Here is a 56,208-nt window from a genome sequence, read left to right on the forward strand (position 1 = left end):
CTGGTCGAGAACGCGTTGATCGCGCATTTCGGTGGTCTGCAGTGTGCGTTGCTGCCTGCGCCGGTGGCGGAGGCGCCGTTGTTGTCGGCGAGCTTGATCGTCAAGGACGAGCAGGCGGTGATCGCTGATTGCCTGAACGCGTTGCGTGGGGTGGCCGACGAGATCGTGGTCTACGACACCGGTTCGACCGACCGGACCAGGGAGATCGCCCGTGATCTCGGTGCCCGGGTCATCGAGGGTTACTGGGACGATCATTTCGGTGATGCCCGGAACCGGTCGCTGTCGCACTGCCACGGCCGGTGGGCGCTCATCGTCGACGCCGACGAGATCGTCAGCGGTGACCCCACCGCACTCCGAAACCAACTCACCACCACCAGCAGACCCACCGACGCCCTCCTCATGAACGTGGACAGCCTGACCGAGGCGGGTACGGTCTCGCACTGGTCCACGCGGCTGTTCCGTACCGGCGAATACCGTTACAGCGGCAGGTTGCACGAGCAGGTCATGCATCGGACCACCGGACAGACCCCGCAGCGGCAGCGCACCGACGCGCTCACCCTCGAACACTCCGGCTACCTCGATGCCACCGTGGCGATGAAGGACAAGGTCGGGCGCAACCGCCGGCTCGCCGCGCTGGCCAAGGTCGATGGGCCGGAGGCGCTCTTCAACTTCGCCCGGTCGGAGCGCGACGCGGGCGACGCGGCCGGCGCCATCGAGGCCTGCCGGGCCGGCCTCGCGGCCAACCCCACGGCCGACATCAGGGTCGGCCTGCTCGGCATCCTGGTCCGCTGCTGCGCGGCGACCAACCTTCTCACCGAGGCGAACGCGGCCCTCGCGGAGTTGCGTGCGGCTGTCCGCCTGCAGGTCACGGCGGACGAGGAGGAGATCGTCGTGCGTTCCGCCGAGGGCGATCACGAGCGGGTGCTGGAACTCTTCAAGGGCATGCCCGAAGCCGGCCTCAACGACCTGGGCGTGGAGGCCGGGCGCCGCCAGATGACGCCGTACGAGATCAGGAGCCTCAGGGCCACCGGCCGCCCGGCCGAGGCGGCCGAGATTCTGCGGGCGGCGCTGCGCGATGGGCGCCTGGTGCTGCCGCTCAGCGACATCGTCATGGTGCTGGAGGAGGCGGGTTCCGACCTGACCGAGCTGGCCAGGCTGATCCCCGAGGACGCGGTCCGGCAGGTGTTGCACGCGACCCGGCAGGTGACGCCCACCCTCGCCGAGGCCGTCGTCGAGGCCCTCTGGGAACGCTTCCCCGGCGACCCCCAACTCTTCGGCGTGGTGGTCTGGCTCGCCGGCCAGCTACCCCTGGACCGGGCCATCCAATGGTCCGGCCGGCTACGCCAGCAGGGACTCGAGAAATACTGCCCCCTGCTGGCCACCGCCACCGCCACCGACCGCTCCGCCCGCGAACGCGCCCTCGCCGCCGCCGCCGCACTGGAACTGTTCGGCGACCAGGCCGCACTCACCCCGCTGTCCGACGCACTCGCCCAGATCCCCGACGACCAGACCACCGCCGTCCTCGACGAGCTGCACACCCTCGCCCCCGGAGTCGCGTCCGCCATCGAATCCGTGTGACAGGATTAATCCACTGATGTTCGGCCGCACTTCTCGGACTATTGTCCGACCGTTATGACGTCACTATTCGCCTACTTGCGATAGGTGTGTCCGTCGTCGGTAATGCGCCGAAACCGCAATTTCGAAGATCGGATTTCGGTACTATCGGATTACCAGATAAGGGATTCCGCAGAGGACCGTTGTCGTCCGTGGTGGAGCGGTGTTCGACATCCGAGGGCATCGATCTGCCGAGGACCGTCGTGGTGAACACAGCTCCAGTAGGCGTCGTACCAGGCCGCCTTGGCCGTCGGAGCCAAGGTGATCCAGCCTTAGCTCATCGACTTCCTGAGGTGATCATGAGTATTCGCACCGCGTCCCGACCGATTGAGGCGACCATGACCGACTCCGCGCTGGAGATGCCGATCATCGACATGGCCACGCCCATGCCCGGCTTTCCGGCGCACCGGCAGTTCGTCCTGGTTCGCCTGAACGACGAAGGTCTGCTCTACGCGTTCACGTCCGTCGACAACCCCAAGCTCCGCTTCCTCGTCGCCCCGCCTGAGCCGTTCTTCCCGGACTATGCGCCGGAGATCGAGAACGAGGTGCTCGCGGCGCTGAACACCAAGGACCCGGACCGGCTACTCGTGATGGTCGTCATCACGGCTGGTGTGAACGAGACCACGGCGAACCTGCTCGCCCCGATCATCGTTGACCAGGACAGCCGCCGGGCGATGCAGGTGGTCCTCTCCGACAGCAGGCTGCAGGTCCGGGCGATCATGCGCAGGGAGTTCTGAGCACCTATATGGTTTCGGCGTCCTGTCCACGGATGGTGAAGGGGCAGCCACAATGCTCGTGCTGACCAGGAAGGCCGGCGAGAGCGTGATGATCGGCGATGACATCGTCGTCACCGTGCTCGAGACGCGCGGCGACGTCATTCGGATCGGAATCAAGGCCCCCCGCGACGTGCAGGTGCACCGCGAAGAGGTCTACGAGGAGCTCCAGCGGGCCAACCGCGAGGCGGCCTCGCCGACCGAGGACGCGGTCCGCGCCGTGACCGAGATGTTGCGCCCGGCGAGCGCCGAGCCGTCCGGCGACTGAAACTCCTATGTGGTACCGAAAGGGCCGGCTCCCCCTGCGGGAAGCCGGCTCTTTGGCGTTCAGCCGATGAACAGCCCGTGTGTCCGCATGAAGGGGATCGGGTCGATCGCGTTCGCGCTGGTCGCCGGGTTTCCGGTGTGCACCTCGAAGTGCAGGTGCGGGCCGGAGGAGTTGCCGGAGGTGCCCACGTAGCCGAGGATCGCGCCGCGGGCCACGCTCTGGCCGACCGTCACCGACGGGCGGCGCACCATGTGGCAGTAGCGGGTCACGATGTCGCCCGCGTGCAGGATCTCCACGTACCAGCCGCAGCCGGTGATCCTCAGGCTGCCGTCGACGTCACAGGTGCCCGCGGAGACGTTGCAGACGACCTTCACCACCCTGCCGGCGGCGGCCGCCCGGATCGGGGTGTAACGGCTCGCGCCGAGGTCGACGCCGTCGTGCGCCGGGCGGGACGTGGTGCGGAAGCCGCTGACCAGGCCCGCGGTGACGGGAAGCATCCAGGCGCCGGTGGCCGCCGGCGCCGGTGTGGTCGTCGTGCACGCGGGGATCGGGAAGTCGCGACGGCGGACGTACGCGTCGGAGACGAAGCTGTCGTCGACGAGCCGGTCCCAGTAGCCGGTGTTCCGGACGGTGCCGCGGATGAACTCGCCGGCGACCCTGCAGGCGATCGAAACGGTCGCGCCGTTGTTGATGGTGGCCGTACGGGGGCTGCTCGCGGACGGGCCGCTGCGCGCGTTGAGCGGGGTGCCGGCGGTGACGACCCGGCCGGTGCCGGCGATCCTGGTGACGGCGGCCGAGGCGGGGGCGGCGCCCGGTGCCAGGGCGCTGACGGCCGCCAGCAGGGCCGCTGTGGTGCGATGTTGTCGACGTTTCACGCGGAATTCCTTCCGGACGCACTTGTCGAGCCGGATGTGCCGCGAATGGATGCGCGGGGAATGCGGAACCGTTGCGTCAGAACAATCGGTTCGGCCCCGGACGCACCGATTCGGCCGAAGGTTGTTCTTCAGGCGATGCGGCGCCGGTCGCGGGCCTCCGGGACGGAGGTCCCGCATCGGCAATGCTGGCTTTCGGGGGGACACGCGTGTCGCGATTGATGGAACTGGGCATCGGCAGGCGGCTGGGCATTATCGTGGCCGCCGGCGCGACCGCGGCGCGGTGCGCAGGAGCCGCGCACCCTGACTGCACCTGGCACGGCCCCGGTCGACAACGCCCGACCCGCACCGTATTGCCAGGACGAGACGGGCTCGTCGGACGGAACGGGTCTCGGGAGTCATCGTGGGTGCAGAGCGCGAATCGGTCATGAACGGCACCACCCTTGCCACCGCCGCGACCGCCCTCGACCTGCGGAACGACGCACACGTGCACACGGGTTTCGCCGCCGGCCGCGACAGCGTCGGCGTCGTCGTGTCGGCCGCCGACCTGGCCGGGCTGGCCTCGGTCACGTTCGCCGACCAGGTGAGCCCGGAGACGACGTGGCTGCCCGCGTACGCGGACACCATTCGCCGCGCCCGCCGGCGAACCGAGCTGAGCCTGCGGATCGGCGCCGAGGTCGAGGTCGTCCAGCCCGACGGCTGGCTCGCCTGGCCGGCCGATCTCGGGCATCTCGAGATGGTGTCGGTCGCGGTGTCCCGGCTGCCGCTGGCCGGGGGCCCGGTGGCGCCCGGCGACGTGCGGTCGATGCTCTCCGCCGGCCGGCTCACCCCGGATCAGGTCGCCGAGGCCGCCGTCAACGCGACGATCAAGGGCATCGAGCGCGCCTCCCGGTACGCGCCGGTGCAGCTGGCCCGGCCGCTCAGCCTGCTGGCCCAGGTCGGCATCGACGACGCGATCCTGACCCGCGAGGTCCTGGAGGCGCTCGCCGCCGCCTGCCGGTTCACCGGCACGGCGGTCGAGATCAGCGAGGCGTGGCGCAGCCCGTCGCCCCGGCTGGTGGCTACGCTGCGTGAGGCGGATGTGGTCCTAGTGGCGGCGAGTGACGCCCGGTACGCGGGCGAGGTCGGCCGCTGGCAGTACCTGCGCCGGGTCTGATCAGAAACCAAACGCGTGCCGTAATCACGTACGTACTCTCAGTCATGCCAGCACTTCAGCATGGGAGAGATGCGATGAGTATGGTTCAGCAGGCCGTCGAGGTAGGTGCCCCGCTGCACGCGGTGTACCAGCAACTCGAGGCGTTCGAGAACTATCCGCAGTTCATGACCGGCGTGCAGGAGGTGACCCGGGTCGGCAACGACCAGACGCACTGGATCATGGAGGTCGAGGGGCATCGCCGGGAGTTCGACGCACAGATCACCGAGTGCTCCATGGACGAACGGGTCTCCTGGACGACGACAGAGGGGCCGCGGCTCTCGGAGACGATCACCCTGCGGCCGATGGGCGAGATGCGCACGCAGATCATCGCCCAGCTCGAGGCCGACGTCGCCTACCTGATGCCCAGTGACCGGCACGGCCAGGCGACGCTGAGCCGTCAGCTCAAGGCCGACCTGGACACCTTCAAGGACCTGATGGAGGCCGGCCGGCTCCGCGGCGCCGCCGAGCTCGGCGCGAGCTCCAAGATGCTCTCCGGCTCGTCGGGGATGGGCCTCGGCGGCAAGCGGCGCGATCTGGCCTCGCCGGCCTCGGTCGCGGGCCGGGCCCACAGCGGCCGCCCGCAGCCTGGCGCGGGCTGGGGCACCAGCGCGGGCGGGTTGAGCAACGCCAACCGCGGCACCGACGTCGACATCGCCTCGGCGCCGGGCATCACCAGCGCCGCCGACCTCGACGACGTGCTCGCACCGGGGCGCCGCATCGGCACCAACCGCCCGATGATCAGCGGCGGCGCGGCGGGTGCCGCGGCGCCGATGGGCGGCAAGGCCATGAGTGCCCGCGAGGTGCGTACCGACGGGACCGTCAGCGAGGAAGAGCGCGGCAGCTCCCACGACTGGTAGCCCTCACAGGGACGCCGACTCGAGAGTCACGACCAGATTTGCGCCGTGGGGCTCGGCCCGCTCGTAGCGGACCGAGCCCCCGTTCGCCTCCACGAGGTGCCGCACGATGAACAGCCCCAGCCCGGCGCCGCGCATGAACCGGTCGAACAGGTGGGGGACCAGCTCCTCCGGGATACCGGGGCCGTTGTCCCGCACCATCAGCACGACGGATTCGGCGTGCCGCTCGGCGCGGATCCGCAGCGGGGGCTCGCCGTACTCGACGGCGTTGCTGAGCAGGTTGCGCACCACGTGCCAGAGGTGTTGCCGGTCGGCCAGCGCGGTGATGTCGTCGTCGACGTCGATCTCGACGTCGGCCTCGCGTCCCAGCTCGACGACGACCGCGGTGACGACGTCGAGCACGGGCACCGGGGTGCGCCGCGCGGTGACCGATCCGGTGTCCAGCCGGAAGAGCAGCTGCAGGTCGTTCATCATCTTGATGAGCCGCTGGGTGTTCTTGTCGATCTTCGTCGCCAGCTCGAGGCGGATCTCGTCGGGAAGTTCGGCCCAGTCCGCGGAGAGCAGTTCGGAGAGGCTGGCGATCGAGCTGATCGGCTGTGCCACGTCGTGGGTCAGCATCGAGGTCAGGTCGTTCTTGAAGGTGAGCGCCGCCTCCAGCCGGGTGTTCGACTCCCGCAGCCGCTCGTTGCTGCGCTCCAGTTCGGCGGCCCGTTCGCTCAGCCGGTCCTCGGCCCGCTTGCGGTCGGCGATGTCGACGTAGGTCGCCACGTACGCCTGGGCCCGCCCGTGTGAGTCCGGGATCGGCGCCATGGTGGCCAGCACCGGAATCTCGGTGCCGTCGGCGTGCCGGACCACCCAGTCCCCGGTGCCCGTCGGCGGGACCGTGGCCGGTTCCGTACCGGGCGGCTGCGCGTCGCCGGTCAGCTCCCGCCAGCGCCGGTTCACGTCGATCACCCGGTGGTTGGCGTCGAAGACCATCACCGCCTCGTTCATCGACTGCAACAGGGTGTCGGCGAACTCCCGGCGTTCCCGCAGCTTCGCGACGAGTTCGCGCTGTTCGCGGTCGGCGCTCTCGAGCGAGCGCACCAGCAGGGCGATCAGGGCCAGCAGGGCGAGCGCGGCGAGGACCACGCCGATGCTGATCGCGGCCGCCGGGCTGCCGATCCCGGTCCGGACCGCGAGCGCGCTGATCAGCGCGACGACGACCGGCAACGCGACGAGCGCGGGCACCGTGTGCCGGATCCTGCTGCCGGCGCCGGTGGCCGCGCCGGTGCGCAGCGGCCCGGACTCGGGGCGGGCGAGGATGGCGCCGACGGCCAGGGCGAGCAGCGCGCCGCCGTAGTAGGGCCCCATGACGCTGTCCGGTCCGCCGCCGACCGGGAACGTCGGTGCGAACAGCCGCGGGACCATGGCGACCAGGGCGATGATCGCGGTGCCGGCCAGCAGCGGGTCGGCGATCCGGAACCGGGTCTGCACGCCGGGCCGCCGGAGCCGGATGTCGATGCCGGCCAGGGCCAGGCCGGCGAGCAGGGTGGCGACCCCGGCGGCCGGGTGGGTGTCCAGGGTGGCGGCGCCGAGCACCGCGGCGAGCAGCGCGAGCAGATAGCCGGCGCCGCGTACGGCCGGGGCGCCGCGGGCCGGAGCGAGCAGGACGAGAGCGAGCCCGGCGGCCACGAGTGCGGCCGCCGGGCTCGACGTCAGAACGTTCTCCGAGGCGGGTACGGGCGAGTTCAGCAGGCTGAGGGTGGCGGCGACGACGACCGCGACCCCGGCGCACCCGGCGAGGATCCGGGACAGCCTGCCCACGTCGCGCGCGATCTGCACCGGTGGAACCCCTCTAAATGTGGGCGTTTCGGCCCAACTGCGAGGGAGTGATCATATCGCGGCGGATGGGATCAAGTGGTCACGCCGGAGGAGACTGGGTCGCCCACTCGAAGCCGTCCTCGACGGTGATCCGGGCGGCGACCGGGGTCAGTTTCCCGGCGTTCTTGTTCGCATGGTGTCCGCAGAACACCAGCGAGCCGCCGCTGGTCAGGGCGATCTCCACCTTTGCGGCGGCGCTGCAGCTGTCGCAGCGGTCGACCAGGGACGGGACGGTGACGATTTCGGGCGACAGCATGGTGGTCATCATCGCTCTCCTGGCTGGGTGGCACTGCAGCGGTCCTGACAGGGGGTAGATCGGTCCGGGGCGGGGGCGGCTTAGCGCTCGCGGCCAAGGCCGGGACCCTGCTACCCGGCGGCAACCCGCAGGACCGGACGGGCCGGACGCGAGGGCCGATAAGCCATACCTGGTCCGAAAGCCCGGAAAGCCATACCGGGCCCTCGACCCGCCGATAGCGTGTTGTGACAAGCACCGAGGAGGCCCCCAAATGCCGGAGGATCCGCAGGAGCGTCCCACGGTCCTCGTCGTCGACGACGAGGAGGATCTGCGCGACATCGTGCGCCGGATGCTCGAGCGCCGGGGCTTCGAGACCCTGATGGCAGGCGACTCCGAGCGGGCCGTCGAGATCTGCCGGGAACACTCCGGCGTCATCGACGTGCTCGTCACCGATCTCGGCCTGCCCGGCGCCGGCGGCGGCGACCTGGCACAGACCGCTACCGGCCTGCGGCCCGAGATGGGCGTCGTCTACATCTCCGGCCTGCCCAAGGACATCGCCGTCTCGAAGGGGCTGATCGCCGAGGACGCCCGGCTGGTCATGAAGCCGTTCACCTCCGAGTTGCTGCTGGAGGCGCTGCGGGCGGTGCTCGCCGAGCGGGCGCCAACCAGCTGACGACCGCACGATAGCGCGCCGCCGGGCCCGGGTCCGGCGGCTTTGCCGTACCCGTGGCGGCCGATCGGCCGAGCCGTGACCACCCGGAAAACCCTTCATTGTTCCGGCCCGGTGGATGGCACCCGGCCCGCACCCGTTCGCTCTCCGGGCCGGCACCCGTCCGCGCCGAACCTGAATGTCAGACATCGATTGTTTGACGTTCGGGGGGATTCACTTGAGGGCAAGGCGAGGGATGACCGGGGTCGCGCTGACGGGACTCGTGGTGGCCGGCGGGGGCATCGCGCTGCCGGGCACGGCGAACGCGGCGACCACGACCGCTACGACGACCGCATACAGCAGCGACGACGCGTACACCTCGAGCTCGCGCAGGACGGTGAACTTCGGCGCCGCCGACAAGCTGGTCGTGGGCAGGCAGTCGGGGGAGACCCGGCTGTCCTATGTGAAGTTCACGCCGAAGGTCCCGGCCGGCGCCACGGTCACCGGCGCGGTGCTGCGCCTGCCCGTCGAGGGCAGCCCGGTCGTCGCGACGCTCGGCCTCTACTCGGTGCCGAACTCGTGGTCGGAGAAGACCATCACCGCGGCGAACGCGCCGAAGGTCGGCTCGCACGTCGCCTCGATCAGGCCGAAGGCCACCGACACCACGCTGAGCTTCGACGTGTCCAAGGTGGTCAAGAAGGCCGGCACGTACGCCTTCGCGCTCAAGTCCGCCTCGACGAACGCGGTGACCCGGCTGCGCTCGATCGAGCACGGCACCGCCACCTCGGGCGGCCCGGAGCTGGTGATCACCACGAAGACCACGACGGCGACGGCCACCCCGCCGCCGGCCACGCCGACCGCGCCGGCCGGATGCATCACCGGCGCGCTGCTCGTGCCGTCCTGCGGCGTGCTCTGGGGCGCCGCGGCCGGTGGCTTCACCGACACCCCGCGCGACCAGGCACTCAAGGACTGGGAGGCGCTGACCGGCCGTACCGCGACGATCTACCACACGTACCACAAGGGCGACGAGCAGTTCCCGACCAACGACGAGATGGCCATGACGCAGGACCCGAAGAACCCGCGGGTGCTGCTGCTCAACTGGAAGGTCGCCTACAACTCCACCTGGGCCAAGGTCGCGGCCGGCGCCCAGGACGCCCGGATCGACAAGTGGTCGGCGTACGTCAAGAAGAACTACCAGCAGAAGTTCTTCCTCGCGCTGCACCACGAGCCGGAGAACGACGTGTCCACCTCGGCCTCCTCGGGCATGACAGCCAAGGACTACGCGGCCATGTACCGCCACGTCATCACCCGGCTGCGGGCCAACGGCGTTACCAACGCCGTCAACGTGATCGCGTACATGGGCAACGAGAAGTGGATGGCCCAGTCCTGGTGGAAGGACCTGTACCCGGGCGACGCGTACGTCGACTGGATCGGCCTCGACTCCTACGTCAGCGTCGAGAAGGACTACTACCACTACGGCGACATGGGCGACATCCTCGACCGGCAGCCGACCGGCGGCGGCCTCGGCTGGTACGACTGGGCCGTCAAGAACCACCCGGCCAAGCCGATCATGGTTGCCGAGTGGGGCATGTACCACCGCACCAAGTCGATCACGGACAAGTCGGCGGCGTTCAACACCGTCGTCCCCGAGCTCAAGGCGCACCCGGCGGTCAAGGCGGTCGTCTACTTCGACACCGCCAGCGACGACGAGGGCGACCGGGACATCTCGGTGAACTCGAAGGCGAGCAGCCTCGCCGCGTTCAAGAAGGTTGCCGCGGACCCGATGTTCAAGGTGTCGATCGGCAAGTAGAGCCCTGCTCAACCCCCCGAAAACCGGGCCGGTCCGCTGTCGCGGGCCGGCCCGGCCGGCTATCCGGGCCAGGGCACCGTCAGCTCGCCGCGGCGCCACCGGGCCGGGCCGTCGAGCACCGGCCGGCCCTCCCGGAACCTCGCGACCGTGCCGAGCCAGCGCTGCCGGGCACCGAACGGCGTCGCCGACGCGTCCCAGGCCGCGCCGAGCGTGGCCAGCAGGTCGTGCACGCCCGACCCGGGCACGTTGTGGTGGATCAGGGCCTTCGGCAGCCGCTCGGCGAACGTCGCCGGATGGTCCAGATCGGACAGCCGCGCCGACAGGGTGAGCGTGCGCGGGCCGGCCGCGTCCGCGACCGCCCACGTCGCGATCCGGCCCAGCTCGTCGCAGGTGCCCTCGACCAGCAGCGCGCCGGTTCCGGTCATCGTCGCCCAGGCCGACGCCACCTCGTCCTCGGGGTACTGGCGCAGCACGTTGAACGCGCGTACCACCACCGGGCTCAGGCCGGCCAGTTCGAAGCCGCCGCGGCGGAACTCGAGCAGCGGCGGGTCCGCGTACGGCTGGGCGTCGCTGACCCGTACCGGATCGATCTCGAGGCCCACGACCGCGACGTCCGGCCGGACCGAGGCCGCGAGGCGGCGGCGAAGCTCGACGGCCGTGATCGGCGTCGCGCCGTACCCGAGGTCCACGACCAGCGGCGCGGCCGCGGCCGCGAGCAGTTCCCCGCACCGGTACGCGATGAAGTTGTCGACCCGGCGCAGCCGATTGGGGTTGGTGGTGCCCCGGGTGACCGCGCCGAGCGGCTTCATGAGGCTTGCTCGCGGGCCACCTTGTGCTGCGCGGCCTGTGCGATCGGGCGGACCACCAGGCGGTCGATGTTGACGTGCTGCGGGCGGGTGGCGACCCACGCGACGCAGTCGGCGATGTCGTCCGCGACCAGCGGCTCGCGCACCCCGGCGTAGATCGCGTCGGCCTTGCCCGGGTCGCCGAGCCGGTTGAGCGAGAACTCCTCGGTGCGCACCATGCCGGGGTCGATCTCGACGACCCGTACCGGCCGCCCGGCGAGCTCCAGCCGCAGCGTGCCGACCAGCGCGGTCTGTGCGTGCTTCGCGGCCGTGTAGCCCGCGCCGCCCTCGTAGACCGTGAAGGCCGCGGTCGAGCCGATGGTGACGACCGTGCCGGCGCCGCTCGCCTCGATCGCGGGCAGCAGGGCCTGGGTGACGCGCAGGGTGCCGAGCACGTTCACGTCGTACATCCACTGCCAGTCGGCGGCCGATCCGGCGGCCACCGGGTCCATGCCGCGGGCGCCGCCCGCGTTGTTGACCAGCAGGGTGACCGGGGCGCCGAGGCCGGCAACCGAGGCGGCCAGGGCCGCGACCGACGCGTCGGAGGTAACGTCGCAGGCGAATGCGGTGGCGTCCGGGCCGATCTCCGCGACCAGCTTCTCGAGGCGGTCCAGCCGGCGGGCGGCGGCCACCACGTGGAAGCCCTCGGCGCGGGCCAGCCGGCGTGCGGTCGCCGCACCGATGCCGCTGGATGCCCCGGTGACGACGGCGATGTTCTTCTGCACCATCCTTTGATCCTGCCTCACCCCTGCGGGAGAGCTGGGTCACCCCCGGGCTCCTGGCGTTGGTAGGGGCCCCGGAGATGGGGAAGATGAACGACGGCGTAACAGTTGTCCGTTACGTTTGACCGCCTTTCGAAGGGATCACGACGTGGCTGAGCTGCGGGCCGCAGGCCGCTGGCCGACACCCCGGCGCATCGCCACCCTCTCGGTACACACCTCGCCGCTCGAGCAGCCCGGCACGGGCGACGCCGGCGGCATGAACGTGTACATCGTCGAGGTCTCCAAGCGGCTGGCCGAGCGCGACGTCCAGGTCGAGATCTTCACCCGGGCCACGTCGAGCGAGCTGCCGCCGGTGGTCGAGATGGCGCCCGGCGTGATCGTGCGGCACGTCACGGCCGGCCCGTTCGAGGGCCTCTCCAAGGAAGAGCTGCCGTCGCAGCTGTGCGCGTTCACCAACGGCGTGCTGCGGGCCGAGGCGGCCCGCCCGCCGGGCTCCTACGACCTGATCCACTCCCACTACTGGATGTCCGGGCAGGTCGGCTGGCTGGCCCGGGAGCGCTGGGGCGTGCCGCACGTGCACACCGCGCACACCCTCGCCAAGGTCAAGAACCGGCTCATCGCCGAGGGGGACCGGCCGGAACCGAACTCGCGGGTCATCGGCGAGGAGCAGGTCATCGCCGAGGCGGACCGCCTCGTGGCGAACACCCGCTTCGAGGCGAAGGACCTGGTCGGCTCCTACGGCGCCGACCCGACCCGGCTCACGGTGGTGCAGCCGGGCGTCGACCTCGAGCGTTTCCGGCCCCGGTCGACCAAGTCGGCGGACCGGCGCCTGCTGGGCCTGCCCGAGCGGGGGCACGTGGTCGCGTTCGTCGGCCGGATCCAGCCGCTCAAGGGCCCCGACGTGCTGATCCGGGCGCTGGCCTCGGAGCCGCTGCGCGACGAGGAGGTGACGGTGGTGATCTGCGGCGGGCCCAGCGGCAGCGGCCTGGACCGGCCCACCGCGCTGATCGAGCTGGCCGCCTCGCTGGGTGTCTCCGACAAGGTGCGGTTCGTCGCGCCCCGCACCGGCGAGTCGCTCGCCGCGCTCTACCGGGCCGCCGACCTGGTCGCCGTCCCGTCACACAACGAGTCGTTCGGGCTGGTCGCGCTCGAGGCGCAGGCCTGCGGCACGCCGGTGGTCGCCGCGGCGGTCGGCGGCCTGGTCACGGCCGTCACCGACGGGAAGAGCGGGGTGCTGGTGGACGGCCACGACCCGGGCGACTGGGCCCGGGTGCTGGCGGGCCTGCTGCTGACGCCGGCGCGCCGGTCGCTGCTCGCGGCGGGCGCCGTCCGGCACGCCAGGAACTTCTCCTGGGACCGGACCGCCGACGGGCTGTTGCGGGTCTACCGCGAGGCGGTTACCGAGCATCGTGCGCTGATAGCGGCGCGTCTGGCAGGCTCGTTCTCATGGTGAGCGACGTCGGTGAGCTGATCGAGCGTGTCTGCGCGGAACGCGAGTTGCCGTGCGAGCCGACCGGCGATTCGTCCTGGGTGGTGACGCTGCCCGGCACGCACAAGCTCAAGACCGCCTGCAACCTCATCGTCGGCGAGCACGCGCTGCGGGTCGAGGCGTTCGTGATGCGCCACCCGGACGAGAAGCGGGAGGAGCTCTGGGCCTGGCTGCTGCGCCGCAACGCGCGCATGTACGGCGTCGGCTTCTCGATCGACGCCGCCGGCGACGTCTACCTGACCGGCCGGGTCAGCCTGAAGGGCCTGGACGAGGACGAGCTGGATCGGCTGCTCGGCGCGGTACTGACCTATGCGGACGAGTCCTTCGACTCGATGCTGGAGATCGGGTTCGGCTCCTCGATCCGCCGGGAGTGGGAGTGGCGGGTCAAGCGCGGCGAGTCCCTGGCCAACCTGCAGGCCTTCGCCCATTTCGCGGATCCGTCGCCCGAGAGCACGGGCCGGGAGTAGGAAAAGGCGGGGGAAAAAATGCGCCGGCGGCGGCGAGCGACGCCCATCCCCATAGGCGTCGCCCGCACTAACCGCCGGTCTCGGGTTGCGCCGTCCCCCAACGGCTGATGCCACCCGTCCCCGAACGCCGATCCGCGGTGACCCTATGGGTCGACCCGTTCCCCGAACTGACGGCTCGGCGTCCATTGACCACGCTAGTTGGGCCGGTCGAGGCCCACAAGCCAGTTGGCTGTCTGCCATCTGTCTGAACCGTCACATGAGGCAACTCCAACCTCACGGATGATGCGGCAATCAGACGTCCGGCCCGTTGCCCATTTCCGGGCGGCTTCGGAATCCCGATCCTATTCGGGTGCCCGGTGCTCAATCGACGGCCGGAACCGCGACCTGCAGGGACACGCCGGCGTTCCCCTGCGGCACGACCGCCGCGGCCGGGACGGCGGTGGCCGGCGGCGCGAGGGCGGCCTCGCGCAGGGCCGCCGCGCGGCGCTCGCGCGAGGGCCCGGACACGATCTGGCCCGCGGCCACCAGCAGGCCGATCGCCGCGCAGCCGAGCCAGAGCACCAGATCACCCAGGTGTTCCTGGACGAATCCGCCGACGATCGGTGCCAGCGCCGCGCCTCCCGACCAGGACAGGGAGTTCACGCCCTGGTACCGGCCGCGCAGGTGCGCCGGCGACAACTCCGCGATCAGCGCCGAGTTCGACGGTGACTGCAGCATCTCGCCCACCGTCCAGATCACCACGGAGAGGGCGTACAGCGCGGCGGTGCCGGCGAAGGCGTTCAGCCCGAAACCCACGCCGATGATCAGGGTGGACAGCGCCAGGACCCGGGACCGGCCGTGGCCCTCGATCAGCCTGGGGATGAACAACTGACCCGCGACGATCATCAGGCCGTTGATCGCGATCACCCAGCCGAAGGTCGCCGGGCTCAGGCCGTCGGCGCTCATCGCGATCGGCATCGTCGAGAGGTGCTGCATGATCACCAGGACGAGGAAGAAATTCAGCGCCACGAAGGTCATGAAGACCCGGTCGCGGAAGATCGTCCCCAGCCCCGGTCCGCCCCTGGCCCGCGGTGCCGAGGCCGTGCGCGACGCCCGGCGCGGCCGGGTCTCGGCCAGGAAGATCAGGCTGATCACGGCCGTTATCAGCGTGGTTCCCGCGTCCACCACGAAGAGCAGCAGGTAGTCGAACTGGGCGGCGAAGCCGGCCAGGACGGCCGCGCTCGCGAAGCCCAGGTTGATCGCCCAGTAGTTCAGCGAGTAGGCCCTGATCCGGTCGCTGTCCGGGACCACGTCGACCATCATGGCCTGGAACGCGGGGCGGACCCCCTCGGCGAAGACGCCGAGCAGCAGCGCTCCCGCGAGGATCTGCCAGAAGCCCTGCGCGAGGCCGAGCCCGAGCATGAGCGCGGCCGCGCCGAACTGCGCCGTGAGCATCGTCGGCCGACGGCCCCACCGGTCGGTGAGCACGCCCCCGGTCATCGTGCCGACCGCGCCGCCCACCCCGTACGCCCCCAGCACGAGGCCCGCCTGGCTCTGGCTGAAATGTTGCTGCCCGGTGAGGTAGATGGCCAGGTAGACGACCACGAACGAGCCGAGCCGGTTGATCAGCGTGCCGGTCCAGAGGAACCAGAAGTGTCGCGGCAGGCCGCCGGCCGCCTGCTGTAACCATCCCCGCACGCCGAACCTCCGTAAGCACCGAACAACCCCCGCAGCCTTACAAAATACGGATCTTCGGCCGCCGGCGCAGCAGCATTTCCACGTGGTGGTCGCCACTTGGGGTCCCCGCACGCGCGGGCCCGGCCTGGGGCAGGATGGAGGGCATGACTGTGGGGACCCTTGTGCTGCTGCGGCACGGCGAGAGCGAGTGGAACGCCAAGAACCTCTTCACCGGCTGGGTCGACGTCGACCTCAACGCCAAGGGTGAGACCGAGGCGCGGCGCGGCGGCGAGTTGCTGAAGGAGCACGGCCTGCTGCCCGACGTCGTGCACACCAGCCTCCTGCGGCGCGCGATCCGGACCAGCGAGATCGCGCTGCACACCGCGGACCGGCACTGGATCCCGGTGCGGCGCTCGTGGCGGCTCAACGAGCGCCACTACGGCGCCCTGCAGGGCAAGGACAAGAAGCAGACCCTTGAGGAGTACGGCGAGGAGCAGTTCATGCTCTGGCGCCGCTCCTACGACACCCCGCCGCCGCCGATCGCCGACGACGACGAGTTCTCGCAGTTCGCCGACCCGCGCTACGCGGCGCTGCCGCCGGAGCTCAAGCCGCGCACCGAATGCCTCAAGGACGTGCTCGCCCGCGCCCTGCCGTACTGGTACGACGCGGTCGTGCCGGACCTGTTCGCGGGCAGGACGGTGCTGGTCGCCGCGCACGGCAACTCGCTGCGCGCGATCGTCAAGCACCTCGACCAGATCTCGGACGAGGCGATCGCCAAGCTCAACATCCCGACCGGCATCCCGCTGCGCTACGACCTGGACGACGACCTGCGCCCGGTCACCGCCGGCGGCGCGTACCTCGACCCGGAACTGGCCAAGGAGGCCGCCGCGGCGGTCGCCAGCCAGGGCCGCTGACCCACCCGGACAGCCAGGACGCCGGGACACCCCCAGTGGTGTCCCGGCGTTCGGGGTTATCGGTCAGCCGGCGACGGGTTCGCCGGTGATCAGGTAGATCATCTGCTCGCCGGCGTTCACGGCGTGGTCGGCGTACCGCTCGTAGAAGCGGCCCAGCAGGGCGCCGTCGATGGCGGTCTCCGCGCCGTACGGCCAGTCGTCGTGCAGCAGCACCTTGAACAGGTCGCGCTCGAGCTCGTCCATGGCGTCGTCGTCCTTCTCCAGCTCCGCGGCCAGGTCGGCGTTGGGGCTGGCCAGGACGGTGGTGATCTTCTCGGCCATGCGGTCGGCGGCCTCGGCCATCTGCCGGAAGACGGGCCGCAGCTCGGCGGGCACCGCGGGCGACGGGTGCCTGCGCAGGGCGGTCTTGGCGACGTGCTCGGCCAGGTCGCCCATCCGCTCCAGGTCGGCGGAGATGTGCAGGGCGGTGATGAGCGTCCGCAGGTCGCTGGCGACCGGCGCCTGCCGGGCGATGCTGTCCATCACCTTCGCCTCGACCTGGCGGTAGATCTCGTCGACCTCGGCGTCCCGGTCCATGACCACGCCGGCTGCCTCCCGGTCGGCCTTCAGCAGGGCGGTGGTCGCCTTGCGCATCGCGGCGCGCACCGACTCCGCCATGGTCACCAGCAGGCGACTGACCTCCGCCAGGTCGGCCTGAAACTCCTCGCGCATGATTTCTCGTCCCGGGGTTCGGGGCTGGCCCTTACCGGGGCGGCAGCCATGGTGAGCAGCACTTGCAGGAGCAACGCTAGGGGTGCGCGGCGGCCTGAACATGAACGGCGGTGAACGACGCCGGGCCTGATGGTGAACATTGTTCGAAGCGCGCCGGGTTTGTCCGGTTGGACGTACGGTTCAGGTAAACAATGCCCCTACGATCGCAGCGTGAATCCGGTGTACGGCACCACCTTGGTCCTCGCCGCCCTCGCCATCGGCGTGGTGGCCGGGTTCCTGCTGTCCAGGGCCCGCCGCGCCGGCTCGGCCGATCAGGCGCCCGACAACGCCCCGGCCGCCCGGCCGGCCAAGGGGGGACGAAAGATCGACACCGACACCGACAACGAGCGTACCGGCGAACTCGGACTCAAGGGTCTCGGCCGCAAGAGCCTGGACTCGCTGCGCGTCGGCGTCGTCGTGCTCGACGCCGCGGACGAGCCCGTACTGGTCAACCCGGCGGCGCGGGCGATGGGGCTGCTGCGCTCGGGCGGCGCGCCCGGCACGATCGCGGCGCACCCGATCCTGCGTACGCTGGCCGGTCAGGTGCGGCGCACGGGCGTGCGCCGCGAGGTCGAGCTGGACCTGCCCCGCGGCCGCGCGGGCGGCGCCCAGGCCCCGCTCGGGTTGCACCTGCGCGCCGTGGCCCTGAACGGCACCCACGTCGCCGTCGAGGCCGCGGACGTCACCGAGTCGCACCGCCTGGCCCGGGTCCGCCGGGACTTCGTCGCCAACGTCAGCCACGAGCTGAAGACCCCGATCGGGGCGCTCCAACTGCTCGCCGAGGCGCTGCTGGACGCCACCGAGCTGCCGGTCGAGGAGGTGCCGGACCGGTCCGAGGACCTGGTCGCGGCGCGCCGGTTCGCCGAGCGCATCCACCACGAGTCCGCCCGGATGGGCCGGCTCGTCAACGAGTTGCTCGAGCTGACCCGGCTGCAGGGCGCGGAGCCGCTGCCCGCCCCGGAGCCGATCGCGATGGACTGGGTGATCGCCGAGGTGGTCGACCGCACCCGCACCACGGCGTCGGCCAAGGGCATCGAGGTCGTCTACGCCGGCCCGAAGGGCGCGACCGTGTACGGCAGCGACAGCCAGGTCGCCACCGCCGTGACCAACCTCGTCGAGAACGCGATCGCCTACTCGGGCGAGGACACCAAGGTGGCGCTCGCCCTGCGCGAGGCCGAGGACTGGATCGAGATCGACGTCACCGACCAGGGCATCGGCATCGCACCGCACGACGTCGACCGGATCTTCGAACGCTTCTACCGCGCCGACCAGGCCCGCTCGCGCTCCACCGGTGGCACCGGCCTCGGCCTGGCCATCGTCAAGCACATCGCCACCAACCACGGCGGCCGGGTCGACGTGACCAGCACGCTCGGCGGTGGCTCGACGTTCACTCTGCGCCTACCGGCACACCCCCCGGACGTACCCATGCCGTTACCGGCGGCGATTGAGATCGAGTCCGGCACGGCCGGGCTCCCTTCGGCCTGATCAGGCCGGCCCCGAAGGAAGGAACCCCCATTGGCTCGCGTGCTCGTGGTCGAGGATGAAGAGTCGTTCTCCGATGCCCTGTCGTACATGCTGCGCAAGGAGGGCTTCGAGGTGTCGGTCGCTCCGACCGGGACCTCGGCGCTGACGCAGTTCGACCGGACCGGCGCCGACATCGTCCTGCTGGACCTCATGCTGCCCGAGATGTCCGGCACCGAGGTGTGCCGGCAACTGCGTCAGCGCTCCAGCGTGCCGATCATCATGGTGACCGCCCGCGATAGCGAGATCGACAAGGTCGTCGGCCTGGAGATCGGCGCGGACGACTACGTCACGAAGCCGTACTCGCCGCGCGAACTGGTCGCCCGGATCCGCGCGGTCCTGCGTCGCCAGGGTGCGGAGCCGGCCGAGGTGACGACGCCGACGCTGGCGGCCGGCCCGGTCCGGATGGACGTGGAACGACACGTGGTGACCGTCGACGGCACCTCGGTGCAGCTGCCGCTGAAGGAGTTCGAGCTGCTCGAACTCCTGCTGCGCAACGCCGGCCGGGTGCTCACCCGGGGCCAGCTGATCGACCGGGTCTGGGGCGCCGACTACGTCGGCGACACGAAGACCCTTGACGTACACGTGAAGCGGCTGCGCTCCAAGGTGGAGCCGGAACCGTCGGCGCCGCGCTACATAGTCACCGTGCGAGGTCTGGGTTACAAGTTCGAGCCGTGAGCCGGTCAGGGCTGTTGCGGCGGCGTCGCGGGCTCCCGCCCGCCGCGCCTGCCCGGCGCCCCGGCCGCCTGGGCGGCGACCGTGGCGGGGTGCGGCGCGACCAGCTTCGACTGCAGCCTGATGTCACAGAGCCGGGCCAGTTCGTCGTAGGCGTCCTGGCCGATCAGCGCGATCAGCTCCGGGCCGTATGACCGGAACATCGGCTCGGTGCCGACGTGCGCGTCCGGCGAGGACGTGCACCACCAGTCGAGGTCGTGCCCGCCGGGTCCCCAGCCGCGCCTGTCGAACTCGGTAAGCGTGGAGAGCAGGTACTTGCTGCCGTCCGGCCGCTTCGTCCAGTCCTGCTCGCGGCGCACCGGCAACTGCCAGCAGACGTCCGGCTTGTAGGTCAGCGGGTGCACGCCGTCGCGCAGCGCCTGCGCGTGCAGCGCGCAGCCGCCGCCCCCGGCGAAGTCGGCGTCGTTGAGGAACACGCACGGCCCGTCGGCGGACTGCGTCGCCGTGCGCCGGGCCGGCTTGGTGCCGTCGACGCTGTCCATCTCGGTGTAGTTCTTGAACCCGCGCCGGTAGTGCTGCCACGTCTCGGGCGTCAGCTTGGCCGCGGCGACCTTGGTCCGGTTCTCGTCGTCGGCGTCGGTGAAGAACGCGCCGTGCGAGCAGCAGCCGTCCTGGGCGCGGCCGGCGATGATGCCGTGGCAGGCCGACCCGAAGACGCAGGTCCACCGGGACAGCAGCCAGGTCAGGTCGGCGCGGACCACGTGCTGGTCGTCGGCCGGGTCGGTGAACTCGATCCATTCACGGGGAAAGTCGAGGGGGACCTCGCGGGCGCGGGCGGCAGCCGCCTCGTCCATCATGATGCGAATCTGGGTGCGGCGGCTCACCTGGGACAGCGTACGCGCGTGGGTGACCGCGGCCGGATCGGCTGCCTGGTTTGCCACTGTTTACGCCGACCGAGGAGCTGGCAGCCGGGCCCGGCGGGTCTACCCTTGAGCCGTGGCTTCCCGCGTCCCCGTACTCCTGTCCAGTTCGTCCGTCTTTCCCGAGCCGACCGCCGCGGCGTTCGAGATGGCGGCGACGCTGGGCTACGACGGTGTCGAGGTCATGGTCTGGACCGACGCCGTCAGCCAGGACGCCGGTGCCCTGCAGGGCCTGGCCGCCCACTACGGCGTGCCGGTCCTCTCGGTGCACGCGCCCTGCCTGCTGGTGACCCAGCGGGTCTGGAGCCCGGATCCCTGGGAGCGGCTCAACCGCGCCGCCGTGCTGGCCGAGACGCTGGGCGCGCCGACCGTGGTCGTGCACCCGCCCTTCACCTGGCAGCGCGACTACGCCCGCAACTTCGCCGCGGGCCTGGCCAAGGTGCAGGTCCGGCATCCGGACACCAACTTCGCCATCGAAAACATGTACCCCGTGCGGATGGCCGGGCGAAACTTCGTCCCGTACGTGCCGGGGTGGGATCCGACCGAGGCCGGCTACGACGCCTACACGCTCGACCTGTCGCACGCCGCCGCCTCACGGACGGACTCGCTGGTCATGGCCGACCGGATGGGTTCCGGCCTCAAGCACGTGCACCTGGGCGACGGCACCGGCGAGGGCCGCGACGAGCACCTGGTGCCCGGGCGGGGCAACCAGCCCTGCGCCGAGCTGCTGCAGTCGCTGGCCGGCCGCGGCTTCCGGGGCTCGGTGGCGCTGGAGGTCTCCACCCGCAAGGTGACCAGCCGGGCGGTCCGCGAGGCGGACCTGCGGGAGTCGCTCGCCTTCGCCCGGCACCACCTGGCGCCGGCCGCGTCCGCGACCCCGGCGGCTACGCGGGCGTGAGGGTCGCGGCGCGCTTGCGGGCGCGGTGCGCCGCCACGTGCGAGCGGGTCGCGCAGCGCTCGGAGCAGAAGCGCCGGCAGTTGTTGGACGACGTGTCGAGATAGACGTTGCCGCAGCGCTCGTCGGCGCAGATGCCGAAGCGGGCGCTGCCGTACTCGCACAGCCACACCGACAGGCCCCAGACGGCGCCGGCCAGGTATTCCGAGCTCACGGACGCGCCGCGGCTGGTGACGTGCATGTGCCAGTCGGAGGCGTCGTGCCCGGAGATGCGCGGCTGCACCGGGTATGCCTCGAGAAGCGCGTTCAGCTCGGTGACGGCCTCGGTGTCGCGGCCCGTGGTGCCGTATTCGAAGATGTCGCGCAGCCGGCGCTGGGCACGGCGGAACGACCCGAGGTCCTTCTCGCCCACCTCGTCGCGCATCCAGGCAAGATCCTCGCTGAACAGGGATCTGAGCCCGTCGATGTCGCCGAGCCCGACGTTGACGAGCTCGACCGCCGTACGCGCGTACGCATCGAAGTTCACCCGACAACCGTAGCCTCACCTCGGGCGACAACACAGCTCCGCGACGACTGGCGCGGCTACGAAGGATACGCTCGGACCATGCTCCGTTCCGTCTTTCTCGCCGCCGCCGGGTCGTCCCGGATGGAGCGGCTGGTCTCCACCGCCCCGGTCACCAAGGGCATCGTCCGCCGGTTCGTCGCCGGCGAGGGCGTCGACGACGCGCTTCGCACGAGCCGCGAGCTTGCCGACGACGGCCTCGCGATCAGCCTCGACTATCTGGGCGAGGACACCCTCACGGCGGAGCAGGCGACCGCGACCCGCGATCAGTACCTGACGCTGCTCGGCCGGCTGAAGGCCGCGGGGCTCACCCCGGCGGCCGAGGTCAGCGTCAAGCTGTCCGCGCTGGGGCAGAAGGTCGACGACCGGATGGCCTACGACTACGCGCACGAGATCTGCGTCGCGGCGGCCGCCGCCGGCACCACGGTCACGCTCGACGCCGAGGACCACACCACCACGGACTCGACGCTGGAGATCCTCGCCGAGCTGCGCAAGGACCACCCGGCCACCGGTGCGGTGCTGCAGGCGTACCTGCGCCGGACCGAGGGGGACTGCCGCGAGCTGGCCACGGCGGGGTCGCGGGTGAGGCTCTGCAAGGGCGCCTACGCGGAGCCCGAGTCGGTCGCGTTCCAGTCGGCGCTCGACGTCGACAAGGCGTACGTGCGCTGCCTCAACATCCTGATGTCCGGCGACGGCCACCCGATGATCGCGACGCACGACCCGCGGCTGATCGCCATCGCCGAGGACCGGGCGCGCTGGTTCGACCGCTCGGCCGACGAGTTCGAGTTCCAGATGCTCTACGGCACCCGCCCGGAGGAGCAGGCCCGGCTCGCCGCCGCCGGCCACACCGTGCGCGTCTACGTCCCCTACGGCGACCAGTGGTACGGCTACCTGATGCGCCGCCTGGCGGAGCGCCCGGCAAATATCGCGTTTTTCGGCAAGGCCCTCGTTAGTAGGAAGTAAGTAATCTTTTGGGGTAAAACGCGCCTCACGTGGCGTGTCGGCTTGACTTTTTGCGGTTATTTCACGGAACGCATCGCCTTGATCACAGCAGTCTCGATACCGTACTGATGACACGCGCGCCCACCCGCCGCGGCGCAAGGCCTGACCGGCCGCGGCGGAGGCGCCTGCGAAAGGATCGGTGCGAGGAGATGACGGGTCCAGCCCAAGCCGAGGAGCGTCTCGCCGAGGTGCGCTTCCTGACCGTGGCCGAGGTCGCCGCGCTCATGCGGGTATCCAAGATGACCGTCTACCGGCTCGTCCACGGCGGTGAACTCAACGCCGTGCGGGTCGGCCGCTCGTTCCGTGTGCCGGAGCACGCCGTCCACACGTATCTGCGCGGAGCGTTCAGCCAAACCGCCTGACCCGGGGGCGTGTTGGTCCTGGATCCGGCGGGCCGCTACGCTGGAGCGGTTCGCCCCTGATATCTGCGTGCGTCCAACTCGGCGCCGGATGCGGGGCGTGCCGCCGTCAAGCTCGGTCGGGTGTGCCTGCGGGTGCGCAGGGACCGGCCCCACATGGTTTCGAGAGGCATTTCGTATGGGCTCCGTGGTCAAGAAGCGTCGCAAGCGTATGGCGAAGAAGAAGCACCGTAAGCTGCTGCGCAAGACCCGCGTCCAGCGTCGCCGTCTCGGCAAGTGATGACCGGCCGGGCATGACACCCGGCCCGTTCACTTGCCTCCAGCACCGTCGCATGCGAAAGGCGCGTCCGTGGTGACGTCTCTACCCGCGGCCCCGCCGAGGGTCGTCGTGGTCACCGGGGTGAGTCGCTATCTCGGTGCCCGCGTCGCGTCCCGGCTCGCCGCGGACCCCCGCGTTGAACGTGTCATCGGCCTGGATCCGCACGAACCGTCGCCGGCCCTCTCGGGCCTGTTGGCGGATGTCGAGCTGATCCAGGCCGACGCGCGTGCCTCGGTGGGCGTCCTCGCCGAGCTGGGCGCCGAGGTGATCGTGCACCTGGCGGTCACCAGCGCGCCCGATCCGCAGAGCGGCGGGCGCGTGGCGATGAAGGAACAGAACGTCATCGGCACGATGCAGCTGCTCGCCGGTGCCCAGAGCGCCGGCCGGCTGCGCAAGCTGGTGGTGCGCTCCTCCACGGCCGCCTACGGCGCGTCGTTCCGCGACCCGGCCGTATTCACCGAGGACACCGAGCCCCGGGCCGTGCCGCGTGGCTCGTTCGCCCGGGACATCCTCGACATCGAGGGCTACGTGCGCGGCTTCCGCCGCCGGCGTCCCGAGGTCGGTGCCACCGTGCTGCGGTTCGCGCCCTTCATCAGCTCGACCGCCGAGACGTCGCTGACCCGCTACTTCGCCCAGCCGCTGGTGCCGACCGTGCTGGGCCGCGACGCCCGGCTGCAGTTCGTGCACGTCGACGACGCGCTGGAGATCGTGCACCGGTCGGTGGTCGAGGACCACCCGGGCACCTTCAACGTCGCGGGCGACGGCGTGCTCGCGCTCTCCCAGGCCGTGCGCCGGGCCGGCCGGATCTCCCTGCCGCTGCCCGAGGGCACCCTCTCGTCGTTCGCCGCGCTCGCCCGCAACGTGGGCGTCGGCCAGATCGGGCTGGACCAGATCGACCTGTTCGTGCACGGCCGGGTGGTCGACACGACCCGCCTGGTCAAGGAGTTCGGGTTCCGGCCGCGCAGCACCGCGGCCGCCTTCGACGACTTCATCAACGGTCACCGCAACGGCGCCTCGCTGAGCGCCGACCGACTGGCCGCCGCCGAGCGGGCCATCCTCGACGGCATCCGCCGGGTCCGGGCCGTTGCGACGCAGGACCAGGAGCGCGTGCAGCTATGACCCAGGACGAGTTTCATGCGGCGCTGCCCGGGCACACCGACTTCGAGCTGCCGGCCGACGTGCCGGCGAGGCCGTTGAACGGGCGGCGGCCGGGCCGCAAGCCCGCCCGCGCGGCGGTCGAGGGCCCGCCGGCCCCGGAGCTGACCGGCTCGGCCGAGCCGGAGCAGGCGGCCATCGAGGCGGAGCCGACGCCGGAGCCGGTGGCGGACCCGACGCCGGAGCCGGTGGCGGAGTCCGTCGGCACGATCGACATCTGGGACCAGCGGGTGGCGAGCGGCCTCGCCTTCCTCCGGCGGCGCCTGGCCGGCGCCTACGACATCGACGACTTCGGTTTCGATCCCGAGCTCACCGACGCCGTCTTCCACCCGATGCTCAAGGTGCTCTACCGGGACTGGTTCCGCACCGAGGTCTTCGGCATCGAAAACGTCCCGGAGGCCGACGGCGGCCTCGTCGTCGGCAACCACTCCGGCACGGTGGCGCTCGACGCGCTCATGCTCACCGTCGCCCTGCGCGACCAGCACCCGGGCGACCGGCACCTGCGGCTGCTCGGCGCCGACCTGGTGTTCCGCATGCCGGTGCTGTCCGAATTGGCCCGCAAGGCCGGCGCGACGGTGGCCTGCAACCCGGACGCCGAGCGGCTGATGCGCGAGGGCGAGCTGGTCGGCGTCTTCCCCGAAGGCTTCAAGGGCATCGGCAAGCACTATTCGGAGCGTTACAAGCTGCAGCGCTTCGGCCGGGGCGGCTTCGTCTCGGCGGCGCTGCGCACCGGCACCCCGATCATCCCGGTCGCGATCGTCGGCGCCGAGGAGATCTATCCGATACTTGCCGACCTCAAGCCGCTGGCCCGGCTGCTCGGCATGCCGTACTTCCCGGTGACGCCGACCTTCCCGTGGCTCGGCCCGCTGGGCCTGGTTCCGCTGCCCAGCAAGTGGCTCATCGAGTTCTGCCCGCCGATCCCGACCGCGCACCTCATCGAGCACGCGGACGATCCGATGGTCGTCTACAACCTCGCCGACGAGGTGCGTGAGACGATTCAGGCGACGATTCATTCCCTTTTGGAGAAGCGGCCCGACCCGTTCGGCCGCTAACCTGACAAGTGAGGGGCGGCCCGGACTCTTGCAGTCCGACACCGCCCCTCGCCACGTGTGGCGCCTGTTCAGCTTCCGAAGATTCCGCCCAGGATCCCGCCGAGCAGACCCTTGTCCTCTTCGGCCGGTGCGTCGTGCGGATCGTCCGAGTTCAGCGGCGACGGCAGGATCGACGGGTCCGCCGGGGAGCCGGCGGGGGTCCGGGTGCCGGGCGTGCCGCCGACGGCCGGGTCGGTCACCGGGCCGCCGGTGGTCTTCGGCTTGCCCTTCTTGTCCCGGTCGCCGCTGCCGGTCGTCGCTTCCTTCTGACCGTGCCCCTGCTGGTACTCGGGGGTGGTTGAGGTCGCGGCGCCGGTCGCGCACTCGCGCAGCTTGGGCCCGATGGCGTCACCGCCGGCCTGCGTCACCGTGTCGCACTGAAGGCCGGCGCGCAGGTCGTCGGCGCGGTTGTGCACGGCATCGAGCAGGCTCATCGACTCCAGCGCCCGCTCGCGGTTGTTCGCGGAAAGCCGCTCCAGCCTCGGGCTGAGCACCCGGCGCTGGCTCTCGACGAAGGTGTCGACGGAGTTCAGCGGCGCCTTGTCCTTGCGGGCCACCGCCGCCGACGTGAGCAGCTTGACGCCCTGCCGGGTGTCGTTGTCCATGTCGCCCAGGACGTTGCCGAAGCTCGGGTCGTCGCCCTTCATCGCGGCCGCCTCGGCGAGCCGGTTGCGGGCGAACGTCAGCGACAGCTGACCCCGGGTGACGTCCGAGCCGGCCATCGCCAGCTGGGCGCGTTCGGTCGAGCGCTTGACGCCGTACAGGGCGTCGCCCGGTGCGGCGTTCTCGCTGGCGGCGGAGATTCCGGAGACGGCCATGGCACCGGCGGCAACGCCGATGACGATCGCGCCGCGAGCCCGGATCCGGCGGCCGAACAGTTTCCGGACCGGTTCGGCGCTCTTCTGCCACTCGGCCCGTTCTTGCGCGGTGGCGGCGGCGGTCGCTCCGATGCCGTCCCGTTCGGCGGTGGCCACGAGCATCGCTCGCAGGCCCGTCCGGAACTCGAGATCCACCTGGACCCCGGATCGTGCCGCGGAGAGGCTATGCCCGATGGCGACCAGCTCGGCGAGTTGCTCGTCGGCTGGGCCCCGGGTGTGATGGCGACGGCCGCCGTTGGTCTCGTCGAGAAGCTCCGCGAAGCGCTCGGCGCTCCGGCGATCGAAGATATTGAAGCTCACCGTGGGCACCTCCCCTCGCTCGTGACTGATTCGCCGGCGAATTCGCCGGCGGTCGCGACGGAACCGGTGGGCCGGGGGCCCACCACTGGTCGCACTCGTTCAAACGCACGACGGGCGGGAGCGGTTACGGGTATGTGGGGTGCGCTGGGGCGCGCAGAGATCGACACTGGATGAATTGCCGTCACCACTGGAACCCGTCGGGGAGCAGCCGGGCGAGTGCCCGGACGGCCCGGTACTGGAGGGCCTTGATCGCGCCCTCGTTCTTGCCCATGGTCTGTGCGGTCTCGGCGACCGAGAAGCCCTGCAGGAAGCGGAGCACGATGCACTCCTGCTGCTCGGGGTTGAGCTGCTTGACCGCGGTGAGCAGGGCGACGTTGGTGATGTGGTCCACGACGGCGGCCTCGGGGCTGCCCTCTGGTCCGCGGTCCTCGCGGTCGGCGTCGAGTACGTCCCCGGTGGTCACCTCGAGGCGGTAGCGGCCGGACTTGAAGTGGTCCGCGACCAGGTTGCGGGCGATGGTGACCAGCCAGGCGCCGAGGTCGCGGCCCTGCCAGGTGAAGCTGCCGATGCGCTTGAGCGCGCGCAGGAAGGTGTCGGAGGTGAGGTCCTCGGCGAGTTGCCGGTTGCCGACCCGGAAGTAGACGAAGCGGAAGACCGTGTCCACGTACCGGTCGTAGATCAGGCCGAAGGCGGCGGACTCGCCGGCCTGGGCCCGCTCGACCAGCGCCCACACCTCGGCGGCCGCGTCGCCCGGATCCGGGCGGGCCGGATACTTGGGCGGCTCGGACTCGCTGGGTGGCCCGGTCGTGCTCTGCGACGGCACGACGACGGTGGCGTCATTCTCGGGCGCGCCGGTCCGCCGGTCCGGTCCCGCCTGCTGCGGTGTTTGGGGGCGCCCGGGCACGGCGACCCGCCCGCTGCCCGGGTTGGCGTTCCCGGTCGGCGGCAGATGTCGGCTCGGAGACTCGTTGATGTGCGGCCGGTTCCTGGTCCGCTTGGGTCCGTCGCTGCGGATCGCGTACGCGATCGTGCCGTCGATGCCCCTCCGGAGGGCGCTCAGGCCCTCCGTGAGCGCGAGACGCGCCGCGAACACGTCGCGGCTGTACGGATCGCCGGCGTACACATGACTCACTGCGCCTCCTTGACCCGGCGGGCCGTCGATGAGGGGGTCTGAGACCGGTCCACAAGAAAAGGGGGTGGGGCGGCCCGCGCATGGCAGGTCAACCTCACCCACGGATGTGGACTCCGTTACACAGACCGGAAGTATTGCGGAGATCGAACACGCGGAGTCGCACAACGTGTGCGCTGCGCGAAAATATCGCGAAGTGGCACAGATATCGCATCAAGAACATCTGCCACGATGTAGGACAGCCTGGTCAGGGCCCGGACATGGTGTCCGGCGACCCGATCGAGTGCCTTGTGTGCCAGACTCGGGCGTCGTGGAGAACAGTGCCTGGGACCCGGTCCGCACATCCGCGCAACATCGCCCCGACGCCCCGGCGTTGTTAGCCGGCGAATCCGTAATCACCTGGGCTGAGCTGGACGAACGCGTCGAGGTCGCCGCCGGGTGCCTCGCCGCGGGCACCGCGCCCGGCGATCGGGTCGCGCTGGTGCTCGGCAACACGGTCGACTTCGCGGTCGCCTATTTCGCGATTCTGCGGGCCGGGCTCGTCGCCGTTCCGCTCAATCCCGGTTACACGCCCGACGAGCTGACCTTCGCGCTGACGGATTGCGGTGCCGTGCGGGTGGTGGCCGAGGACTCGGCGCTGGGCGGGCTGCGGTTGTCCGGCGGCGTCGCCGTACCGGTGACCGGGCTGCGATCCGGGCCGCGGGCCGCGCCGCACCCGGCCACGGGCGACGACCTGGCGGTACTGCTCTACACCTCGGGGACGAGCGGGCGGCCGAAGGGCGCCATGCTCACCCACCGTGCGCTCGCCGCCAACCACGACCAGTTGGCGCGGATCGAGCCGCCCGTGCTCGGCGCCGCCGACGTGGTGCTGCTGGCGATCCCGTTCTTCCACGCCTACGGGCTCAACACCGGCCTCGGCGCGATCGCCCACCACGGCGCCTGCGGGGTGCTCGTTGATCGCTTCGACCCCGGGCAGACCCTCGACCTGATCGCGGAACACCAGGTCACGGCCGTGGTCGGCGTCCCATCCATGTACGCGGCGTGGTCGCTGGTGCCGACCGCGCGCGAGTCCCTGTCGACCGTGCGGACGGCGGTCTGCGGCGCGGCGCCGTTCGACCCGGCCGACGCGGCGCGCTTCACGGCCGCGACCGGACGGACCGTCATGATCGGGTACGGCCTCACCGAGGCGGCGCCGGTGCTCACCACGACCGCGGTCAGCGACCGGGACAAGGTCGGCTCGATCGGCCGCCCGCTGCCCGGGGTCTCCCTGCTGCTGCGCACCGCTGACGGCGCCGTGCTGTGGAGCGACGGCGACGTCACCGCCGAGTCCTCCGACGAACTGGACCTGGACCTCGAGGCGAGCGGCGGCACGGACCCCGGCGAGATCGTGGTGCGCGGCGACAACCTCTTCTCCGGCTACTGGCCGGACGGGCGCGACGGCCCGGACGCCGACGGCTGGTGGGGCACCGGCGACATCGCGTACGCGGACGCCGACGGCGACCTGGTGCTGGTCGACCGGATCGGCGAGCTGATCCTGGTCAACGGCTTCAACGTCTACCCCGCCGAGATCGAACGGGTACTCGGCTCGCACCCCGGCGTCGCCGAGGCGGCCGTGATCGCGATTCCCGACGGCCTCACCGGGCAGGCGCCGTACGCCTATGTCGTGTCCGCCCTGGACCCCGCGCCCACCCCCGCCGAGCTGCAGGTCTACTGCGCCGGCCAGCTGGCCCGGTTCAAGCAGCCGACCGGGATCGAGCTGGTGCCGGAGCTCCCGCACTCGGCGATCGGCAAGGTACGCAAGGGAGCCCTGCGATGACCGACTTCAAGGAGGCGCAGGGATGACCCGCATCACCCTGATCAGCCGGGACGGCTGCCACCTGTGCGAGGTCGCGGAGCAGACCCTGGACCGGATCGCACCCGGCCAGTGGACCCGGGTGGAGGTCGCGGAGTCGATCGAGCTGGAACGCGACTACGGCGACCGGGTGCCGGTGGTGCTGCTCGACGGCCGGGAGCACGGCTACTGGCGGGTCGAGGAGGAGCGCCTGCTGCGGGATTTGGGTAGACCGGCGGGCACACCCCACCTGTAATCTCGCGCAGTGGCTCGCACTCATCTTGTCTGGGACTGGAACGGCACGCTGCTCGACGATCTCTCGCTCGTCGTCTCGTCGACCAATCACACGTTCGCGGTCGTCGGCGGCCGCAGCGTCGACGCCGACGAGCATCGCCGGCGGTTCCGCCGCCCGGTCGCCGAGTTCTACGCCGAGATCCTCGAGCGGGCCGTCGACGCCGAGGAGTTCGAGGAGCTCGACCGGATCTTCCACGAGGCGTACCGGGTCGGGCTGACCACGATCTCGCTGGCGGCGGACGCCGAGGCCGCGATCAAGGCCTGGCCGGGCAGCCAGTCGCTGCTCTCCATGTGGTTCCACGACGAGCTGGTCCCGGCCGTGCGGACCTATGGGCTGGCCGGCATGTTCACCCGCATCGACGGGCGGCCGACCGAGGTCGACGGCGGGCTCAAGGCCGGCCACCTGGCCCGGCACCTCGCCGAGCAGGGTGTTCCCGGCGACCGGGTGGTGCTGATCGGCGATTCGCTCGACGACGCGGAGGCCGCCGAGTCGGTCGGCGGGGCGTGCGTGCTCTACACCGGCGGCTTCACCGATCCGTCGCGGCTGCGCGCCAGCGGCCGGCCGGTGGCGGACACCCTGCTGGAGGCCGTGCGCCTCGCCCGGACGCTGTGATCCGCGTCCTCGGCAATACGGTCTCGCTGGCACACCGGGGCGGTAACCGGTAATACTCGACAGGGAGTCGACGGCAAATAGCATGCCGACTCGATCTTTGTCCAGTTCTCCCATCAAGATCGCGATTTGTGCACGCCTTCACAAGCGCCTATTCTGTGACTCCGACGAGCCCCGCTATCACAGCCGGTCCACGCAGGCGCCACCGGTACCGGACCTGCAGCAGGGCTCACCGTAGGTCCGCCTCGTCGGCACGGAGTCAGATGAGTCAGCAGCGTCACGGAAGCACGCCGGGTAATACCGGCGCAGTTCCCGCCTTCCCGGATCTTCCCGAGGCGACGATCGCGCGGCTACCGGAGTACCTGCGCGCTCTGCACAATCTCGCGGAGGCCGGGTCCGAGACGGTATCCAGCGAGGGCCTCGCCGCCGCGGCGGGAGTCAACTCGGCCAAGCTCCGCAAGGACCTCTCCCACCTCGGGTCCTACGGCACCCGCGGCGTCGGCTACGACGTCGCGCTGCTCATCGACCAGATCGAGTACATTCTCGGGCTCGACCAGCGGCGCGCCGTCGCGCTGGTCGGCGTCGGTAACCTCGGCCACGCGCTGGCCGGTTACGACGGGTTCGCGAGCCGGGGCTTCCGCATAGTGGCCCTGTTCGACTCCGACGCCGACCGGGTCGGCAAGCCGCTCAACGGCCTGACCGTGCGCCACATCGACGAGCTCGGCCGGGCGGTCGTCGAGGAGGGCATCACCATCGGCGTGATCGCCACCCCCGCGGGCGCCGCGCAGGCCGTCGCCGACGACCTGGTCGCCGCGGGCGTCACCAGCATCCTCAACTTCGCACCCTGCGTGCTGTCCGTCCCCGCGGGCGTCGACGTGCGCAAGGTCGATCTGGCCATCGAGCTGCAGATCCTGTCCTTCCACGAGCATCGCAAGGCGTCACTCACGGCGATACCCGGCGGCCGTTCGGCGCAGCCGGGCAACCAGGAGGCGGTCGGCTCGTGAACCTGCTCAGCGTCGGCGCGTCCTACCGGACCGCCGGGGTCGACACCCTGGAACGCCTCACCATCGCCGGCACCGACATCCCGGCCGTCCTGCAGAAGCTGCTCGCCCAGCCCTACATCGGCGAGGCCGTCGTCCTCTCCACCTGTAACCGGGTCGAGGTCTACGCGGCCGTCACCGGCTTCCACGGCGGCCTCGGCGACGTCTGCAACGTGCTCGCGGAACACTCCGGCATCGGCGCCAGCGAGCTCGCGGCCCACCTCTACGTGCACTACGACGAGGCGGCCGTGCGCCACTCGTTCCAGGTCACCGCCGGGCTCGACTCGATGGTCGTCGGCGAGGCCCAGATCCTGGGCCAGCTGCGAGACGCCTACCACTGCGCGACCGAGTCCGACTCCGCCGGCCGGCTGCTGCACGAGCTCATGCAGCAGGCGCTGCGGGTCGGCAAGCGGGCGCACGCCGAGACCGGCATCGACCGGGCCGGGCAGAGCGTCGTCACCGCCGCGCTCGAGGTGGCCTCCGCCACGTTCGGGAAGGAGCTGGCCGGCCTCACCGGCCTGGTGATCGGCGCGGGCGCGATGGGTGCGCTGTCGGTGGCCACATTGACCCGGACCGGTGTCGGGCCACTGCAGATCACCAACCGCGGCGCCGCCCGGGCCGAGCGGCTCGCCGAGGCCTACGGCGCCAAGGCCGTGCCGTTCGACGCCCTGGACGCCGCCATCGCCGCGGCCGACATCGTCGTCTGCGCCACCGCCTCCACCGAGCCCGTGCTCACCGCGGCCACCCTCGCCGGGCGAGAGAAACCGCTGGTCGTGCTGGATCTGGCGGTGCCGCGGGACGTCGCGCCCGAGGTCGCCGACCTGTCCAACGTCACAGTCGTCGACATCGACAGCCTGGCCAGGAGCCGGCGCACCCTGCCGGCCGCCGCCGAGACCGCCGCCGTCGAGCAGATCGTCGCCGTCGAGGTCGACCAGTTCATGGCCTGGCTGCGCGGCGCCGAGATCGCGCCGACCGTCGCCGCGCTGCGGACCCGGGCCGACGAGGTCGTCAGTGGTGAGCTGCGCAAGCTCTCCGCCCGCCGCCCGGAATTCACCGAGGAGCAGCGGGCCGATGTTTCCCGTACCCTGCACCGGGTCGTCCAGCAGCTGCTGCACTCGCCGACCGTGCGGGTCCGGCAGCTTGCGGCCGAGCCCGGCGGCGACCAGTATGCGGCCCTGCTCCGCGAGCTGTTCGACCTAGACGTGCCGCACGCCACCCAGGCTGACGCCGTACCCGAGATCGGAGGACAGGCGTGACCACACCACTGCACCCGGGAGACCAGGCGTCGGGCAAAACGCTGCGCCTCGGTACCCGCGGCAGCGCGCTCGCGCTCGCGCAGTCCCAGCTCGTCGCCGACTCGCTGACCGCCGCCACCGGCCGCCCGGTCGAGCTGGTCCGGATCGTGACCGCCGGTGACCGCTCCGCCGCGCCCGTCGCCCAGCTCGGCGTCGGGGTCTTCGTCTCCGCCCTGCGCGACGCCCTGATCGCGGGCGAGATCGACTTTGCGGTCCACTCTTACAAGGACCTGCCGACGCTTCCGCACCCGGGCCTGCACATCGCGGCGGTCCCGCTGCGCGAGGACCCGCGCGACGCGCTCATCGCCCGCGACGGACTGACGCTCACCGAGCTCCCGGCCGGTTCCATGATCGGTACGGGCGCGGTGCGCCGAATCGCGCAACTGCACGCCTTGGGCCTACAGTTGCAGGTCACGCCTATCCGCGGCAACGTCGACAGCCGCATCGCGAGGGTGCTCGGCCCCGAGGCCGACCTCGACGCGGTCATCCTGGCGCGGGCCGGCGTGGCGCGTCTCGGCCGTGCCGCCGAGATCACGGAGACGTTGGACCCGATGCTCATGCTGCCCGCTCCCGCACAGGGTGCGCTGGCGATCGAGTGTCGAGCCGACGACGCAGATCTGGTCGAGCTGCTGTCCGCACTCGACCACGCACCGTCCCGCGCCGCCGTCACGGCGGAACGGGCGATGCTCGCCACGCTCGAGGCCGGTTGCTCCGCGCCGGTCGCGGCACACGCCGAGCTCGCCGAGGGCGAGCAAGGCGATGAGATCTACCTGCGCGGTGCGGTGATCAGCCCGGACGGGGCTCGAGCTGTCCGGCTGTCGCGCACCGGAACGCCCGCCGACGCGGCGGAGATCGGCAAGGCACTTGCCGCCGATCTCCTCGACGCCGGCGCCGACACCCTGATGGGGAGCACAGAATGACCACCCGCACCGCCCGTAAGTCTGCAGGGCGCATCGCGTTCGTCGGCGCCGGACCCGGCGACCCGGGTCTGCTGACCCGCCGGGCGCACGACACCCTCGCCGAGGCCGACCAGGTCATCTACGACCGCGGCGTTCCCGAATCGCTGCTCGCGGCCATCCGGGCGGAGGCCAAGGACGACACCCAGTTCAGCCCGGCCGAGGGCGCACCCGGCGACGTCGCCAAGGTGCTGCTCTCCGCGGCCAAGTCCGGCCTGTCCGCCGTCCACCTGGTCGCCGGCGACCCGTTCGGTCACGAGGCCGTGGTCCGGGAGGTCCAGGCCGTCGCCCGGACCGCCGTGCACTTCGAGGTCGTGCCCGGTCTCGGCCAGGCCGAGGGCGTCGCCACGTACGCCGGCGTCCCGCTGCCCGGCGTGCGCACCGCCGCCGACATCGACGACGTCGCCGGTCTGGACTTCGACGCGCTCGCCGCGGCCGCGGTCAAGGGCTCGTTCGCCGTCGCCGTCGACGCCGGTGACCTCGCCGCCGTCCGCGACGGGCTGTTGGCCGCGGGCATCGAGCCCGGCACGCCGGTCGGCGTGACCGGCGACGGCACCGGCGAGACGCAGTACACGACCACCTCTTCGGTGGACAGCTTCGTCGCCGCCGCGCTCGGCTTCACCGGCCGGGTGGTGCTCACCGTCGGGGCCGAGGTCGCCCAGCGCGACAAGCTGAGCTGGTGGGAGAACCGCCCGCTGTACGGCTGGAAGGTGCTCGTCCCGCGCACCAAGGAGCAGGCGGGCGCGATGAGTGCCCGGCTGCGGGCGTACGGGGCCATCCCGTGCGAGGTGCCGACGATCGCCGTCGAGCCGCCGCGCACCCCGGCGCAGATGGAACGGGCCGTCAAGGGCCTGGTCGACGGCCGGTACGCCTGGGTCGTCTTCACCTCGGTCAACGCGGTCCGCGCGGTCTGGGAGAAGTTCGCCGAGCACGGCCTCGACGCCCGGCACTTCGGCGGCGTCAAGATCGCCTGTATCGGCGAGGCCACGGCCGACGCCGTCCGCGCGTTCGGCATCCAGCCCGAGCTGATCCCCGCTGGCGACCAGTCCAGCGAGGGCCTGCTGGCGGAGTTCTCGCCGCACGACGAGATCCTCGACCCGGTCGGCCGGGTGCTGCTGCCGCGCGCCGACATCGCCACCGAGACGCTGGCCGCGGGCCTCATCGAGCGCGGCTGGGAGGTGGACGACGTCACGGCGTACCGGACGGTGCGCGCGGCGCCGCCGGCGGCCGACATCCGCGACGCGATCAAGTCCGGCGGCTTCGACGCGGTGCTCTTCACCTCGTCGTCGACGGTCCGCAACCTGGTCGGCATCGCCGGCAAGCCGCACGCCCGCACGGTCGTCGCGGTGATCGGGCCGAAGACCGCGGAGACGGCGACGGAGTTCGGCCTGCGCGTCGACGTCCAGCCGCAGCACGCGTCGGTGTCCGACCTGGTCGAGGCGCTGGCGGCGTACGCGGTCGAACTTCGCGAGAAGCTCGCCGCGATGCCGGCCAAGCAGCGCCGCGGCTCCAAGGTTCAGGGCCCGACCGCCCTGCGCTTCCGCTGACGATCCGGACCGGGCCGGCCCTTACGGCCGGTCCCGGTCCCGCCAGGGGCTGGCCGACTGACCGGTCCCGCCAGGGGCTGGCCGACTGACCGGTCCCGCCAGGGGCTGGCCGACTGACCGGTTCCGCCAGGGGCTGGCCGACTGACCGGTTCCGCTAGGGGCTGGCCGACTGACCGGTCCCGCCAGGGCTGGTTGATCGACCGGTCCCGTTTCGCCGGCTTTACCCGGCCGGCCTGGCTGAGGGAGTGGCATGTCGTTTCCCGACGTGCGTCCGCGGCGCCTGCGCCGCACGGCCGCCATGCGGCGGCTGGTCGAGGAGACCAGGGTCGCGCCGGCCGAGCTGGTGCTTCCGCTGTTCCTCAAGGAGGGCCTCTCCGAGCCCCGCCCGATCAGCTCGCTGCCCGGCGTCGTGCAGCACTCCCGGGAGTCGCTGCGCAAGGCCGCCAACGAGGCGGTCCGGGCGGGCGTCGGCGGCCTGATGCTCTTCGGCGTGCCCGACAGCGCCGGCAAGGACGCGACCGGCTCCGGGGGCATCGACCCGGACGGCATCCTGAACGTCGGCCTCCGCGACCTGATCTCCGAGGTCGGCGACTCGACCGTGGTCATGGGCGACCTGTGCCTGGACGAGTTCACCTCGCACGGGCACTGCGGCGTCCTGGCCGCCGACGGCACCGTCGACAACGACGCCACCCTCGAGCTCTACGGCCGGATGGGCGTCGCGCAGGCCGAGGCCGGAGCGCACGTGGTCGGCCCCTCCGGGATGATGGACGGGCAGATCGGCGTGATCCGCAAGGCCCTCGACAAGGCCGGCCACTCCGACGTTGCCGTGCTCGCGTACGCGGCCAAGTACGCCGGCGCCTTCTACGGCCCGTTCCGCGAGGCCGTCGAGTCGACCCTGCAGGGCGACCGCCGCTCCTACCAGCAGAGCCCCGGCAACGTCCGCGAGGCGCTGCGCGAGGTCGAGCTGGACGTGGCCGAGGGCGCCGACATCGTCATGGTGAAGCCGGCCCTGCCCTACCTGGACGTGATCGCCGCCGTCCGCGACCGCGTCGACATCCCGGTCGCCGCCTACCAGGTCTCCGGCGAGTACGCGATGGTCGAGGCCGCCGCGGCGAACGGGTGGCTGGACCGCCAGGGCGTGATGCTGGAGACGCTGACCTCGATCAAGCGGGCCGGCGCCCAGATCATCCTCACCTACTGGGCGACCGAGGCCGCCCAGCTCCTGCGCAGCCGCTACTGACACCGGCGGGGCCGGGGGCAGGTGTTGCAACCACCGGTTGAACACGCCACCTCGGCTCGGCGACGCCATGATCCGCCAGATGCGCCCTAGTCGGTGGGTTCCAGCCGCTGCACCAGCTGGGCGACGTCGGCGCCGTACTCATACCAGTCCCGGTCGGACTGGAATCCCAGCTCGGCGTTGACCTTCAGCATCGACTCGTTGTGCTGCGCGTTCCAGGTCTGCACCTCGCGCAGCCCCGGCTCCGCCGTGCGCAGTTCGAAGAGCATCCGCGCCTTGATCGCCCGGTCGATGCCGTAACCGCGATGCTCCCGGACCACGATGGTGTCGTACTGGTCGGCGCGCTCCGGGTGCTGCGCGGGCACGACCACCTCGGTGAGCCCCGCGACCGTCCCGGTCGACTCGTGGAGCGCGAGCACGATGTAGGGCTTGAGCCCGCGCCGGTGCAGCGTGTCGAGGCTGTCCCGCAGCCGCTGCGGGTCCGACGAGCTCGGCCGCAGGTCGAGATCGCTGTCGTCGCCGTCCTGGCCCTCCAGCTTGGCCTGTGCGTAGGCCTCCACCAGCTCGGCCGGCGGGCCGCCGGGGTGGTATTCGATGCGGTAGCCGCTGCCGATGCCGCTGGCCATCGCACTGAGGGCCGTCCAGTCCACGTTGGACAGGGTCAGCACGCTGCGGGTCTCCACATACTCCCGCTCGAAGCCCATCGCCGCGTAGAAGTCGATGGCCGGGGTGTCGCCGATCGCCTCGACCCCGATCGACGAGAAACCCTCCAGGTACGCCCGGCGCGCGGCAACCGCCAGTAGTTGCTGGCCGAGGCCGCGGCGGCGCAGATCGGGGTGGACCAGCACCTCGAGCACGCCGATGTCGCCGAGCAACAGGATGCTGACGTGGCCGAAGATGGCGCTCTCGCCCTCGGCGAGCCGGTCGTCCTCGGCGACCCAGCTGATCCGGCGCTCGCCCGGCATGGTTTCAGCCAGGTATTCGACCACCTGGACATCCTGCCACCGTGGATCGTCGGGAAGATCTGCGGCCAGCACCGCGTTCAACGTCTCCACGAGCGACCGGATCTCCCCCGCCGACGCGGTCCGGGGATCCCACTCACGCACCCTCACGCGTACAGCTTGCCGGTATCTGGACCTTCAGGGAAGTGCCGGGCGGTCAAATGTACATGCACCGTCACTGTGAGTTGTTGTTCACATCCGGCTGCGTTGCCCGTATTCGTTTGCCGCATCGAACACCTTCTGCGCGTAGGGCCGGACGGCGTTGTAGGACAAAATGGCGTCCCACCAGGCATCCGGCTTGGACAGATCCCGTCCGCCCTGGCACAGATACCGTGCCGCGGCGAGCGATGCGTCGTCGATGTCGTTGGGATCGGAGAACCCGTTGTTGTCGGCATCGACGGCGTTGCCGACGGAGATCGCGGTCCAGGTCTGCGGAATGAACTGCAATGGACCCATCGCCCGGTCGAACTGCGAGTCCCCGTCGAGGGTGCCGTGATCGGTGTCCGTGATGAGTTGCCGGCCGCCCTTGCCGTCCAGCGGCAGGCCGAGAATGGCGGGGGAGACGGAACCGTCCGCATTGAGCACGGCGCCGTTGTGGCTGCCGTGCGACGACTCGACCTTGGCGAGCGCGGCGATGGTGGTCCAGGTCAGGTGGCAGGCCGGGGTGGCCCGGGCGACGACCAGTTCGGCGTAGCCGTATGCCTGCACGGCGACGACCGGGATGCCGGCCCGGGTCCCGGTCTGCTGTGCCCAGGTCGCCAGCACGTCCGCGGGCCGCGCGCCGCCGACGCCGCCGACCGGCGCGGCCGGCGGCAGGGTGCCGCCGACCGCGGGCGCGGTCGTCGAGCCGGGAAGGGCGGGAACGCCGCTGATGCTGGGCGCGAGGACGGGACCCGCCGAGGCGCCGGCGTCCTGGCCGAAACCGGGGGTCACGCTGGGCGACGGCACGGACTGCAGAGCCTGGGGTACGAGGTAGGCGCCGGCGGTCCCGGCGGCGCCCAGCAGCAGGACGGCGATGATCGCGGGGAGGATCAGGCGGCCGCTGGGGCGCTTGGCCCAGGCGGAGGTGGTGCGGGCGGTCTTGCGGGCGACCCGGACCGGATTGGCGGCGCGGAGGACCTTCGTGGCCCGGCCCCGCGAGGCGGCGGTGACCGCCGCGGCGCTGGGAGCCGCTGACTCCTTGCCGGCCTTGTCCCCGGCCCTCTCGCCGGGCCCGTCCTTGCCGTCCTTCTCGGTGCTGTCTTTCTCCGAGGCGGTCGTCTTCTCCTGGCCGTCCTTCTTCGAGCCGTCCTTCTTCGAGCCGTCCTTCTCGGCGCTGGCCTTCTCCGAGGCGGTCGTCCCCTGACCGTCCTTCTCTGCGCTGGCCTTCTCTGCGCTGGCCTTCTCTGCGCTGGCCTTCCCAGATTCCGCCTTCTCCGAGCCGGCCTTATCGGCGCTGGCTTTCCCAGATTCGGCCTTATCGGCGCTGGCCTTCTCCGAGCTGGCCTTCTCCGAGCTGGCCTTCTCCGAGCTGGCCTTCTCCGAGCTGGCCTTCTCCGAGCTGGCCTTCTCCGAGCTGGCCTTCTCCGAGCCCGCCATCTCCGAGCCCGCCATCTCCGAGCCGTCCTTCTCGGAACTGGCCTTTTCCGGGTTGGGCTTTTCCGCGCTGGGCTTCTCCGGGACGACGGCGGCCTTGTTCGGGTCGGTCTTCTTCTGGGCGCTCTCGTCCTCGCCGTTGCCGGCGGTCGCGGCCGGTGCCTCGTCCGGCCCGGCGCCGTCCGCCTGATCGGGCGCGGTCACCGTCGCCTCGCCGCCGGTGGTCTTCGTCACCGGGTTGTCGACGCCGCCGGTCGTGGAGGGCTCGTCTCCGGGCGCCGCACCGGAGCTGCCGAGAGGCCCGTCGAGATGCGGCGCCGGGGGCCGCTGCCCACGCCGCGCCGAGGGAGTGTCCTGCCCGTCCGCCACCCGGACGAGGATACCGGGCGGCGGCCAGTAACGATTCCATGGACCTTGTCCGATACCTGCGGGTCACCGGGGGAACCGGGCGGCAACGTGTCACACCCCCGCCATACGCTGTGTGGATGCCGCGTTATGACTACCGCTGCCGCTCCTGCGGCGACACCTTCGAGATGAGCCGGCCGATGGCCGATTCCGCCGCACCGGCGGCCTGCCCGCAGGGGCACGCCGACACGGTCAAGCTGCTGACCACGGTCGCGGTCACCGGCCGCGGTGGCGGGCCGTCTGCCCCGGCCGGAGGCGGCGGAGGCGGCGGAGGCTGCTGCGGCGGCTCCTGCGGCTGCTGATCGCCCCCGGCACCCCTCTCGCCGACCTGGGCCCACCCGGCCGGGGTCGGAGCTCTCGCACCTGATCAGTGGCGGGACGCCGCCACTCGAGGTCGCAGCGCGCCGATCGCCCACCCCACCGTGACCGGCGCCCGCGGACGCCTCGGCGCGATCCCGCCTCATCGAAATCCGCATCGAATCCGATCCCTGACGTCGCGGCCGACGACCTCGGCGCGATCGTCGCGGGAGATCGGTCCGTTCGGCCGGTATCAGATTCGGCCGGTATCAGAGGGACGGGCTTGAGGATCTCTTGTTCCGTCAAGTGTGGGTGGTTCATCGACGTGACGCTGTGGTGATCGTCGGGTGACCTGGTGGAGTCGCACAACCTGACTCTTGCGGGGACATCCGAACGGATCGGTGTATCTGACCGGCTGCGGCGCAACTCGAACGTGAACCGCCTCGTTACGTCACGCGTAGTGCCGTGCGTGAACGTCGATGACCGGGCCGTGGGTCGTCCTTGAGAGGTCGGCCGTAACGGGCGGATGGTTACCGATTGTTCCTACGATGTGCCGTGTGAGTGCGGTGCGCAGCACGAGGCGCGACTTTCCAAGGGGGCGGAGGTTCCTACGGTGTCGAGACGGACCCAGCTGCCGAGTGGGCTGGTGACCTTCATGTTTACGGACATCGAGGGCTCCACGCGGCTCGCCCGGATGCTTGGCGAAGGCTATGGCAGCGTGCTCAACGCTCATCGAGGCGTGGTGCGTGCAGCGCTGAGCAACTACGACGGCGTCGAGCTATTTACTGAGGGTGATTCCTTCTTCGTTGCTTTTCGCGACGCGGGGGCCGCCGTCGCGGCCTGCGTCGCGGCGCAGCGCGCGTTGTCCGCCTACCCGTGGCCGAGCGCGGACGCGGAACCCCGCGTACGCATGGGCCTGCACACCGGCTGGGCCACGCCGATCGGGGAGGAGTACGCCAGCACGGAGGTGCACCGCGCGGCTCGGGTGGCCGCGGCGGCGCACGGCGGCCAGGTCCTCTGCTCGGAGGCGACCGCCTCCGCCGTGTCCGACCGGCCGGCCGAGCTGAGCGTGAGCGTTCCCGCCGGCCAGGGCGACCTTCTCCGGCCGGGCGCCGTGGCCGGCCGCCCGGCGGCCCGCCCGGCGGCGCGTGCCACCGTGACCGGCTGCGCGGTCGCCACCCGCGACTACCGCGCCACGTCGGCCGGCCTGGGCACCAGCATCCTCGACCGGCCCGCGCCGGCGGTCCGCGGTCTCGGCGCCGCCGAGGGTGTCGCGCTCGATCGGGGCGGTCGCGGCCCGGCCGCGGGGCGCGTCGCACAGATTGTGACGGCGAAACGCACCGAGATTGTCGACCTGCTGGACCTGGGACCCTTCCGCCTGCGGGGGTTCGACGACGCCGAGCGGCTGTTCCAGATCGCCGCGCCCGGCCTGGAGCGCACCTTCCCCCGGCCCCGCACCCCCGGCGCTCCCGTGCACAACCTGCCGGCCCCGGTCACCCCGTTCGTCGGGCGCCGGCCGGAGCTCGCCGAGGTGCGCGATCTCGTCGGCAGCCACCGGCTCGTCACCGTCGCCGGTGCGGGTGGTGCCGGTAAGACCCGGCTGGTGCTCGCCGCCGCCGAGGAGTTGCTCGCCGCGTACCCGGACGGGGTCTGGGTTGTGGATCTTGCGGAGGAGTGGCCCGAGGCGGCGCTGGCCGCCGCGATGGGTGTCCGGCCCGAGCCCGCCCGGCCGGTCCTCGACACGATCGTCGAGCGGTGCGGTGGCGGTCGCACGCTTGTCGTCCTCGAGACCTGCGAGGCCCGCCAGCAGGCCGCCGCCGACCTGGTCCAGCGCCTGCTCGCCGGCTGTCGGCGGCTGGACGTGCTCGCCACCTCGCGCGTTCCGCTCGGCGTACCCGGTGAGCTGGTCTGGCGGATCCCGCCGCTCGCCCCGGCCGACGCCTTCGCCCTGCTCACCGCTCGGGCCGAGGCCGCTCGCGGCGGCCGGCGGGGTCCGGACGGCGAGGCCGACGACCTGGCCCGGGTCGCGTCGAAGCTGGACGGTGCCCCGCTCGCCATCGAGCTCGCCGCGGACCGGCTTCGGCTGCTCTCACCGGCGCAGCTCGCCGGCCGGCTCGACGACCCCATCGCCGCGCTGGACGCCGGGCGGCCCGGCGTCGGGCGGCACGCCAGCCTGACCCGCAGCCTGGACTGGTCCTATCGGGGCCTCAGCGACGCCGCGGCCGAACTGCTGCGGCGGCTGGCCGTCTTCGCCGGGCCGGTCGAGCTCGACACCGTCGAGTGGTCCGGCGAGGACGCGTTCGCCGCGCTGTCCGAGCTTGCCGACCGTTCGCTGGTCGAGGTCGTCGCCGGGCCGCGCTACCGGCTGTCCGAGCAGGTCCGGGCGTACGCGACCCGCCGGCTCGCCGCCGCGGGCGAGGAGCCCGCCGCGCGGGACCGGCACGTCGCCTGGTCGTTGCACACGCTGGAGGGCGTCGCCGTCGACACGGACGGGCAGCCGCGGACCGTGTCGCTCACCGAGCTTGTTCCCTTCGTCGACGAGTGGCAGGCGGCGCTGCGCTGGTCCGCGACCGGCGGCAGCGTCCGGGCCGGGCTGCGGCTCGCCGGGGCGCTCGACCCCTGGTGGCGCGAGCACGGCGGGGCACGGGCCGGCCGGGATCTGCTCTTCCGGCTCTACCGGCGCGCCGAGGGGGAGCACATCGACCCGGCCGAACTGGCCGGCGCCTATCTGGTCCATGCCGGACTCGCCGACGACCCGGACGAGCGGCTGCGCTTCCTGGACCGGGCCGAGGCCGTCGCCCGCGAGTCCGACCAGCCCGCCCTGCTCGTACGCGCGCTGGCCGGCCACCGGGTCTCGCTGATCGGGGCCGGGCGGCTGGCCGAGGCCGAACGGGTGTGCCGCGACGTCATCGCCCTGGCGGAGCGCACCGGCGTGCCGGGCGCGGCGCTGCCCTCGGTCGTGGCGCTCGGCGAGCTGCTCTGGCGGCGTGACGCGGTCGACGAGGCGGCCGAGTTGCTCGGCGGGGCCCGCCAGCTGGAGGCGGGTCGGCCGCAGGACCGGGGCGGCCGTGCCGTCGACTGGCTTCTCGGCATGGTGGCGCTGCGCCGCGGTGACCTGGTCGCGGCGCACGACCACCTGATCGTCGCGTTGCGATCGCGGTTGCGGCACGGACTGCGGGGCGCGGCCGCGGACGCCGTCGCCGCCATCGCGGTCCGGTGCGCGGTCGGCGGCGATCCCGTCACCGCGACCGTCCTCTTCGGGGGCGCCGAATCGGTGCGCGGTGCGCGGCGGGCCGCCCAGTTCGGTGCCTTCTGGTCGGCGCAGCAGATCGCGCTGCGGCGGATGCTCGGCGACGCCGCCTTCGACGTGGCCTACGCCGAGGGCGCGGAGAAGGGCTTCGGCAGGGCGGTCGCGGCGGCCCTCGCCGTCGAACACCCCGATCTCGAGCACGGCTCGGCCCGGTTCGCACCAGCCGTGCCCAGCTTTCGCATGCGCCCGTGGCCGTCGCTGAGTGCGGCGCGCTCGCCCTGAGCCGAACGGCGGCGGGCCCCGGAGGTGGATTCCGGGGCCCGCCGGGCTACCTGTCGTTCGCTGGAACTACTTTTCGATCAAGGCCCTGGCCCGGTCGATGTCGGACGGGTTGACGGCCTCGAGCGAACCGAAGATGCTCACCGCCTGGTAGTACGTCCAGGCGAGGCTCAGGCACGCGGGCCGCACCACCGAGTTGTACGTCGCACACTTGCGCTTCAGGTCCGCGTAGAACATGTTGTCCAGCCGGGCCTTGTTGGCGTCGAACGCGCCGATGTCCTTGTAGTTGCGGTACCCGAAGTCGTGGTGCCAGCACGACAGCTCGAAGGCGAAGCCCAGCGGGTTGTCCGGGCTGGACGAGCAGTAGTCGGTGGACCAGTCGAAGGCGTAGCTCGCCCACGGTGCCCGGTTGAGCCGGGCGCTGTTCCAGGTATCGGTGCTGGCGGCGGTGGTCTGTGTCCAGCGGGACAGGACCGAGGCCTTGCTCTCCGTGGCCGCGACGGCCGCGACGGAGGGCGTGAGGACGGCGAGGACTGCGGTGAGGACGACGAGGAGATGGCGAACGAAGCGGTTCATCAAACCTCCAGCGGTAGGCCGCCAGTCTTCGAGCCGAAGGTTTCGGCATACAAGCAGGTCGATGGACTTTTCCTTAACGGTGATTCAAGTTACCGAGCGGTATTCCGTAACAGGTCTGTCATGTGATGTTCTAAAGGGCCGTATGGTTTGGTGCCGCTATGGTGTGAACGTGCAGACGGCCGTCCGGTGATTCGACTACCTCTGGTCCGACAGGGACCGTTACGTGCGCTCGGCATCCGGCTGGTGGCCGCCATCGTGCTGGTGCTGCTCACCGTCGGCGTCGTTTACCTGGACCGGGACGGCTATCGGGACGTCAACGACGACGGGCTGACACTGCTCGACTGCTTCTACTACTCGGTCGTCTCGCTCTCCACCACCGGCTACGGCGACATCACGCCGGTGACGCCCGAGGCCCGGTTCACGAACATCGTGTTCATCACCCCGGCCCGCGTGCTCTTCCTGATCATCCTCGTCGGCACGACCCTGGAAGTGCTGACTGACCAGTACCGGAACACTCTGAGGGTCAGCCGGTGGAGGCGAAAGTTGAAGGACCACATCATCGTCTGCGGCTACGGCACCAAGGGTCGTGCCGCGGTCAGCGCGCTGATCGAGACCGGCTACGACAAGTCCCGCATCGTGGTGGTGGAGAGCAAGGAGGTCGCGCTGCGTCAGGCGGCCGCCAACGGCCTGGTCGCGATCGAGGGCAACGCCACCCGCTCGGCGGTGCTCGAGGAGGCCGACGTCCGCAAGGCCAAGTCGGTCATCATCGCCACCGACAGCGACGAGGCATCCGTCCTGATCAGCCTCACCGTGCGGCAGCTGACCGGTGGTCAGGTCAGGATCATCGCGGCGGTCCGTGAACAGGAGAACGCCGCCCTGCTCAAGCAGAGCGGCGCACACCACGTCATCGTGTCGTCCTCGACGGCCGGCCGGCTACTCGGCCTGACCACCACCACGCCGCCGCTGATCGACGTCGTCGAGGACCTGCTCACCCCGGGTCAGGGCATGGCGCTGGCGATGCGCTCCGCCGAGCGCTCGGAGGTCGGCCGCAACCCCCGCGAGCTGCAGACCCTGGTCGTGGCCCTGATCCGCCGCGGCAAGGTGCTGCCGCTGGGCGGTGAGCAGTCCGTGACCATCGAGACCGGCGACATGCTCATCTACATCCGCGACGACGAGAAGAACAGCGTCGGCGTGACGGTCTAGACCGCGGCCCGACCCCTACAGGATCGTCCAGGTGTCGCCGGCGTTCAGCAGCTCGCCGAGCATCTGGTCGGGCGTGCCGGTGATCTGGCTCTTCGCGTCTTCCAGCTGCTTCTGGATGAGCTCGTCGTAGGACGGGCGCTCGACCTTGCGGAACACGCCGATCGGGGTCGTGCCCAGATCCGAGCCGGACAGCCGGCTCAGCGCGAACGCGTACGCCGGGTCGTCGACGGTGGCGTCGTGCACGACCGGGGTCTCGCCGCCCAGGTCGGCGCTGTCGCGCACCGACAGGCCGAAGCCGCCGGCCGGGTGCACGACCGAGTACTGGCCCTGGGCGCCGAAGGTGATCGGCTGGCCGTGCTCCAGGCGGATCAGGTGGTCGTCGCGGGTGTCCGAGTCCTTGAGCAGCTCGAACGCGCCGTCGTTGAAGATGTTGCAGTTCTGGTAGATCTCCACGAAGGCCGAGCCCTCGTGCTCGGCCGCCGCCCGCAGCACCGACTGCAGGTGCTTGCGGTCCGAGTCGATCGTGCGGCCCACGAACGTCGCCTCGGCGCCCAGTGCCAGCGACAGCGGGTTGAACGGCGAGTCGGCCGAGCCCGCCGGCGTGGACTTGGTGACCTTGCCGAGCTCGGAGGTCGGCGAGTACTGCCCCTTGGTCAGGCCGTAGATCCGGTTGTTGAACAGCAGGATCTTGAGGTTGACGTTGCGGCGCAGCGCGTGGATCAGGTGGTTGCCGCCGATCGAGAGCGCATCGCCGTCGCCGGTGACGACCCAGACCGACAGGTCGGGGCGGGACGCGGACAGCCCGGTCGCGATCGCCGGCGCGCGGCCGTGGATCGAGTGCATCCCGTAGGTGTTCATGTAATACGGGAAGCGCGACGAGCAGCCGATGCCGGACACGAAGACCGTGTTCTCCCGGGGGATGCCCAGCTCCGGCATGAACTGCTGCACGGCCGCCAGGATCGCGTAGTCACCGCAGCCCGGGCACCAGCGGACCTCCTGGTCGGACTTGAAATCCTTGGCGGTGAGCTTCACGGGGGTGAGCGGCAGGCTGCGGTGATTCAGGGTCGGGCTAACCATTCTTGACCACGTCCTCAAGCATGTTCTCCAGCGTCGCGGCCGTGAAGGGCAGGCCGCTGACCTGGTTGAAGGGAACCGCGTCGACCAGGTACCTGGCCCGGATGACGTGGGCCAGCTGCCCCAGGTTCATCTCCGGGATGATCACCTTGTCGTACGCCTCGAGCACCTCGCCCAGGTTGGCCGGCAGCGGCGACAGGTGCCGCAGATGCGCCTGGGCGATCGGCAGGCCGCGCTGGCGCAGCGACCGGCAGGCGGCGCCGATCGGGCCGTAGGTCGAGCCCCAGCCCAGCACCAGCACGCGGGCGTTCTCGTCCGGGTCCTCGATCTCGACGTCGGGCACCGGGATCGACTCGATGCGCTCCGCCCGGATCCGGACCATGTATTCGTGGTTGGCCGGGTCGTAGGAGATGTCGCCGGTCTTGTCGGCCTTCTCCAGGCCGCCGATGCGGTGCTCCAGGCCCGGCGTGCCCGGGATCGCCCAGGGCCGCGCCAGGGTCTCCGGGTCGCGCAGGTAGGGCAGGAAGCGCCCGTCCTCGCCGTTCGGCTCGGTCGTGTAGGAGACCGAGATGTCCGGCAGGTCGTAGACGTCGGGCAGCAGCCACGGCTCGGAGCCGTTGGCCACGTAGTTGTCCGACAGCAGGATCACCGGCGTGCGGTATTTCAGGGCGATCCGGGCGGCCTCGATGGCGGCGTGGAAGCAGTCCGACGGCGACTTCGGTGCGATCACCGCGAGCGGCGCCTCGCCGTGCCGGCCGTAGAGGGCCATGTTGAGGTCGGCCTGCTCGGTCTTGGTCGGCATGCCCGTCGACGGGCCGGCCCGCTGCACGTCGATGATGACCAGCGGGAGCTCGAGCGCGATCGCCAGCGAGATCGTCTCGCCCTTGAGCGCGACGCCCGGGCCCGAGGTGGTGGTGACGCCGAGCGCCCCGCCGTACGCGGCGCCGACGGCCGCACCGATCGCGGCGATCTCGTCCTCGGCCTGCATCGTGGTGATGCCGAACCGCTTGTGCTTCGACAGCTCGTGCAGGATGTCCGACGCCGGGGTGATCGGGTAGGCGCCGAGGAAGATCGGCAGCTTGGCGCGCACGCCCGCGGCCACCAGGCCCAGCGCCAGCGCCGCGTTCCCGGTGATGTTGCGGTAGGTGCCCGGCAGCATCTTGGCCGGCTTGACCTCATAGCGCACCGAGAAGTCCTCGGTCGTCTCACCGAAGTTCCAGCCCGCGTTGAAGGCCGCCTTGTTAGCCGCGACCAGATCCGGGCGCTTGGCGAACTTGCGCTCCAGGAACCGGATCGTGGACTCGAAGGGGCGCGAGTACATCCAGCTCAGCAGGCCGAGGGCGAACATGTTCTTGGCGCGCTCGGCGTCCTTTTTCGCGACGCCGAGCTCGGCCAGGGCCCCGATGGTCATCGAGGTCAGCGCCACCGGGTGCAGGGCGTAGCTGTCCAGCGAGCCGTCCTCGAGCGGGCTCACCGAATAGCCGACCTTGGTCAGGTTGCGCTTGGTGAACTCGTCGGTGTTGACGATGATGTCCGCGCCGTTCGGCAGATCGGCCAGGTTGGCCTTCAGCGCCGCGGGGTTCATCGCCACCAGCACGTTCGGCGCGTCGCCGGGCGTGAGGATGTCGTAGTCGGCGAAGTGCACCTGGAAACTCGAGACACCCGGCAGGGTGCCCGCAGGTGCCCGGATCTCCGCCGGGAAGTTGGGCAACGTCGAGATGTCGTTGCCCAGTTGAGCGGTCTCCGACGTGAACCGGTCACCGGTGAGCTGCATACCGTCACCAGAGTCGCCGGCGAACCGGATGACCACGCGATCGAGCTGCTCGACACGCTTCGCGGGAGCGGCCACGTTCCAACCTCCTGAGGGAGCCGGCCGGCGGGTACGCACGTCGATGAGCCGGCCCGCAATAGTCACTTCCAGCCTACGTCGGCACTCCTTACCGTTGCGGGTACGGGTGCGTGTCCGACTTCAGACCGTTGACCACAGTAGCCAGGCAAGGCTTGCCTGAGCCACCTGAGTCCACCCTTCGGTCGCTAGGCTGCGACCGTGGACGGGTATCTGGGTTCGTACGCCACGCTGGGGCTGCTGCTGGCCGCCGGCGTGGTCGTCTTCGTCGGCGCGTTCGGTGCGAACAGGCTGCTGAGGCCCGCGAACCCGGCCGAACCGGCGGGTAAGCGGCTGACCTACGAGAGCGGCGTCGACCCGGTCGGCGGCGACTGGGCGCAGGCGAAGATCCGCTATTACGTCTATGCGTACCTTTATGTGCTCTTCGCCGTTGAGGCCGTATTTCTCTTTCCGTGGGCGGTCGTCTTCGACCGGCCCGGTTTCGGCGTCGTGACCGCCGTCGAGATGGCTGTCTTCGTGGCGGTCCTGGCGCTCGGCATCGCCTATGCCTGGCGCAAGAAGATCCTCACCTGGACCTGACACCCCTCGATCGAGCGGGGGTTCACCCCGATGGCGGGGTGGCGGGCTCGCCACGCCGCAGCGGTCGTGCCACGATCGTGCCCATGGGTCAGCTTCTCCTCTTCATCGTCGTGGCGCTCGTGGTCGCGGCGATCGTCTTCGGTGTGACCGTCATGGTGAGTGGCGGCGATTCCGGATTGACGCCGGTCGAACCCGACGGCAAGTCCCTGCCGCTGCCCGGCGATCGGCCGCTCGGCGAGGAGGACATCCTGCGGACCAGGTTCGACACCGCCTGGCGCGGCTACCGGATGCAGCAGGTCGACCAGGCGCTGCAGCGGGCCGCCTATGACATCGGTTACAAGGGCGAGCTGATCGGCGTCCTCGAGGCCGAGGTCGTCGCGCTGCGCGAGGGCCGGACCGCCGACGCCGACGTGCTGCGCCGGGCCCGCGAGGCCGCGATCGCGCCGCAGCCGCCGGCCGCGCCGGCCGAGGGCGCGCTGATCGAGATTCCGCCCCCCGCCGACAAGCCGGGCGAGGTGACCAAGCCGATCGTCGTCGCCGAGCCCGCGGCCGAGGTCGAGGACGCATCCGAACGCAAAGCCGGCGACGGGGAGCCGGCGGAGCGCCGATGAGCGAGACCGGGCCGGCCGGCGGCCTCGGCGACGCCGCGAGCCCGGGCACCGGCGAGGTCACCGCGACCGTCATCGTCAACGCGCCCGCGCCCCGGGTCTTCGCGGCGTTCATGAACTGGGAGCGGCAGTCCGACTGGATCCCGTTCACCAAGGTGCGGGTCGTCGAGGGCGACGGCGGCGAGGGCAGCCTGATCGAGGCGATCACCGGGGTCGGCCCGGCCGGGCTCCGCGACGAGATGCGGGTGGTCCGGGTCGACGCGCCGTACGAGTTGCGGGTCGTGCACTGCGGCAAGGTGCTGCGCGGGCCGGGTTCGATGCGGTGCACCGCGATGGGCGGCGACCGGACCCAGGTGGTCATGCACGAGTGGTTCCACCTGCCGCCGGGCGCGGCCGGGCGGCTCGCCTGGCCGGTGCTCTGGCCGGGATCGAAGCTCAGCCTCAAGGGCGCGCTGAAGAAGTTCGGCCGGCTCGTCGAGGAGGGCCGCCTCCGCTGATTTTCTGTCGGAGGCGCCTCGTACCGTCATGCGCATGACGGATGTGATCGACGGGCTGGTGGTCGGGCCGGACGGCCATGCCCGGTGCGCCTGGGGCGGCAGCACGCCCGACTACCAGCCCTACCACGACCTCGAGTGGGGCCGGCGGGTCCGCGGCGACGACGCGCTCTTCGAGCGGATGTCGCTGGAGGCGTTCCAGTCCGGGCTCTCCTGGATCACCATTCTGCGCAAGCGGCCGGCCTTCCGGGCGGCGTTCGCAGACTTCTCGATCCCGGCGGTGGCGGCCTTCACCGAGCGGGACGCGTCGCGCCTGATGGCCGACCCCGGCATCGTGCGCAACCGGATGAAGGTCGACGCGACCCTGCACAACGCCAGGGTGGCGGCGGACCTGCCGGACGGCCTGACGACCCTGCTCTGGTCCTTCGCGCCCGAGCCGCGCCCGCGCCCCGCGTCCCGGGCGGACGTCCCGGCGATCACCGCGGAGTCGACGGCCCTGGCCAAGGCGCTGAAGAAGCGCGGCTTCAAGTTCGTCGGCCCGACGACCGCCTACGCCCTGATGCAGGCGACCGGCATGGTCGACGACCACCTGGCCGGCTGCTTCGTGGCGCCGGAGCCCCGCTGAGGCTCACCGCGCCGGACAGGATCGGCCGTTGCGGCGGTCCAGCGCGCCGCTGAGAGCCGTGCGGGCCGCTCGGGACGCCGAGGCCCGCCATGGCGGCTCAGGTGCCGACCGCGCCGGTCTGGGCGGGTGCGCGGCTGACACGTGGGCCCTTCATGGCGGCTCGGGTGCCGGCCCCGCCGGTCTGGGCGGGCGCGCGGGCCGGTGCGGAGCGGCGTCCGGGTGATCGGCGGCACCGCCGGGCGTGGGCGTGCGACGGCGTGCGCCACGCCCGCGCGAGTCACCGGAGGGCGCCCGGGCGGCCCGTGATGTGATGGTGCGCATGGCGCAATGGGCGGTGATCATTCCGGCGGATCGATGGGCAACCGAGCGGTTGTTCCATCACGACACCCTGACCGTGGCGGGCCTGCTGGGCGTGCAGCCGGCTGCCGGCGACGAGGTGCTCCTGGTGGCCGGCGAGGAGGTGCCGCAGGTGGTGGCGCTCGGCACGGTCGAGGCGGCACCGGCGCGGCGGGGCGCGCACGGCGTACCCGAGCTGGTGGTCACCTACACCCGCCGCTCGTTCGACGAGCCGGTGCCGGCCGATGAGCTCAAGCTCGCCGAGGCGGTCGCCGAGGTCGACGAGGAGCTGTTCCGGCGGCTCGCGGCGCGGCTGGGCGGCCAGAGCGACAGGCGGACCTGGCTGGTCAGCCTGGACCTGCCGATCGAGGCGGCGACGCCGGCCGAGGCGGTGCGGCAGTTCTGGTCCTACGTGCTGGAGCTCGGGCCCGCCGAGCTGCCGACGTTCGTCTCGCCGTCCGATGACGAACTGGCCATGCAGGCGTTCGTGCTGGGCGGCGAGGCCAACCTCGACCCGGAAGAGGACGAGGAAGACTGATCGGCACACGTGCGGCGGGCCCGGAGCTTGAAGCTCCGGGCCCGCCTCGTGTTGATCGTCGGGTCAGCCGCCCAGGCTGGTCGCCGCCGAGGCGATCGTCGAGGCGAAGTAGCTCACCTGCGTGTACACGCCGGGCTTGTTCGGCCGGGCGCAGCCGTCGCCCCAGCTGACGATGCCGACCTGGACCCAGGCGTTGGCCGAGTTCCGGCGGAACATCGGGCCGCCGGAGTCGCCCTGGCAGGTGTCGACGCCGCCGGCCGCGTAGCCGGCGCAGATCTCGTTGCTCGCGATGATCTGGCCGTTGTACATCGAGCTCGAGTTGCAGGTGGTGTCGCTCACGAACGGCACCGTCGCCTTCCGCAGGTAGCGCTGCTGCCCGCCGCCCTCGGTCGCCGCACCCCAGCCGGCGATCGTGAACGTGCCGGTGTCGTACGCGGTGGTGCTGGACAGCGGCAGCGTCGCGAAGCCGGTGACGGGGCTGGCCAGGCGGATCAGGGCCCAGTCCTTGCCGTTGCCGTTGTAGCCGGGCGCCCGGTAGACGTAGTTCGACTTACGGGTCACCTTGCTCGTCGAGTTCAGGTCGACGACGCCGATCGTCGCCGTGATCGACGTGTTGGTGCCGGTGCCGTTCACGCAGTGCGCGGCCGTGAGCACCAGGGTCGGGCTGTACAGCGCGCCGCCGCAGCCCATCGACAGACGGACCATGAACGGGAATTCGCCCTGCGTGGCCGTGGTGCCGCCGACGACCAGCTGCGGGCCGTCATCGGCCGCTGACGCGGGCGAGGCCTGCATCAGGGTGCCCATCGAGGCCACCGTGAGTGCGGCCGCCGCCGCGCCCAGGAATCGCTGCCACCTTGCCATCCAGACCTCCCCAGCCGAAGGTGCGCCCGGGGGGCGCACTCCTTCTTGTTGGGTGAGAGTCAAACATTCACCGGCATGTATGGGCTATCCCGAAAGACTCATACCGCGGGCCGTATCCCGCCGCAAGAATCACCGTCCGGCGAAGACCGGCTTCTGCTTGGCCACGAACGCGGTCACCGCTGCCTTGTGGTCGGCGGTCGCGCCGCAGATCGCCTGGGCCTGCGCCTCGGCGGCCAGCGCGTCCGACAGCGAGCCCGCGGTGCCGATGGAGAGCTCGCGCTTGATGGCCGCGTACGCGACGGTTGGGCCCGCGGCGAGCCGGGCGGCGAACTCCTGCGCGGCCGGCAGCACCTTCTCGTCGTCCTCGAGCAGCTCGGTGAGCAGGCCGTAGTCGAGGCTCTGCTGGGCGCGCACCGGCTGGGCGAGCAGCAGCAGCTCCAGGGCCCGGGCGCGGCCGACGAGGTGCGGCAGCGACCAGGAGATGCCGGTGTCACCGGCCAGGGCGACGTTCGCGAACGCCATCAGGAACGTGGTGCGCGGGCCGCCGATCCGGAAGTCGGCGAGCAGCGCCAGCGAGGCGCCGGCCCCGGCCGCGGTGCCGCGCACCGCCGCGACGACGGGCTTGGGCAGGCTGGCCAGCCGCTGCGCGATCGGGTTGTAGTGCTGCCGGACGGTGTCCAGCTCGGTCGCGCCCTTGTCCAGATCGCGCGCGTGTTCCCGCAGGTCCTGGCCCACGCAGAAGGCGCTGCCGGCGCCCGTCAGCACCACGGCCCGTACGGACTTGTCCACCTCGATCGAGGCCAGCGTGTCGCGCAGCGCCTCCTTGAGGTCGATGTCCAGCGCGTTCATCGCGTCGGGGCGGTTCAGGGTCAGGGTCACGACGGCATCGGTGCGGTCGACGAGAAGCGAATCGGTCATGGCTCAGAGAATCCCACACGGCCGCCGCGCGATGCCGAGGCCAGGCAGCGCTCGACGAACCGGTCGGCCGCCGGGCGCAGCCGGGTGGCATGCCGGTCGAAGAACGTCGCGGCGCCGGCGCCGGGCCACCGGCTGGGCAGCAGGGAGGCCGGCAGCTGCGGGTCGCGGAAGAGGAACGAGCGCCAGGCGTGCACCAGCTGGAAGCGGACCGCGTACGCCTCCTCGTCGGTGCTGCGGGCGTTGACAGCCGTGACGATGGGGCGCTGCGCCTCGATGAAGTCCTCGTAGGCCTTGCCGATCTCGGCCAGGTTCCAGGCCCGCCCGACCACCTCGGCCGCTCCCGGCGAGCCCGCCGCGTGGCTGGCGCTGAACCGCTCGAAGCCGACCTCGGCGCCGGTCAGCACCCCGTCGACCTCGTCCGCGGCCCGCGGCGCGACCCAGACCAACTCGTTCAACATCCCGTAGCCCAGAAAAGTCAGGCGTTTAGCCTCTTTGCGCGGCACCGGGCTGTGCGTCAGCACCAGGTCGAAGCGCCCGTCCCAGCCGTTGCGCCCGGTCCGGTAGATCCGGGCCGACGCCTCGTCGAGGCGTCGCGCGGCCTTCGGTGTCAGTACATAACCGGGCCCGGACACCAGGCGCATAGGGTGCAACCAGCCCTGACGCACCATTCGGGACACCGCGGTGCGCACCGCGGGCGGCGCGATGCCCACCGGCGCGAGCAGTTTGACGAGGGCGGCGACGGGCGCGCGGCCGCCCCTCGGGCGCAGATAGTCGCCGTAGAGGTCGAAGAGTGCCGACCGCGCCTGCATGACCGCACATTGTGACAGCAGGAAAGGCGATATGCTAGACGCTGTCACATCAGTGCGGGCTGGGTTTGGGTTCGCCGGTGTTCATCAGGGAAAATGTTTGATCGGCACGGTGGGCCACGTCGCGTGACGTTGGGCGAGGCTCGCAGCGCTGCGGTCTCGGGTCGGTCCAGCGGGGGCGACTCCGCCGGTCTGAAACGAGTTACGGCGCCCCGTGGGGCTGAGCACGGGACGTTGACGAAGTGGCTGTGGGGTAACCCACCGACCCTGATGTAGGTCTGAGGGGAGACAAGATGGCGGCGATGAAGCCGCGGACGGGCGATGGTCCGCTGGAGGTCACCAAGGAAGGGCGCGGCATCGTCATGCGCGTCCCGCTGGAGGGTGGTGGCCGTCTCGTCGTTGAGATGACTCCGGACGAGGCCAACGCGCTTGGTGACGCGTTGAAGGCGATCGCCGGCTGACGTTCCAGGTAGCCCGCCGGTACGGTACCTGCCGTACCGGCGGGCTTTCCACGTCCTGAGGAAAGGTCATCCTCCAGTGTTCGCGATCCGCCTGTCAGGCGAGGAACACCACGACACCCGGGTGCTCCCGGTCGACGTCTCCGGCGTGCTCGCGGGCGGCGACGAGGAGACCGCAGAACTCGTGCGCACCGCCGAAGGCGCAGGTGAAGCCGGTGCCGTGCAGGTGCTGCCGCGCCCGCTGCGTACCCCGGCGAAGATTCTGCTGGCCGGCGTGGGCGCCGGCGACGAGGCCGGCTGGCGTGCCGCCGGCGCCGCCGTCGCCCGGACCGCGGCCGGCGACGAACCACTGCACGTAATGCTGCCCGACCGGATCGCCCCCGCCGCCGTGCGCGGCCTCGCCGAGGGGCTCTGGCTGGGTGGCTACCGCTTCCGCGAGGCACCGAAACCGCCGCGCTCCGGTGCGGTGACACTCACGACACCGGACCCGGCCGCGTACGCGCCGAGCCTCGAGGCAGCCCGGGTGACCGCCGCGGCGACCTGGCTCGCCCGCGACCTGACGAACACGCCCGCGGCGGTGAAGAACCCGGCCTGGTTCGCCGCGCAGGTCGTCACCGAGGCCGCGACACGCCCGGGCGTTACGGTGACCGTGCGCGGGCCGGAGCAGCTTGCCGCCGAGGGCTTCGGCGGCATCCTCGCGGTCGGCGGCGGCTCCGCCAGCCCGCCGCGGCTCGTCGAGCTGGCCTGGAATCCGCCGGCCGCGTCCCGCCATGTGGTCCTCGTGGGCAAGGGAATCACCTTCGACACCGGCGGCATCTCCATCAAGAGCACCGACGGCATGAAGCTGATGAAGAAGGACATGGCCGGCGCGGCGGCGATCGTCGCCGCGACGCTGGCCGCCGCCGACCTGAACCTCCCGGTACGCATCACCGGGCTCACCCCGCTGGCGGAGAACGCGGTAAGCGGCGCGGCCTTCCGCCCGGGAGACGTCATCACCCAGTGGGACGGCGCGACCACCGAGACGACGAACTCGGACGCCGAGGGCCGCCTGGTGCTCGCCGACGTGCTCGGCTACGCGGTGGCCGAGCTTGACCCGGACGTCGTGATCGACCTGGCCACCCTCACCGGCGCCAACTCGGTCGCCCTCGGCAAGCGCACGGCCGCCCTCTACAGCCAGGACGACGACCTGGCCGACGCGCTGAAGGCGGCCGGGGACGCCGCGGGCGAGTCGATGTGGCGCCTGCCGCTGCCCGACGACTACGTCGACTATCTGCGCAGCGACATCGCCGACCGGCACAGCTCGCCGGCACAGGGCGGGGCGGGCTCGGTGGTCGCGGCGCTGTTCCTGCGCGAGTTCCTCGGCGACCGGACGGACCGCTGGGCCCACCTCGACATGTCGGCGCCCAGCTGGGCGGAGCGGGACGACGCCGACCTGACCAAGGGCGCCACCGGGTGGGGCGTCAGAACCCTGGTGCGGCTGCTGGACGACCTCTCCCGCGGCTGACTACCGCCGCACCGCGCTACCGCTTCACCGCGGCCAGGAGACCGGCGCCGGTGGGTATCAGGGCCGGGGTCCAGTCCTCGGACTCGCGGATGGTCTTGACCGTCTCGCGGATCGTGATCGTGTCGACGTCGCGGGCCGACGGGTCGCTGATCCGGCCGCCGGCCAGCGCGCCGTTGACGATCAGCACCCCGCCGGGGCGCAGCAGCCGCAGCGCCGCCTCGGCGCACGCGCCGAACTCGGTGGCGTCCGCGTCCACGAAGATCAGGTCATAGACGCCGTCGGCGAGGCGGGGCAGCACGTCCAGGGCGCGGCCGGTGATGATCCGGGTGCGGGACGCCGCGAAGCCCGCCTCCTGGAAGATCCGGCGGGCGATGCGCTGGTGC

At 71.3% G+C, this 56,208-nt stretch carries 56 protein-coding genes (1 of these 56 only partly in view); 36 read left to right on the forward strand and 20 right to left on the reverse strand.

The annotated features are described in order from the left end of the window. The 3 genes from AB0F10_RS11795 to csrA form a co-directional block, all read left to right on the forward strand. Positions 1–1,578, forward strand: a 1,578-nt coding sequence (locus tag AB0F10_RS11795; protein ID WP_360622758.1) for a glycosyltransferase family 2 protein, incomplete at its 5' end; no start/stop codon positions are given. Positions 1,579–1,952: 374 nt separating this feature from the next. After that, entirely contained in the window at positions 1,953–2,351 is a 399-nt protein-coding gene (locus AB0F10_RS11800; protein ID WP_360622760.1) for a flagellar assembly protein FliW, read from the forward strand. A 52-nt stretch (positions 2,352–2,403) separates the two neighbouring features. Next, on the forward strand, positions 2,404–2,655 hold the full coding sequence (gene csrA / locus AB0F10_RS11805) for a carbon storage regulator CsrA (RefSeq protein WP_360622762.1): 252 nt from the start codon (positions 2,404–2,406) through the stop codon (positions 2,653–2,655). A 59-nt stretch (positions 2,656–2,714) separates the two neighbouring features. Here the strand turns inward: csrA and AB0F10_RS11810 are convergent, their stop codons facing one another. Then, entirely contained in the window at positions 2,715–3,530 is an 816-nt protein-coding gene (locus tag AB0F10_RS11810; RefSeq protein WP_360622764.1) for a peptidoglycan DD-metalloendopeptidase family protein, read from the reverse strand. A 400-nt stretch (positions 3,531–3,930) separates the two neighbouring features. Here AB0F10_RS11810 and AB0F10_RS11815 point away from each other — a divergent pair, with 400 nt between their 5' ends. Both AB0F10_RS11815 and AB0F10_RS11820 read left to right on the forward strand, forming a co-directional pair. Then, positions 3,931–4,683, forward strand: a complete 753-nt coding sequence (locus AB0F10_RS11815) for a hydrolase (protein ID WP_360622766.1) — start codon at positions 3,931–3,933, stop codon at positions 4,681–4,683. Positions 4,684–4,757: 74 nt separating this feature from the next. Next, on the forward strand, positions 4,758–5,579 hold the full coding sequence (locus AB0F10_RS11820; RefSeq protein ID WP_360622768.1) for an SRPBCC family protein: 822 nt from the start codon (positions 4,758–4,760) through the stop codon (positions 5,577–5,579). A gap of 3 nt (positions 5,580–5,582) precedes the next feature. On the opposite strand, the gene AB0F10_RS11825 is transcribed toward AB0F10_RS11820, so the two are convergent. Further along, positions 5,583–7,400, reverse strand: a complete 1,818-nt coding sequence (locus AB0F10_RS11825) for a PAS domain-containing sensor histidine kinase (RefSeq protein WP_360622770.1) — start codon at positions 7,398–7,400, stop codon at positions 5,583–5,585. 79 nt (positions 7,401–7,479) lie between these two features. Further along, positions 7,480–7,695 carry a hypothetical protein gene (locus AB0F10_RS11830; protein ID WP_360622772.1) on the reverse strand — a complete coding sequence of 72 codons (216 nt, stop codon included), beginning with the start codon at positions 7,693–7,695 and terminating at the stop codon, positions 7,480–7,482. 250 nt (positions 7,696–7,945) lie between these two features. On the opposite strand from AB0F10_RS11830, the gene AB0F10_RS11835 reads away from it, so the two are divergent. After that, positions 7,946–8,347 (forward strand): response regulator, encoded by a 402-nt coding sequence (locus tag AB0F10_RS11835; protein WP_360622774.1) that lies wholly within the window; start codon positions 7,946–7,948, stop codon positions 8,345–8,347. A gap of 232 nt (positions 8,348–8,579) precedes the next feature. After that, on the forward strand, positions 8,580–10,133 hold the full coding sequence (locus AB0F10_RS11840) for a DNRLRE domain-containing protein (RefSeq protein ID WP_360622776.1): 1,554 nt from the start codon (positions 8,580–8,582) through the stop codon (positions 10,131–10,133). Positions 10,134–10,192: 59 nt separating this feature from the next. Here AB0F10_RS11840 and AB0F10_RS11845 read toward each other — a convergent pair whose 3' ends face one another. Then, positions 10,193–10,942, reverse strand: coding sequence for a class I SAM-dependent methyltransferase (locus tag AB0F10_RS11845; RefSeq protein ID WP_360622778.1), 750 nt, complete (start codon positions 10,940–10,942; stop codon positions 10,193–10,195). After that, positions 10,939–11,706, reverse strand: coding sequence for an SDR family oxidoreductase (locus AB0F10_RS11850; protein ID WP_360622780.1), 768 nt, complete (start codon positions 11,704–11,706; stop codon positions 10,939–10,941). Before AB0F10_RS11850 ends, AB0F10_RS11845 begins: the two co-directional genes overlap by 4 nt. Positions 11,707–11,848: 142 nt before the next feature. Between AB0F10_RS11850 and mshA the strand changes: the two genes are divergently transcribed. Then, positions 11,849–13,153, forward strand: a complete 1,305-nt coding sequence (gene mshA, locus AB0F10_RS11855; protein WP_360622782.1) for a D-inositol-3-phosphate glycosyltransferase — start codon at positions 11,849–11,851, stop codon at positions 13,151–13,153. Then, on the forward strand, positions 13,147–13,656 hold the full coding sequence (locus AB0F10_RS11860; protein WP_360622784.1) for a YbjN domain-containing protein: 510 nt from the start codon (positions 13,147–13,149) through the stop codon (positions 13,654–13,656). The genes mshA and AB0F10_RS11860 overlap by 7 nt, the downstream gene beginning before the upstream one ends. A 360-nt stretch (positions 13,657–14,016) precedes the next feature. On the opposite strand, the gene AB0F10_RS11865 is transcribed toward AB0F10_RS11860, so the two are convergent. Beyond that, on the reverse strand, positions 14,017–15,333 hold the full coding sequence (locus tag AB0F10_RS11865; protein ID WP_360622786.1) for an MFS transporter: 1,317 nt from the start codon (positions 15,331–15,333) through the stop codon (positions 14,017–14,019). A 134-nt stretch (positions 15,334–15,467) separates the two neighbouring features. Between AB0F10_RS11865 and AB0F10_RS11870 the strand changes: the two genes are divergently transcribed. Then, complete coding sequence (locus tag AB0F10_RS11870; RefSeq protein ID WP_360622788.1) at positions 15,468–16,226, forward strand: phosphoglyceromutase; 759 nt, start codon at positions 15,468–15,470, stop codon at positions 16,224–16,226. A 63-nt stretch (positions 16,227–16,289) separates the two neighbouring features. On the opposite strand, the gene phoU is transcribed toward AB0F10_RS11870, so the two are convergent. Then, positions 16,290–16,937 carry a phosphate signaling complex protein PhoU gene (gene phoU, locus AB0F10_RS11875; protein WP_360622790.1) on the reverse strand — a complete coding sequence of 216 codons (648 nt, stop codon included), beginning with the start codon at positions 16,935–16,937 and terminating at the stop codon, positions 16,290–16,292. 234 nt (positions 16,938–17,171) lie between these two features. Between phoU and AB0F10_RS11880 the strand changes: the two genes are divergently transcribed. Both AB0F10_RS11880 and AB0F10_RS11885 read left to right on the forward strand, forming a co-directional pair. Next, the gene (locus AB0F10_RS11880) at positions 17,172–18,461 is read left to right on the forward strand and encodes an ATP-binding protein (RefSeq protein ID WP_360622876.1); all 1,290 of its coding nucleotides are present in this window, start codon (positions 17,172–17,174) and stop codon (positions 18,459–18,461) included. Between the two features lie 30 nt (positions 18,462–18,491). Continuing rightward, positions 18,492–19,175 (forward strand): response regulator transcription factor, encoded by a 684-nt coding sequence (locus AB0F10_RS11885; RefSeq protein ID WP_360622792.1) that lies wholly within the window; start codon positions 18,492–18,494, stop codon positions 19,173–19,175. Between the two features lie 5 nt (positions 19,176–19,180). Here AB0F10_RS11885 and AB0F10_RS11890 read toward each other — a convergent pair whose 3' ends face one another. Then, entirely contained in the window at positions 19,181–20,056 is an 876-nt protein-coding gene (locus tag AB0F10_RS11890; protein WP_360622795.1) for a hypothetical protein, read from the reverse strand. A gap of 112 nt (positions 20,057–20,168) precedes the next feature. Between AB0F10_RS11890 and AB0F10_RS11895 the strand changes: the two genes are divergently transcribed. After that, positions 20,169–20,990, forward strand: coding sequence for a sugar phosphate isomerase/epimerase (locus AB0F10_RS11895; protein WP_360622797.1), 822 nt, complete (start codon positions 20,169–20,171; stop codon positions 20,988–20,990). Here the strand turns inward: AB0F10_RS11895 and AB0F10_RS11900 are convergent. Next, positions 20,977–21,513: a CGNR zinc finger domain-containing protein gene (locus AB0F10_RS11900; protein WP_360622799.1), complete on the reverse strand. Its 537-nt coding sequence runs from the start codon at positions 21,511–21,513 to the stop codon at positions 20,977–20,979. The two genes, AB0F10_RS11895 and AB0F10_RS11900, sit on opposite strands and share 14 nt — an antisense overlap. Positions 21,514–21,591: 78 nt before the next feature. Here AB0F10_RS11900 and AB0F10_RS11905 point away from each other — a divergent pair, with 78 nt between their 5' ends. From AB0F10_RS11905 to AB0F10_RS11925, 5 genes are all read left to right on the forward strand, one after another. Next, positions 21,592–22,512 carry a proline dehydrogenase family protein gene (locus AB0F10_RS11905; protein ID WP_360622801.1) on the forward strand — a complete coding sequence of 307 codons (921 nt, stop codon included), beginning with the start codon at positions 21,592–21,594 and terminating at the stop codon, positions 22,510–22,512. Positions 22,513–22,700: 188 nt separating this feature from the next. Next, a complete protein-coding gene (locus tag AB0F10_RS11910) occupies positions 22,701–22,913 on the forward strand; it encodes a helix-turn-helix domain-containing protein (RefSeq protein ID WP_360622804.1) in 213 nt (70 codons plus the stop codon). A gap of 175 nt (positions 22,914–23,088) precedes the next feature. Continuing rightward, positions 23,089–23,190: a 30S ribosomal protein bS22 gene (locus tag AB0F10_RS11915; protein WP_007465623.1), complete on the forward strand. Its 102-nt coding sequence runs from the start codon at positions 23,089–23,091 to the stop codon at positions 23,188–23,190. A 69-nt stretch (positions 23,191–23,259) separates the two neighbouring features. Beyond that, a complete protein-coding gene (locus tag AB0F10_RS11920) occupies positions 23,260–24,348 on the forward strand; it encodes an NAD-dependent epimerase/dehydratase family protein (protein WP_360622806.1) in 1,089 nt (362 codons plus the stop codon). Next, a complete protein-coding gene (locus AB0F10_RS11925; RefSeq protein ID WP_360622808.1) occupies positions 24,345–25,436 on the forward strand; it encodes a 1-acyl-sn-glycerol-3-phosphate acyltransferase in 1,092 nt (363 codons plus the stop codon). The genes AB0F10_RS11920 and AB0F10_RS11925 overlap by 4 nt, the downstream gene beginning before the upstream one ends. A gap of 68 nt (positions 25,437–25,504) precedes the next feature. On the opposite strand, the gene AB0F10_RS11930 is transcribed toward AB0F10_RS11925, so the two are convergent. Both AB0F10_RS11930 and AB0F10_RS11935 read right to left on the reverse strand, forming a co-directional pair. Further along, positions 25,505–26,653, reverse strand: a complete 1,149-nt coding sequence (locus AB0F10_RS11930; RefSeq protein ID WP_360622810.1) for a DUF5667 domain-containing protein — start codon at positions 26,651–26,653, stop codon at positions 25,505–25,507. A 181-nt stretch (positions 26,654–26,834) separates the two neighbouring features. Then, positions 26,835–27,692 carry an ECF subfamily RNA polymerase sigma factor, BldN family gene (locus AB0F10_RS11935; RefSeq protein ID WP_360622878.1) on the reverse strand — a complete coding sequence of 286 codons (858 nt, stop codon included), beginning with the start codon at positions 27,690–27,692 and terminating at the stop codon, positions 26,835–26,837. A 400-nt stretch (positions 27,693–28,092) separates the two neighbouring features. Between AB0F10_RS11935 and AB0F10_RS11940 the strand changes: the two genes are divergently transcribed. The 8 genes from AB0F10_RS11940 to hemB all read left to right on the forward strand — a co-directional run bounded on the left by AB0F10_RS11940 (position 28,093) and on the right by hemB (position 36,595). After that, a complete protein-coding gene (locus AB0F10_RS11940; RefSeq protein WP_360622812.1) occupies positions 28,093–29,598 on the forward strand; it encodes an AMP-binding protein in 1,506 nt (501 codons plus the stop codon). Between the two features lie 22 nt (positions 29,599–29,620). Continuing rightward, the gene (locus AB0F10_RS11945; RefSeq protein WP_360622814.1) at positions 29,621–29,869 is read left to right on the forward strand and encodes a glutaredoxin family protein; all 249 of its coding nucleotides are present in this window, start codon (positions 29,621–29,623) and stop codon (positions 29,867–29,869) included. 9 nt (positions 29,870–29,878) lie between these two features. After that, on the forward strand, positions 29,879–30,520 hold the full coding sequence (locus AB0F10_RS11950) for an HAD hydrolase-like protein (protein ID WP_360622816.1): 642 nt from the start codon (positions 29,879–29,881) through the stop codon (positions 30,518–30,520). A 260-nt stretch (positions 30,521–30,780) separates the two neighbouring features. Then, positions 30,781–31,521: a redox-sensing transcriptional repressor Rex gene (locus tag AB0F10_RS11955; RefSeq protein ID WP_360622818.1), complete on the forward strand. Its 741-nt coding sequence runs from the start codon at positions 30,781–30,783 to the stop codon at positions 31,519–31,521. Further along, positions 31,518–32,813 (forward strand): glutamyl-tRNA reductase, encoded by a 1,296-nt coding sequence (locus AB0F10_RS11960; RefSeq protein WP_360622820.1) that lies wholly within the window; start codon positions 31,518–31,520, stop codon positions 32,811–32,813. The genes AB0F10_RS11955 and AB0F10_RS11960 overlap by 4 nt, the downstream gene beginning before the upstream one ends. Positions 32,814–32,854: 41 nt before the next feature. Further along, complete coding sequence (hemC, locus tag AB0F10_RS11965) at positions 32,855–33,772, forward strand: hydroxymethylbilane synthase (RefSeq protein WP_360622880.1); 918 nt, start codon at positions 32,855–32,857, stop codon at positions 33,770–33,772. Then, positions 33,769–35,355, forward strand: coding sequence for a uroporphyrinogen-III synthase (locus AB0F10_RS11970; RefSeq protein WP_360622822.1), 1,587 nt, complete (start codon positions 33,769–33,771; stop codon positions 35,353–35,355). Before hemC ends, AB0F10_RS11970 begins: the two co-directional genes overlap by 4 nt. Positions 35,356–35,605: 250 nt before the next feature. Further along, positions 35,606–36,595 carry a porphobilinogen synthase gene (gene hemB / locus AB0F10_RS11975; protein WP_360622824.1) on the forward strand — a complete coding sequence of 330 codons (990 nt, stop codon included), beginning with the start codon at positions 35,606–35,608 and terminating at the stop codon, positions 36,593–36,595. 86 nt (positions 36,596–36,681) lie between these two features. Here the strand turns inward: hemB and AB0F10_RS11980 are convergent, their stop codons facing one another. After that, a complete protein-coding gene (locus AB0F10_RS11980) occupies positions 36,682–37,704 on the reverse strand; it encodes a GNAT family N-acetyltransferase (RefSeq protein ID WP_360622826.1) in 1,023 nt (340 codons plus the stop codon). Between the two features lie 81 nt (positions 37,705–37,785). Further along, a complete protein-coding gene (locus tag AB0F10_RS11985) occupies positions 37,786–39,537 on the reverse strand; it encodes a murein transglycosylase (RefSeq protein WP_360622828.1) in 1,752 nt (583 codons plus the stop codon). Between the two features lie 116 nt (positions 39,538–39,653). On the opposite strand from AB0F10_RS11985, the gene AB0F10_RS11990 reads away from it, so the two are divergent. Then, the gene (locus tag AB0F10_RS11990; RefSeq protein WP_360622830.1) at positions 39,654–39,875 is read left to right on the forward strand and encodes a zinc ribbon domain-containing protein; all 222 of its coding nucleotides are present in this window, start codon (positions 39,654–39,656) and stop codon (positions 39,873–39,875) included. A 608-nt stretch (positions 39,876–40,483) separates the two neighbouring features. Further along, positions 40,484–43,402 carry an adenylate/guanylate cyclase domain-containing protein gene (locus AB0F10_RS11995; RefSeq protein WP_360622832.1) on the forward strand — a complete coding sequence of 973 codons (2,919 nt, stop codon included), beginning with the start codon at positions 40,484–40,486 and terminating at the stop codon, positions 43,400–43,402. A gap of 66 nt (positions 43,403–43,468) precedes the next feature. Here AB0F10_RS11995 and AB0F10_RS12000 read toward each other — a convergent pair whose 3' ends face one another. Beyond that, the gene (locus AB0F10_RS12000; protein WP_360622834.1) at positions 43,469–43,975 is read right to left on the reverse strand and encodes a phospholipase; all 507 of its coding nucleotides are present in this window, start codon (positions 43,973–43,975) and stop codon (positions 43,469–43,471) included. A gap of 186 nt (positions 43,976–44,161) precedes the next feature. Here AB0F10_RS12000 and AB0F10_RS12005 point away from each other — a divergent pair, with 186 nt between their 5' ends. After that, positions 44,162–45,178 carry a potassium channel family protein gene (locus AB0F10_RS12005; protein WP_360622836.1) on the forward strand — a complete coding sequence of 339 codons (1,017 nt, stop codon included), beginning with the start codon at positions 44,162–44,164 and terminating at the stop codon, positions 45,176–45,178. Positions 45,179–45,193: 15 nt separating this feature from the next. Here the strand turns inward: AB0F10_RS12005 and AB0F10_RS12010 are convergent, their stop codons facing one another. After that, entirely contained in the window at positions 45,194–46,255 is a 1,062-nt protein-coding gene (locus tag AB0F10_RS12010; protein ID WP_360622838.1) for a 2-oxoacid:ferredoxin oxidoreductase subunit beta, read from the reverse strand. Next, positions 46,248–48,101, reverse strand: coding sequence for a 2-oxoacid:acceptor oxidoreductase subunit alpha (locus AB0F10_RS12015; RefSeq protein ID WP_360622840.1), 1,854 nt, complete (start codon positions 48,099–48,101; stop codon positions 46,248–46,250). Before AB0F10_RS12015 ends, AB0F10_RS12010 begins: the two co-directional genes overlap by 8 nt. A 198-nt stretch (positions 48,102–48,299) precedes the next feature. Here AB0F10_RS12015 and ndhC point away from each other — a divergent pair, with 198 nt between their 5' ends. The 5 genes from ndhC to AB0F10_RS12040 all read left to right on the forward strand — a co-directional run bounded on the left by ndhC (position 48,300) and on the right by AB0F10_RS12040 (position 51,278). Next, a complete protein-coding gene (ndhC, locus tag AB0F10_RS12020) occupies positions 48,300–48,677 on the forward strand; it encodes an NADH-quinone oxidoreductase subunit A (RefSeq protein WP_360622842.1) in 378 nt (125 codons plus the stop codon). 83 nt (positions 48,678–48,760) lie between these two features. Next, on the forward strand, positions 48,761–49,288 hold the full coding sequence (locus AB0F10_RS12025; RefSeq protein WP_360622844.1) for a DivIVA domain-containing protein: 528 nt from the start codon (positions 48,761–48,763) through the stop codon (positions 49,286–49,288). Next, the gene (locus AB0F10_RS12030; RefSeq protein ID WP_360622846.1) at positions 49,285–49,782 is read left to right on the forward strand and encodes an SRPBCC family protein; all 498 of its coding nucleotides are present in this window, start codon (positions 49,285–49,287) and stop codon (positions 49,780–49,782) included. The genes AB0F10_RS12025 and AB0F10_RS12030 overlap by 4 nt, the downstream gene beginning before the upstream one ends. A gap of 46 nt (positions 49,783–49,828) precedes the next feature. Beyond that, on the forward strand, positions 49,829–50,404 hold the full coding sequence (locus tag AB0F10_RS12035; RefSeq protein ID WP_360622882.1) for a DNA-3-methyladenine glycosylase I: 576 nt from the start codon (positions 49,829–49,831) through the stop codon (positions 50,402–50,404). A 319-nt stretch (positions 50,405–50,723) separates the two neighbouring features. Beyond that, on the forward strand, positions 50,724–51,278 hold the full coding sequence (locus AB0F10_RS12040) for a hypothetical protein (protein ID WP_360622848.1): 555 nt from the start codon (positions 50,724–50,726) through the stop codon (positions 51,276–51,278). A 63-nt stretch (positions 51,279–51,341) separates the two neighbouring features. Here the strand turns inward: AB0F10_RS12040 and AB0F10_RS12045 are convergent, their stop codons facing one another. From AB0F10_RS12045 to AB0F10_RS12055, 3 genes are all read right to left on the reverse strand, one after another. Further along, positions 51,342–52,139 carry a serine protease gene (locus AB0F10_RS12045; RefSeq protein WP_360622850.1) on the reverse strand — a complete coding sequence of 266 codons (798 nt, stop codon included), beginning with the start codon at positions 52,137–52,139 and terminating at the stop codon, positions 51,342–51,344. Positions 52,140–52,268: 129 nt separating this feature from the next. After that, positions 52,269–53,057, reverse strand: a complete 789-nt coding sequence (locus tag AB0F10_RS12050; RefSeq protein WP_360622852.1) for an enoyl-CoA hydratase-related protein — start codon at positions 53,055–53,057, stop codon at positions 52,269–52,271. Then, positions 53,054–53,866, reverse strand: coding sequence for a PaaX family transcriptional regulator C-terminal domain-containing protein (locus AB0F10_RS12055; RefSeq protein ID WP_360622854.1), 813 nt, complete (start codon positions 53,864–53,866; stop codon positions 53,054–53,056). The genes AB0F10_RS12050 and AB0F10_RS12055 overlap by 4 nt, the downstream gene beginning before the upstream one ends. Positions 53,867–54,156: 290 nt before the next feature. Here AB0F10_RS12055 and AB0F10_RS12060 point away from each other — a divergent pair, with 290 nt between their 5' ends. Both AB0F10_RS12060 and AB0F10_RS12065 read left to right on the forward strand, forming a co-directional pair. Further along, positions 54,157–54,324, forward strand: coding sequence for a DUF3117 domain-containing protein (locus AB0F10_RS12060; RefSeq protein WP_015625691.1), 168 nt, complete (start codon positions 54,157–54,159; stop codon positions 54,322–54,324). Between the two features lie 76 nt (positions 54,325–54,400). Beyond that, on the forward strand, positions 54,401–55,825 hold the full coding sequence (locus tag AB0F10_RS12065) for a leucyl aminopeptidase family protein (RefSeq protein WP_360622856.1): 1,425 nt from the start codon (positions 54,401–54,403) through the stop codon (positions 55,823–55,825). Between the two features lie 16 nt (positions 55,826–55,841). Here the strand turns inward: AB0F10_RS12065 and AB0F10_RS12070 are convergent, their stop codons facing one another. Further along, positions 55,842–56,208, reverse strand: the 3' portion of a protein-coding gene (locus AB0F10_RS12070; protein ID WP_360622858.1) for an O-methyltransferase. It continues 242 nt past the right edge of the window; 367 of the gene's 609 nt are visible here — the last part of the coding sequence; its start codon lies beyond the right edge, outside the window — the gene reads right to left on this strand; the stop codon is at positions 55,842–55,844.

This window comes from Actinoplanes sp. NPDC026623, assembly GCF_040638275.1.
Taxonomy (GTDB): domain Bacteria; phylum Actinomycetota; class Actinomycetes; order Mycobacteriales; family Micromonosporaceae; genus Actinoplanes.

Bases quoted from the DNA above. Each gene is read 5' to 3' on its own strand.
- AB0F10_RS12000 (WP_360622834.1), bottom strand. From the start codon at position 43,975: ATGAACCGCTTCGTTCGCCATCTCCTCGTCGTCCTCACCGCAGTCCTC.
- AB0F10_RS12040 (WP_360622848.1), top strand. From the start codon at position 50,724: ATGGCGCAATGGGCGGTGATCATTCCGGCGGATCGATGGGCAACCGAG.
- AB0F10_RS12055 (WP_360622854.1), bottom strand. From the start codon at position 53,866: ATGCAGGCGCGGTCGGCACTCTTCGACCTCTACGGCGACTATCTGCGC.
- AB0F10_RS11830 (WP_360622772.1), bottom strand. From the start codon at position 7,695: ATGCTGTCGCCCGAAATCGTCACCGTCCCGTCCCTGGTCGACCGCTGC.
- AB0F10_RS12025 (WP_360622844.1), top strand. From the start codon at position 48,761: ATGGGTCAGCTTCTCCTCTTCATCGTCGTGGCGCTCGTGGTCGCGGCG.
- AB0F10_RS11800 (WP_360622760.1), top strand. From the start codon at position 1,953: ATGACCGACTCCGCGCTGGAGATGCCGATCATCGACATGGCCACGCCC.
- AB0F10_RS12030 (WP_360622846.1), top strand. From the start codon at position 49,285: ATGAGCGAGACCGGGCCGGCCGGCGGCCTCGGCGACGCCGCGAGCCCG.
- phoU (WP_360622790.1), bottom strand. From the start codon at position 16,937: ATGCGCGAGGAGTTTCAGGCCGACCTGGCGGAGGTCAGTCGCCTGCTG.
- AB0F10_RS12010 (WP_360622838.1), bottom strand. From the start codon at position 46,255: ATGGTTAGCCCGACCCTGAATCACCGCAGCCTGCCGCTCACCCCCGTG.
- AB0F10_RS12050 (WP_360622852.1), bottom strand. From the start codon at position 53,057: ATGACCGATTCGCTTCTCGTCGACCGCACCGATGCCGTCGTGACCCTG.
- csrA (WP_360622762.1), top strand. From the start codon at position 2,404: ATGCTCGTGCTGACCAGGAAGGCCGGCGAGAGCGTGATGATCGGCGAT.
- AB0F10_RS12060 (WP_015625691.1), top strand. From the start codon at position 54,157: ATGGCGGCGATGAAGCCGCGGACGGGCGATGGTCCGCTGGAGGTCACC.
- AB0F10_RS11955 (WP_360622818.1), top strand. From the start codon at position 30,781: ATGAGTCAGCAGCGTCACGGAAGCACGCCGGGTAATACCGGCGCAGTT.
- AB0F10_RS11915 (WP_007465623.1), top strand. From the start codon at position 23,089: ATGGGCTCCGTGGTCAAGAAGCGTCGCAAGCGTATGGCGAAGAAGAAG.
- hemB (WP_360622824.1), top strand. From the start codon at position 35,606: ATGTCGTTTCCCGACGTGCGTCCGCGGCGCCTGCGCCGCACGGCCGCC.
- AB0F10_RS11905 (WP_360622801.1), top strand. From the start codon at position 21,592: ATGCTCCGTTCCGTCTTTCTCGCCGCCGCCGGGTCGTCCCGGATGGAG.
- AB0F10_RS11860 (WP_360622784.1), top strand. From the start codon at position 13,147: ATGGTGAGCGACGTCGGTGAGCTGATCGAGCGTGTCTGCGCGGAACGC.
- AB0F10_RS11835 (WP_360622774.1), top strand. From the start codon at position 7,946: ATGCCGGAGGATCCGCAGGAGCGTCCCACGGTCCTCGTCGTCGACGAC.
- AB0F10_RS11845 (WP_360622778.1), bottom strand. From the start codon at position 10,942: ATGAAGCCGCTCGGCGCGGTCACCCGGGGCACCACCAACCCCAATCGG.
- AB0F10_RS11970 (WP_360622822.1), top strand. From the start codon at position 33,769: ATGACCACCCGCACCGCCCGTAAGTCTGCAGGGCGCATCGCGTTCGTC.
- AB0F10_RS11925 (WP_360622808.1), top strand. From the start codon at position 24,345: ATGACCCAGGACGAGTTTCATGCGGCGCTGCCCGGGCACACCGACTTC.
- AB0F10_RS11840 (WP_360622776.1), top strand. From the start codon at position 8,580: ATGACCGGGGTCGCGCTGACGGGACTCGTGGTGGCCGGCGGGGGCATC.
- AB0F10_RS11910 (WP_360622804.1), top strand. From the start codon at position 22,701: ATGACGGGTCCAGCCCAAGCCGAGGAGCGTCTCGCCGAGGTGCGCTTC.
- AB0F10_RS11850 (WP_360622780.1), bottom strand. From the start codon at position 11,706: ATGGTGCAGAAGAACATCGCCGTCGTCACCGGGGCATCCAGCGGCATC.
- AB0F10_RS11820 (WP_360622768.1), top strand. From the start codon at position 4,758: ATGAGTATGGTTCAGCAGGCCGTCGAGGTAGGTGCCCCGCTGCACGCG.
- AB0F10_RS11870 (WP_360622788.1), top strand. From the start codon at position 15,468: ATGGAGGGCATGACTGTGGGGACCCTTGTGCTGCTGCGGCACGGCGAG.
- AB0F10_RS11945 (WP_360622814.1), top strand. From the start codon at position 29,621: ATGACCCGCATCACCCTGATCAGCCGGGACGGCTGCCACCTGTGCGAG.
- AB0F10_RS11990 (WP_360622830.1), top strand. From the start codon at position 39,654: ATGCCGCGTTATGACTACCGCTGCCGCTCCTGCGGCGACACCTTCGAG.
- AB0F10_RS12045 (WP_360622850.1), bottom strand. From the start codon at position 52,139: ATGGCAAGGTGGCAGCGATTCCTGGGCGCGGCGGCGGCCGCACTCACG.